Origin of the sequence: Actinomadura physcomitrii (assembly GCF_008923205.2) — a bacterium.
GTDB lineage: Bacteria > Actinomycetota > Actinomycetes > Streptosporangiales > Streptosporangiaceae > Spirillospora > Spirillospora physcomitrii.
The window spans coordinates 1-55,553 of sequence record NZ_WBMS02000014.1; the positions used below are offsets into that span (position 1 = coordinate 1).

Genomic DNA, 55,553 nt, shown 5'->3' on the forward strand with positions numbered 1-55,553 from the left:
CCTGGCTGTTCGTGATCTGGCACTGCTGGCAGGACCGCGTCCCCTACGACCCCGCCCAACACCGAGCCCTCCAGACCCTCCTCAAACAAGATCAACCCACTGCTGCTTGACACAGGGCTACTCATGCGACCGGAAGCCCGAGGATCCGCGTCGCCACCAGGTTGCGCTGGATCTGCGACGTCCCGCCCATGATGCTCTGCGCCCTGCTGTAGAGGTACATCCTGAGCCACGTGTCCTCCTCGATGCCGCCGGTGAGGTTGCTCATGCCGAGTGCGGCGTGCCCGACGGCCTGTTCGACACGCGTCATCAGCAGCTTGTCCACCGAGCCCTCGGGCCCGTGGGAGATGCCGTCCAGCCGGTCCGAGAGCCGCCGGCACACGTGCAGCCGCAGCATCTCGGCCTCGATCACCGCCCAGGTGACGTCGCGCACGTTCTCCTCGGTGCACCGGCCGGGCTCGGCGCGCAGCCGCGCCACGAGCTCGTTGACCGCCTTGCTGTAGCGGGCGACGTAGCCGAGCTCGCCCGGCTCGCGCTCGTGGCTGACCACGGTCATCGCCAGCTTCCAGCCCTCGCCCGGCGCCCCGATCATGTCGGACGCCTTCGCGACCGCGCCGTCGAAGATCACCTCGCCGAACTCCCGGGTGACTCCGTTGATCATCTTGAGCGGCCGCTGCTCGATGCCCGGCTGGTCCATCCGGACGGCGAACGCCGACAGCCCCCGGTGCTTGGGCGCGTCCGGGTCGGTCCGCGTCAGCACCAGGCACCAGTCGGCCTCGTCGGAGTAGCTGGTCCACACCTTGTGGCCGGTGATGCGGTACGCGTCGCCGTCGCGGACGGCGCGGGTGCGCAGCGACGCCAGGTCCGAGCCCGCGTCGGGCTCGCTGAACCCCTGGCACCAGCGCTCGCGCCCGCTGACGAGGCCGGGCAGGAAGCGCTTGCGCACGTCCTCGGCGGCGTGCCGCAGCATGCCCTGCACCAGGTAGCCGAGGCTTGGGCGCGGGGGTGCGCCGGCCAGCGCGAGCTCCTGGTCGAGGATCGCGTCGTACACGGTCGGCAGGCCCTGGCCGCCGACCTCCTCCGGCCACGACAGGCCGAAGAAGCCGGCGTCGTAGAGGGCGCGGTGCCAGGGCGCCTGCCCGTCCCAGTACGCGTCGGAGGTCGACGACTGGGGGAGCTTCGGGTTGTGCTCGGCCAGCCACGCCCGCAGCCGCGCGCGGAACGCCGCCTCCTCGGGAGAGTCAGCGAAGTCCATCGTGCCCGCCTCCGATCTCGTGGTGCGCGGCGACGCGCGCGAGGTTCACGCCGACGTCGCCGAGCAGCTGCGCCGACACCAGCGCGCGCCGCAGGTGGACGTGCGCGAGGCACTCCCAGGTCATGCCGATGCCGCCGTGCACCTGGATGGCGGTCTCGCACACCTCGCGGGCGGCGCGCGCGCAGTACGCCTTGGCGACCGCGGCGGCGGCGAGCGCCTCGCCGGCCGGCAGGGCGTCGGCGGCCCAGGCCGCGTGGCGGGTGACGCTGCTCGATCCCTCGACCGACACGAAGGCGTCCGCCAGCAGGTGCTGGACGCTCTGGAAGGTGCCGATGAGCGCCTCGTACTGGCGCCGGACGCCCGCGTAGGCGCGGGCGAGGCCGACCGCGCCGCGCATCGTCCCGACCAGGTCGGCGCAGGTCAGGGCGAGTGCGAACGCCGACCACGCCTCGATGTCGGTGGCGCTGAGCGGGCCCCCGGCGGTGAGCCGCTCGGCCGGCGCGTCCCCGACGGCCGACGCCGGGCGGGTGAGGTCGCGGCCCGGCGAGGTGCCGCCCACCGGGACTTGGACCAGGTCGTGGCCGCCGCCGCCGGTGCGGGCGAGCGCGAGGGCGGCCGTCGCGCCCCGGGCGTCGATCGCGACGCCGGAGCAGCGCGTCCCCCGCTCGTCCAGCACGACCAGACCGGACAGGTCGGGCCGCAGCAGGACGGTCTCGAGGGCGCCGGCTGGCTCGGCGCCCGCGCGGCGCCGCAGCTCGGCGGCCAGCGTCGGCCCGAGGAACGGCGTGTCGGCCGGGCCGCGGCCGAACTCCTCGGCCACGATCGCGGCCTCGACGGCGGAGGCGAGCGGCCGGCCGTCGCCGCCGGGGTCCGGGGCGCGCAGCTCGCGCCAGCCGGCACCGGCCAGCGCCGCCTCCAGGCCGGCGACGCGGGCGGCGTCGTCCAGGTCGGCGACCGAGCCGGGGGCGTGGTCGTCGACCAGGCGGGCGGCCGCCTCGCGCAGCGCCCGCTGCTCGGCGGACAGGCGTACGTCCATCAGCGCTCACTCCGCGATGAGGACGGCGCGGACGGTGCGGGCGGGGCGGCGGCGGTCGGATGGTGATCGGACTCGATGATCATGTGCGGCGACCTCGGGGGAGGCGCGCCGGGGCCGCGCGGGGTGCGCGTGCGGATCGCCGGCGCGGATGCTGTCGGGCTCTTCTCTGCTGACGATAGAAGTCTATACTGACGTCGATGTCAATCACGGAGGCCTGCCATGACCGACAGCTCGGGGCCGCCCCGGCCGAGCATCGCGGCGATGACCGCGTCCGCAGCCCAGCGCTTCCCCGGCCGGACCGCGGTCGTCGACGGCGCCGCCCGCGTCTCCTACGCCGAGCTCTACGAGGAGGCCAGGCGGTTCGGGGCCGCGCTGGTCGCGGACGGCGTCGAGCCCGGTGACCGCGTCGCCGTCTGGGCGTTCAACAGCCGCGAATGGATCGTCGCCGTGCTCGGGCTCTACCAGGCGGGCGCCGTCCTCGTCCCCGTGAACACCCGGTTCAAGGGACGCGAGGCCGCCGGGATCCTGCGCCGCGCCGGGGTCCGGGTCCTGGTGACGGTGACGGACTTCCTCGGCACCGACTACGTCGAGGTGCTCGCCGGCTCGGGCGTCCCCCTGCCCGACCTGCGGACCGTCGTCATCGCCCGGGGCCGCCCGTCCGGGGACGGCGTGCCGTGGGCGGACTTCCTGGCGCGCGCCACCGAGGCCGGGCTCGCCGAGGCCGGCCGGCGCGCCGCCGCCCTGAAGCCGGACGACGCCTCCGACATCCTCTTCACCTCCGGGACGACCGGGACGCCCAAGGGCGTGGTCATGACCCACGGCCGGACCATGACCGTGGCGACCGACTGGGTCGCCATGACGGGGCTCCGCGAGGGCGACCGCTACGTGATGGTCAACCCGTACTTCCACATGTTCGGGTTCAAGGCCGGCATCCTGGCCTGCCTGGCGGCCGGCGCCACGATGTACCCGCAGGCCGTGCTGGACGTCGACGCGATGCTCGCGCTGGCCGCCGAGGAGCGGGCCACCGTGCTGCCCGGCGCCCCGACCATGTACCACGCGATCCTGGAGCATCCGGGCCGGGACCGGTACGACCTGTCGAGCCTGCGCGTCGCCGTGACGGGCTCGGCGGACATCCCGGTCGAGCTCATCCGGCGGGTCCGCGACGAGCTGCCGTTCTCGCTGATCGTCTCCGGATACGGGCTGACCGAGGCGGGGACGGCCAGCTCGACCGCGCCCGACGACGCCCCGGAGACGATCGCCGAGACCGTCGGGCGGGCCCGTCCCGGCTTCGAGGTCCGCGTCGTCGGCGGAACCGGCGAGGACGCCGCCGAGGGGGAGGTCGGGGAGATCCTCCTGCGCGGGCCGTCCGTCATGGCCGGCTACCTGGACGACCCCGAGGCGACGGCGGAGGTGCTGTCGGCGGACGGCTGGCTGCGCACCGGCGACCTCGGGCGCTTCGACGAGCGCGGGTGCCTGCGCATCGCCGGGCGCTCCAAGGACATGTTCATCGTCGGCGGGTTCAACGCCTACCCCGCCGAGATCGAGGCGATGCTCCTCGAGCACCCGGGCGTCCGCGAGGCCGCGGTCGTCGGCGTGCCCGACGAGCGGCTCGGCCAGGTGGGCATGGCGTTCGTCGTGCCGCGCGCGCCCGCGCCGTCCGCCGGCGAGGTCATCGCCTGGTGCCGCGAGCGGATGGCCAACTACAAGGCGCCCCGCTTCGTCGAGCTGGTCGAGGAACTGCCGCTCACCGCGAGCGGGAAGGTGCACAAGGCCGTGCTGGAGGAGCGGGCGCTCGCCGCGCGGACGTCCTGATCCGCCGGTCGGCATCGTGCAGGCCGATCAATGACTTCGACGTCAAATAACTGACTCATGCCGGGAAGGTGGCTGACCCCGTGGCCGACATGACCGACCAGGACCTCGAGCCGATGCTGGAGGCCGTCCGCGACTTCATCCGCAAGGAGGTGATCCCGCGCGAGGCGGAGATCGACGAGAAGGACGAGGTGCCGGACGTCCTGCGCGAGGCCGCCAAGCGGATGGGCCTGTTCGGCTTCACCATCCCCGAGCAGTACGGCGGGCTCGGCCTCGGCATCGTCGACCAGTGCCGGCTGCTGATCGAGGTCGGGTACGGCACACCCGCCCTGCGCTCGATGTTCAGCACCAACGTCGGCATCGCCGGCGGCGTGATCATGGACGCCGGGACCCCGGAGCAGAAGGAGCACTGGCTGCCGCGGCTCGCCTCGGGCGAGGCCGTCGCCTCGTTCGCGCTCACCGAGCCGGACGCCGGGTCCGACCCCGGCGACATGCGGACCAGCGCCGTCCGCGACGGCGACCGGTGGGTGCTCAACGGCGCCAAGCGCTACATCACCAACGCGCCCATCGCCGACGTGTTCATGGTGTTCGCCCGGACGGACCCGGACGCGAGGTCGTCGCGCGGCATCTCCACCTTCATCGTCCCGGCCGGCACCCCGGGGCTGACCGTCGGCCCGCGCGACCACAAGATGGGGCAGTTCGGGGCCTGGACGGCCGACGTCAACCTCGACGACGTGCGCGTCCCGGCGGACGCGGTGGTCGGCGGCGACGGGGGCGTGCACACCGGCTTCCTGACCGCGATGCGCTGCCTGTCCACCGGGCGGCTGCTGCTCGCCGCCGCCTGCGTGGGGATGTGCCGGCGGCTGATCGACGAGTCGGTGCGGTTCGCCTCCGACCGCAGGCAGGGCGGGAAGCCGATCGCCTCCCACCAGCTGGTGCAGGCGATGATCGCCGACTCGGTGACCGAGACGATGGCGGCCCGCGCCCTCGTCCTGGACGCCGCGCGCGCCTACGCCGACGGCTCCGACCGCCGCACCGGCCCGGCCGCCGCGAAGTACTTCTGCAGCGAGACCGTCGGGCGCGTGGCCGACCGCGCCGTCCAGGTGCACGGCGGCGCCGGGTACATGCGGTCGGTGCCGGTCGAGCGGTTCTACCGGGACGCGCGGCTGTTCCGCATCTACGAGGGCACCAGCCAGATCCAGCAGGTCATCATCGCCCGCCAGACGCTCGGGGAGGCCGCCGGCTGACGCGGCGGGGACGGCGGGGAGCGGCCCGGGCGGTGAGCGCGCCCGGGCCGCTTCGCGTCGCGGCCCGGGTCAGGTCGACAGGATGGAGACCGCGGCGACGCCGGGCGCGCCGTACAGCTGGGCGAGGCCGACCCGCGGCTCGCCCGCGACCTGCCGCTCGCCCGCCCGGCCGCGCATCTGCAGCACCAGCTCCCGCACCTGCCGCAGGCCGGAGGCGCCGACCGGCTCGCCGTTGGCGATCAGGCCGCCGTCGGTGTTGACCGGGAGCCTGCCGCCCGGCGCGGTGGCCCCGGAGGCGATGAGCTCGTTCTGCTCGCCGTCCTCGCAGAGCCCGACCTCGGCCATGTGGATGACCTCGGCGCCGGCGTCGGTGTCCTGGAGCTGGGCGATCTGCACCTCGCCGGGGCCGATGCCGGCCGCCTCGAACGCGGCCCGCGCGGCGTCCACGGTCGGCGCCGGGACGTGGTCGGCGGCGACGGAGGCGGACGGGGTGTGCACCTCGAACGCGCCGAACCGCCGCGTGCGCGTGACGACGCTGCGCAGGTAGACCGGCTTGTCGGTGTAGCGGTGCGCCACGTCCGCGCTGCACACCACCAGCGCCGCCGCGCCCTCGTTGGGGCTGCAGAACATGTACTGGGTGAGCGGGTAGTTCAGCATCCGCGATTCGAGGATCTGCTCGGGGGACAGCGGCTTGCGGCGGTGCGCGTGGGGGTTCAGCTCGCCGTTGCGGTAGTTCTTCGCGGCGACCTCGGCCAGCGTCCGGTGCGTGATCCCGTGGTCGTGCATGTAGCGGTTGATCTTCATGCCGAAGAACTTGGTGGTGAGGAACAGCCCCATCTCGCCGTACCAGGACGGGCAGCCGTACTCGCGCGGGTCGGCGGTGAACGCGCCCGACTCGTGCTTGTCCATGCCGAGGACGAGGCCGATCTCGTGCTGCCCGAGCCGGATCGTCTGGGCGGCCAGGGCGAGCGCGCTGCCGGCGGTCGCGCAGCCGTTGTAGACGTTGGTGAACTGCACGCCGGTCAGCCCCAGCTCGGCGACCACGGCGTCGGGCTGGTCGACCTCGTAGCTGCCGCCCACCGCGAACTGCACGTCGGTCCACTTCAGGCCCGCGTCGGCGAGGGCGTCGCGGGCCGCCTCGGCGCCCATGGCCAGGGCGGGCTTGCCGGGGAAGCGGCCGAACCGGTGGATTCCCACTCCGATGATCGCGACGTCAGGCATGCTCGGCCCCTTCCGGACTGAACGCGAAGGTGATGATCTCCCGGCCGTCCTCATCGGTGCGGAACGGCATCGTGACCAGCCGCATCGGCATGCCGAACTCCAGGTCGTCCTGCGCGCAGCCGGTGAGGAGGGTCTCGACGCGCAGCTCGCCGGGCAGCTCGACCACACCGACCAGCCAGGGCTCGAACGGATCGGTGCCGGCGAACTCGCCCCGGAACGGCGCCTTGGGCGGGAAGCCCTGGGACGTCCACGTCCACAGCGTTCCCGAACGGCTCAGCAGCGCGCGCTCCACGGCGGCCGCGCCGCACCGCGCGCAGCCGGCGCGCAGCGGGAACACGTGCGTCCCGCACTCCGCGCACCTGCCGCCGATCAGCCGGGGTTCGTCGGCAGGCCAGGTGAACAGGTCGTCGGCGATGGGGACCGGTGCCATCTCATCTCCTTGCCTCCCCGCGCGCCGGGGCGTCCGGGGATCACGGTGCCGGCCATCCTATCCTGACTTCGACGTCAAATAAAGATCAGGCCGCCGTAGGCGGCGGGCCTCGCGACGTTCTCGGGAGGTCTTGACATTATCGACGTCGAAGTCATAACTAGCGTCGAACGGGTAGGGAGGCGCGGGCCGGACCGAGGGCCTTGCGGTGCCGGGCTCCGCATCGAGATGAGGCGGTCCCGGTAAGGCGCGTCCCGGCGGGACGGGCGTGCGGGTACGGCATGATGTTTCCGACGTCGAGTTCATGAATGTGGAGGACCGGGATGGATCCAGAGCCCCGTTCCGCGAAGGGCCGCCGGACGCGGGCGCGCCTGGTCGAGGCGGGCAAGACCGTGTTCGAGCGCGACGGCTTCCTCCAGGCGCGGATCACCGACATCGCCACCGAGGCCGGCGTCTCGCACGGGTCCTTCTACCACTACTTCGATTCCAAGGAATCGCTCTTCCGGGAGATCGCCGAGGAGGTCGAGGTCCGCCTGGTGTCGATGGACGACATCCCCCAGGCCGACGACGCCGGCCCGATCGAGCGCATCCGCGCCGCCAACAGGGCCTACCTGACCGCCTACCGCAAGGAGGCCCCGATCATGCGGGTGATCGAGGAGGTCAGCCGCTACGACGAGGACGTCCGCAAGGTGCGCGACAAGCGCGACGACTACCTCGCGGCCCGCCTGGAGTCGGCGATCAAGCGGCTGCAGGCGGACGGGCTGGCGGACCGGCGGATCGACGAGCGCTACGCCGCCACGGCGCTCGGCGGCATGGTCGCCAAGTTCGCCGAGATGATGTTCATCGGCGGTGCCCGCTTCGCCATGACCGAGGCGGTGGAGCAGCTCACGCTGCTGTGGGCAAACGCGCTGGGCCTCAGCCCGGACGCCGACAGCAGGCCGCGTCCGAGGAGCGGGAAGCCGGCCAGGGCCGCCAAGGCCGCGAAGGCCTGACCGCTCCCGCTCGCGCCGACGGGCCGCTCCGTCAGTTCCGGATCCGCTCGAACACCGCGGCGATGCCCTGGCCGCCGCCGATGCAGAGCGTCTCCAGCCCGTACCGCGCGTCGCGGCGCTCCATCTCGTGCAGGAGCGTCGCCACGATCCGGGCGCCGGTCGCGCCGACCGGATGGCCGAGCGAGATGCCCGAGCCGTTGACGTTGAGCCGCTCGAAGTCCGCCGGGGCGAAGTCCCACTCCCGCGTCACGGCGAGGGCCTGGGCCGCGAACGCCTCGTTCAGCTCGACGAGGTCCATGTCGGCGAGCGCGAGGCCCGCGGCGTCGAGCGCCTTGCGCGTCGCGGGCACCGGCCCGATGCCCATGAGGTGCGGCGGGACGCCGGCCGTCGCGGTGGACACCACGCGCGCGAGCGGCCGCAGCCCGTGCTCGGCCGCGAACTCCGGGGTCGTCACCAGGCAGGCGGCGGCGCCGTCGTTCTGGCCGCTGGCGTTGCCCGCCGTGACCGTCGCCTCGGGGTCGTCCCGCCCCATGACGGGGCGCAGGGAGGCCAGCTTCTCCAGGGAGACGTCGCGGCGCGGGTGCTCGTCGGCGTCGACGACCGTGTCCCCCTTCCGGCCGGGCACCGTCACCGGGACGATCTCGTCGGCGAACGCCCCGCGGTCCTGGGCGTCGATCGCCCGGCGGTGCGAGGCGTAGGCCAGCTCGTCCTGCTCCGCGCGGCCGATCTTGTACTCGCGGCGCAGGTTCTCGGCCGTCTCCAGCATCCCGCCCGGGACGGGGTACGTCCGGCCGCCCGCGGTCGTCCGGCCGCGCGTCAGGGTATCGGTCAGCGTGATGTCCCCGGCGCGCGACCCCCAGCGCGCGGTCAGCGAGTAGTGCGGGGCCTGCGACATGTTCTCCGCGCCGCCCGCGATGATCGCCCGGGCCGCGCCGGAGCGGACCATCGCCGCCGCGTACACCACGGCCTGCAGGCCCGACCCGCAGCGCCGGTCGATCTGCACGCCGGGCACGCTGGTCGGCAGGCCCGCGTCGAGCGCGACGACCCGGCCGAGCGCAGGCGCCTCGGCGGTGCCGTAGCAGTGGCCGAGCACGACGTCGTCGACGAGCGCGCCGTCCAGCCCGCTCCGCTCGATCAGCGCCCGGACCACCGTCACGCCGAGGTCCTGGACGGGGACCGTCCGCAGGGCGCCGCCGAACCGGCCGATCGGGGTCCGCACCGGCTGGCAGATCACGGCCTCGTTCATGAGTCTCCTGACTGGTCGTGGGCCGGCCGCAGCGCGCCGGCCCGGCGGAGTTCGTCCTGCGCCTCGGGGGTGAAGCCCAGGTCGGTGAGGATCGCGGCGGTGTGCTCGCCGAGGGCGGGGACGTCCTCCAGCGGCGTGGGCCACGCGGGGGTGATGACGGGCGGGAGCAGCGACGCCAGCGGGCCGACCGGCGATCCGACCTCGCGCCAGCGGCCCCGCGCGGTGAGCTGCGGGTGGTCGACGACCTCGGTGACCCGGTTGAACTCGGCGTTCCCGATGCCGGCGGCGTCGGCGCGCGCGCAGATCTCCGCGAGTTCGAGGGTGGCCGCCCACGCGCCGACGGCCTCGTCCAGCCGGGCGCGCTGCGCGCAGCGCTGCGGGGTGGTGGCGAGGGACGGGTCGTCCGCGAGGTCCGGGCGCCCGATGAGGTCGCGGGCCAGGCGCTGCCATTCGGCGTCGTTCGTGGTGCCGAGGACGACGGTGCGCCCGTCCTTGGTCGGGTAGGCGTTGTACGGGGCGACGATGGGGGAGGACATGCCGATCGGAGCCCGTTCCTCGCCGGTGTAGTGCGCGTACAGCAGGGCGAACCCGAGGAAGTCGGCCGCGGTGTCGAACATGCTCACCTGCAGCGCGGCGCCCGCGCCCGTGCGGGCGCGGGCGAGCAGCGCGGCCATGATCCCGGCCGCGGCCTGCATCGCGGTACCGATGTCGGCGATGGGGATGCCCGGCTTGGCGGGCGCGTCGGCCCGGCCGGTCGCGGCGCACGATCCGCTCTCGGCCTGGACGAGCAGGTCGTAGGCGCGGCGGTGGTCGAGCGGGCCGCCGGTGCCGTAGCCGGAGATGTCGACGGCCACCAGCGACGGGTACCGCTCGACCAGCGTCGCCGCGTCCAGGCCGAGGCGGCGCGCGGAGCCGGGCGCGAGGTTCTGCACGACGACGTCGGCGCGTTCGAGCAGCCGGTCGAGGACGGGCCGGGCCTCGGGGCGCTTGCAGTCCAGCGCCAGGGACCGCTTGTTGCGGTTCAGCCAGACGAAGTAGGTCGCCATGCCGTCGGCGGCGTCGTCGAACCAGCGGGTGAGGTCACCCGAGCGCGGGTGCTCGACCTTGACGACCTCGGCGCCGAGGTCGGCGAGCATCCGCGTGCAGTAGGGCGCCGACACCGCCTGCTCGAAGCTCACCACGACCGTGCCGGCGAGCGGCGGCGCCGGCGCCGGGGTCGGGGTGCCTGGCCTGTCGGGCATGGAGCTCCTCCGTCGGTGTGCGGCGCGCGGTCCGGGTCCGGCCGCGTTCCGATCAGTCTAACTTTGACGTCGATGTCGATCTACTCTCCCATGCGCACGGAGATCGGGCGGGTGGCGCATTGACCCCGGCGATCGCCGCATTATAATTTCGACGTCTATGTCAAGTAATTCGGACGGGACCCTGCCGACGGGCACCGCGCACCTGCTCGCGGCGCGGGACGGCGGCGTGCTGACCCTCACGCTGAACCGTCCGGAGGCCCGCAACGCGTTCTCGCGCGAGATGCTCGACGGACTGGCCGCGATGCTCGACGTCGCCGCCGCGTCCGGCGACGTCCGGGCCGTGGTCCTGCGCGGGGCCGGCGGCGCCTTCTGCGCGGGCGGCGACCTCGCCAAGCTCGCGGCGGGGGAGAGCATCTTCGGCCCGGCGGACGATCCCGCCGCCCGGCTGGCGGCCCAGAAGGCGCTGCAGCGCGCGACGGTCGTCCGGCTCCGGGAGCTGGCCAAGCCGTCCGTCGCGCTCGTCGAGGGCGCCGCCGTCGGCGCCGGGCTCGGCCTCGCGCTCGCCTGCGACCTGCGCTACGCCGGAGCCTCCGCCACGCTGCGCACGGGCTTCGGCAGGATCGGGCTGGCCGGCGACTTCGGCTGCAGCTGGCAGCTGACCCGCCTGCTCGGCGCGGCCCGGGCGCTGGAACTGCTCTACCTCTCGCCGCCGCTGACCGCCGCCCGCGCGCAGGAGCTCGGCCTGGTCAACGAGGCCGTCGCCGACGACGAGCTGGCGGCTCACGTCGCGAAGACGGCCGCACGATTGGCCGCCCTCTCACCGGAGGCGGTCCGGGCCATGAAGGAGCATGTGGCGCGCGCCCACGACAACGGCCTCGCGGACTGCGCGGACGCGGAGGCGGCGTGGCACGTCCGGCTCCTGGAGTCCGGCGCCCACCGCGACGCCGTCCGCGCTCTCGCGCAAGGCCGCCCCCGCGCCGCGCGCACCCCCACCGACCCCCAGCACCCGGGAGTGGAACGACCATGACGAACCTCGACGGCCGCGTCGCGCTGGTGACCGGCGCGGCCCGCGGCATCGGAGCGGAGATCGCCCGCACCTACGCCCGCGCCGGAGCCCGCGTCGGCGTCCTCGACCTCAAGGAGGACCTGACCGAGGACACCGTGTCCGCGATCAGGGACGCGGGCGGGCAGGCCATCGGCCTCGGCGCCGACGTCTCCGACGCGGAACAGGTCGACCGGGCCGTGCGGCGGCTCGCCGAGGAGTTCGGCGGCCTCGACATCGCGGTCAACAACGCCGGCGTCACCCGGGACAACCTGCTGTTCAAGATGACCGAGGACGACTGGGACACCGTGGTGGCCGTGCACATGCGCGGGGTTTTCCTGGTGACCCGGGCCGCCCAGCGGATCATGGTCGAGCGGCGCTACGGGCGCGTCATCAACATTTCCTCGACCTCCGCGCTGGGCAACCGGGGCCAGGCGAACTACTCTTCCGCCAAGGCGGGGATCCAAGGCTTCACGCGGACGACCGCCATCGAGCTCGGCCCGTTCGGCATCACCGTCAACTCGATCGGCCCCGGCTACGTCGACACGGAGATGACCCGGGCGACCGCCGAGCGCCTCGGCGTCGCGGTGGAGCAGCGGCTGGCCGAGGTCGCTGCGACACTGCCGATGCGCCGCGTCGGGAAGCCCGCCGACATCGCGAACGCCGCGCTGTTCCTCGCCTCCGAGGACTCCGGGTTCGTGACCGGCCAGGTTCTCTACGTCGACGGCGGGCGCTCGGTGCGCTGAGATGTAAGAACCGATCGAGGAGTTCACATGAGCCAGGACACCGCCCCCGACACCACGACGACCGACGCCACCACCGACGACGCGCTCACCGACGAGGAGCTGCGCGCGGCCGTCCGGGAGGTGGCCGAGCGGTTCGACGACGCGTACTGGGCCGAGGTCGACCAGGAGAGCAGGTTCCCCTGGGAGTTCTACAAGGCGTTCGCCGAGGCCGGATGGCTCGGCATCGCGATCCCCAGCGAGTACGGGGGCGCGGGCATGGGCATCTCGGCGGCCTCGTCGATGATGTACGAGATCGCCGCGTCCGGGGCCGGGATGAACGGCTGCAGCCCGTTCCACCTCACGATCTTCGGCCTCAACCTGGTGGCGCGGCACGGCGGCGACCGGCTGTGCCGGGAGCTGCTCCCCGGCGCCGTGACCGGCGACCTGCACGTCTGCTTCGCCATCACCGAGCCGGACGCCGGGTCCGACACCAGCCGCATCCGCACCTTCGCCCGCCGGGACGGCGCCGACTACGTGATCAACGGCCGGAAGGTCTGGATCACCAAGGCGGCGCAGTCGCAGAAGGCGGTGCTTCTCGCGCGGACGAGCGAGCCGCGCGAGGGCAGGCGGCGCACGGACGGGCTGTCGATGTTCGTCGTCGACCTGACCGGCGGCGAGGTCGAGATGCGGGCGATCCCGAAGATGGGCCGCAACGCGGTGTCGTCCTACGAGCTGTTCATGGACGACTTCCGGGTGCCCGGGTCGGCGCTGGTCGGCGAGGAGGGGCGCGGGTTCTCCTACCTGCTGGACGGCATCAACCCCGAGCGGATCCTGCTCGCGCACGAGTCGCTCGGCATCGGGCGGGCGGCGCTGCGCCGGGCGGTGCGGTACGCGGGGGAGCGGGTGGTGTTCGGCCGCCCGATCGGCAAGAACCAGGGGATCGCGTTCCCGCTCGCCGAGGCGTCGATGCGGCTGGACGCGGCGGAGCTGGCCGCGCGGCACGCCGCCGCCCGCTACGACGTCGGCGAGCCGTGCGGCAAGGAGGCGAACACGGCGAAGTACCTGTGCGCCGACGCCGCCTTCGCCGCCGCCGACGCGGCCGTCCAGACGCACGGCGGGTTCGGGTACGCGCGCGAGTACCACGTGGAGCGCTACTTCCGGGAGTCCCGCCTGATGCGCATCGCCCCGGTCAGCCAGGAGATGGTGCTGAACTACATCAGCGAGCACGTCCTCGGCCTGCCCAAGTCCTACTGAGCGGAGACCGGCGGCGCCGCACAGTATTGACGTTGACGTCGAAATATACTTCGATGGTGGTAAGGAAGGCGGCGGGCGGCGCCCTCCGCCGCGGTGCGGCCCCCGGGGAAGGCGGTGCGGTGACCACAGGCTCTGTCGTCGACGGCTGGGGCGTGCGGACGGTCCCCGCAGACCTGGCCCGGCGCTACCGCGCGGAAGGGTGGTGGACGGACGGCTCGCTCGGCTCGATGGTGGCCGAGGGGCTCGGCCGGGCTCCCGGGCTCCGGTTCCAGGTGCGGTCCAAGGTCCGGCCCTGGAACGGCACGTTCGCCGACGTGGACCGTGCCAGCCGCTCCTTCGCCCGCACCCTGCTGGACTGGGGCCTCGGCCCGGGCTCGGTCGTCGTGGTGCAGATGCCGAACTGGGTCGAGGCCGCCGTCACGTTCTGGGCGGCCGCCTACATCGGGGCGATCGTGGTCCCGGTGGTGCACTTCTACGGGCCCAGGGAGGTCGGCCACATCCTCGACGCCACCCGCCCCGCGGTGATCGTCACGCCCGACCGCTTCGGCCGCACCGACCACCTCGAGCAGTACGCGGAACTCCTCGCCGCACGGGACGGGGAGCCGCTGTGGCTGGTGGTGGGCGACCGGCCCGAGGCGGAGCTGCCGCCGGCCGCCACGCCGTTCCACCTGATGCTGCGGGCGCGCCCGCTGCAGGAGCCGGAGCGGGTCGAGCCGGAGTCGCCGGCGATCGTGGGCTTCACCTCCGGGACGACCCTCGCGCCCAAGGGGGTCGTGCACAGCCACCAGACGATCGCCTGGGAGGCGCGCCAGTGCGACGGCTTCTACGCCAGGGGCGGCCCGCCCACGCTCGTCGGAACCCCCGTCGGCCACTTCATGGGCATGATCAACGCGTTCCTGGTGCCGTTGCTGCGGTCCGAGCCGGTGCATCTGATCGACGTGTGGGACCCGGCCGAGGTGCTGGCGGCGATGGCGGAGGAGCGCATCGGCGTCGCCGGCGGCCCGCCCTACTTCCTGACGAGCCTGCTGGACCACGCCGACTTCACCCCCGGGCACCTGGCCCTCATCCCGCACATGGGCCTCGGCGGCGCGCCGGTGCCGGACGCCTTCACCGAGCGCGCGACGCGGGAGGGCATCGCGGTCTACCGCTCGTACGGGAGCACCGAGCACCCCTCCGTCACCGCGAGCCCGCTGACCGACCCGCCGGACAAGCGGCTGCGCACCGACGGCCGCGCGCTGCCGGGCGCGGAGTTCCGCCTGGACGACGACGGCGAGATCCTCACCCGCGGCGCCGACTGCTTCATCGGCTACACCGACCCCGCGCTCACCGCCCGCGCGTTCGACGCCGACGGCTGGTACCGCACCGGCGACATGGGCGAGGTCGACGGCGACGGGTACCTCACGGTCACCGACCGGGTCGCCGACGTCATCATCCGCGGGGGCGAGAACATCAGCGCCCAGGAGGTCGAGTCGCTGCTGCTCACGCTGGAGCGGGTCGCCGAGGTCAGCGTCGTCGCCGAACCGGACCCCCGGCTGGGCGAGCACGCCGCCGCGGTGATCCGGCCGCGCGACCCGGCGGACCCGGTCTCGCTGGACGACGTCCGACGGCATCTCGCCGCAGCCGGGCTCGCCAGGCAGAAGTGGCCGGAGTCGGTGCACCTCGTCGCGGACTTCCCGCGCACCGCCACCGGCAAGATCCAGAAGTTCCGCCTGCGCGAGCAGGTGCGCGCCGGGGCGTTGCGGGACGCCTTATGAGGCGGGCAGCGTAAGGCAGGTCGCGGCGTCCACCGGACGCTGGACGCCCCACGAGGAGGGAAAGGCACGATGGAGCCTTCGGGTTACGCCGACCGGCCGGACTACCGCGTGGACGTGCGCCGCAAGCGCAACCTCGTCCAGGTGACCCACGAGGGCGTGCTGCTGGCCGAGACGACCAGCGCCCTCGTCGTCGACGAGCAGGACCACGGCCTCGTCATCTACATCCCGAGGGCCGACGTGCGGACCGAGCACCTCGCGCCGTCGGACCGGACGTCGCGGTGCCCGTTCAAGGGGCAGGCGACGTACTGGCGGCTGCGCGACGCCGATGACCCGATCGCCTGGGAGTACCCGGAGCCGTACGCCGAGGTCGCGATGATCCGCGACCACATCGCCTTCTACCAGGACGCGGCCGTCGTCCGGATCGGCGCCGCCACCCCCGTCACGTCCGCTCCCCACCCCGGCGGCGGTCGCCAGGGCTGAACGAACCTTCGGCGGGACGGCCGGCGGCGGGCGCGCCGGGGACCGCCGGCGCGCCGCGCGCCGTCACTGGTTCTTGAGCTTGTCCTTCATCCCGTCCAGCCGCATGAGGACGGGGAACCCGCCGTCGCTCAGGGCGTTGCCGTGCCCGGTCTGGTGGACGTCGAAGACCGACTGGATCGCCGCGTAGAAGCCCTGCACGTCGAGGGTCTGGTTGACGGCGCGCTTGGCCTGCCGCAGCGCGAACGGGTGCATCTGCGCGATCCGCCCGGCCAGCTCCATCGCGGTCGCCTCCAGCTCCTCCAGCGGGACGACCCGGTTCACCATGCCGACCTTCTCCGCCTCGTCCGCGGTGACGGGGCGGCCGGTGAACAGGATCTCCTTGGCCTTGCGCGGGCCGAGCTCCCAGGTGTGGCCGTGGTACTCCACGCCGCCGATGCCCATGTGCACCACGGGGTCGGAGAACTGCGCGTTCTCGGCGGCCACGATCAGGTCGCACGGCCAGCACAGCATGAGGCCGCCCGCGATGCACTTGCCCTGGACCGCCGCGATCGACGGCTTCGGGACATTGCGCCACCGCAGCGTGTACTCCAGGTACCGGCGCGCCTCGACCTTGTAGATGTGCTCCAGCGTGATCTTGTCCGGGACCGGGCCGCCGCCCTTGAGGTCGTGCCCGGACGAGAAGTGCTTCCCGTTGGCCTTCAGCACGACGACCCGGACCTCGTCGTCGCCCGCGGCGCGGCTCCAGGCGGCGTCGAGGTCGTCGAGCAGCTCCATGGTCTGCGCGTTGGCGGCCTCGGGGCGGTTCAGCGTGATGACCGCGACGCGGTCCTTCACCTCGTACAGGATCTGGTCCATCGGTTCATCCCTCTCCGGGGCGGTCTCGTCACCTGGGGTGCTTCATCGCGGCGAGGGCCGCGTCGGCGGCCGCCAGCACGGCGCCGGGCTCGGCGCCCGCCGCGGCGGCGATGCCGGCGACCAGGCCGACGTCCTTGCGCAGCAGCCCGCCGGCGTGCGCCGCGATGCGGTCGAGCGTCCCCCCTCCCGAGGCGACCCGGTCGAGGGCGAAGCTCGCCCCGCTGCCGTGCGAGACCACCTCGGCCAGCCGGACCGGATCGACGTCCAGGTCGCGGCCGAGGGCGAGCGCGGTCGACGCGGTCGCGAGGTTGGCGGCGAACAGCAGGTTGTTCAGCAGCTTGGCGACCTGCCCGGACCCGAGCGGCCCCATGTGGACGATCGGGTCCCCGTAGGACGCGAACACCGGGCGGCACAGGTCGACGTCCTTCTGCTCGCCGCCCGCCATCACCAGCAGCCGTCCGGCGGCCGCCGCGGGCCCGCCGCCGCTCACCGGCGCGTCGACCGTCCGCACGCCCCGGCCCGCGGCCTCGGCCGCCAGCCGCCGGCACGTGTCGGGGTGGACGGTGCTGTGCACCGCTATCACGCCGCCTTCGCCGAGGCCGGCCAGCACGCCGTCCTCGGCGGTCAGCACCTCCTCGACCCCCGCGTCGTCGACGACGCAGACGCAGACGAGGTCGCTCGCCCGCGCCAGCTCCGCCGGGGACGCCGCGACGGACGCGTCCGTGCCGGCGAACGGCTCGAGCGTGGCCGCGCGCCGCGCCCACAGCGTGGTCGGATGGCCCGCGTCGACGATCCGGCGGGCCATCGGCCCGCCCTGGCTGCCGAGCCCGATGAAGCCGACGCGCAGGTCGGATGTGCTCATCGGTCCCTCCTCACTGAGTTCCCATGCGGTCTTCCGGTGCCACCGCCCGCGCCGGGGCCGGGTCCGGGCCGGCTCAGCCCCGGGGCAGCCCGAGGATGCGCTCGGCGATGATGTTGCGCTGGATCTCCGAGGTGCCGCCCGCGATCGTCCCGCCGAAGCTGCGCGCGTACCGCTCGAACCAGCTGGCGCGGTGGTCGGCGAGGCCCATGTGGTTGTACGGTGCGGTCACCGCCGGATGGACGAGCGAGTCGGGCCCGTGCTCCTCCAGCGCGTGCAGCGACGCCTCCTGCACGGCCTCCGAGCCGAACACCTTCAGCACCGACAGCTCGGCGGGGTCGCGCCCGCCGGCGAGCTGCCGGTAGCCGAGCAGCCGGATCGCCTGCAGGTCCATGAGCAGCGTCGCGTACCACTCCTCGGTGCTGGGGGAGTCCTCGACCAAATAGCTCATCCAGTCGGCGTAGCTCAGCCACAGCAGCGTCCGCTCGTGCCCGAGCGAGCCGTGCGCGACGCCCCACCCGCCGTGCAGCGGCCCGATGAGGTTCTCGCGCGGCACCCGGACGTCGGTGAAGAAGACCTCGTTGAAGTCGTAGTCGTCGGGGGCGGCGATGGACCCGAACGGCCGCCGGACCAGCCCTTCGCTGTCGGTCGGGATCACCAGCACGCTGATGCCCTTGTGCTTGGGGGCGTCCGGGTCGGTGCGCACGAACGTCAGCAGGATGTCGGCGTCGTGCGCGCCGGACGTCCACACCTTCTGCCCGTTCACCACGAACTCGTCGCCGTCGAGGGCGGCGCGGGTGCGCAGCCCGGCGAGGTCGGAGCCCGCGCCGGGCTCGCTCATCCCGAGCGCCGCGGTGATCTCGGCGCGCAGGATCGGCACGGCCCAGCGCCGCTTCTGCTCCTCGGTGCCGAAGGTCAGCAGCGACGCCGCGACGATGCCGAGGCCCTGCGGGTTGAAGCTGTGGTAGATCCGCCGCCGCGACAGCTCCTCCAGGTGGGCGAGCTGCTGCGGCAGCGTCGCGTTCCGGCCGCCGTACTCGGGCGGGTTGCCCGGCAGCAGCCAGCCCGCGTCGAACAGCTTGCGCTGCCACCGCCGCGCCCATTCGGGGATGTCCGCGCTGGACTTCGGGCGCTGGACGGCCTCCTCCGCAGAGGGCAGGTTGGCGTCGAGGAAGGCGGCGAACTCCGCGCGGAACTCCTCGATCTCGGGGTCGGGGGTGAGCTTCATCGGGCGGCGCCCTTCCGCGCGTGTTCCTCCAGCAGCGCCCTGCGGTGCACGGACGCGGTGCCGAGCAGCAGGTCGCACGCCTTGGCCCGCTTGAGGTAGATCTGCAGCTCGTTCTCCCAGGTGTAGCCCATGGCGCCGAACAGCTGGTAGCCGTGCTTGAACACGACCCGCTGGCACTCCCCGGCGGACGCCTTGGCCATCAGCGCGGCCTCGCGGCGGCGCGGATCGTCCTCGGCGATCGTCAGCGCGGAGTAGTACGCCAGCGCCCTGGCGCGCTCGATCGCCACGTGCATGTCGGCGGCCTTGTGCTTGACGGCCTGGAACGAGCCGATCGGCACGCCGAACTGCTCGCGCTGCTTCACGTGCGCGACCGCCAGGTCGAGGATGCGCCGGCACGCCCCGACCGCGGTGATCGCCAGCCCCATGAGGGTGAGGTCCGGGATCCCGGCGACGAGGTCGGCGGCCTGCACGTGCGCGACGTGCAGCGTCGGGTCGAAGACCGAGACGGGCTCGGCGGAGACCTCCGCGCCGCTCACCACGACCACCCCGGACCGGGTCAGCAGCGCGACCTCGTCGGCCCGGCCGGCGTCCAGGACGAACCGGCCGGCGCCGTCGCAGACCCCCGTCCCCGATCCCTCGGGCGGCCGCCCGGCGAGCGGCGCGAACCAGGTCGCCGTGGCGAGGAAGGGCGTCGGGTCGGCGACGTACCCGAGCTCGTCCAGCACGATCGCCAGCTCGACCGGCGGGGTCTCCAGCCAGCCGAGGTCCAGGTAGGTCTTCCAGAGCTGCTCCGGCGGCAGCGACCGCGAGCGCTCCACCGTCTCGCGGACCATGTCCCGCAGCAGCCGCTGGTCCTCGTCGAACTCGAAATCCATGCGCCCTCGCTCCTCAGAGGCTCGCGAGCCGCGCCCGGGCCCACTCGCGGCGGGCGGGCAGATGCTGGGTGGGCCACAGCCCGGGGGCGGGCTCGCGGCCGCGCAGCACCTCCCGCGCCACCGTGATCTTGTGCACCTCGGTCGGGCCGTCGACGACCGCCATCACCGCGGCGCCGTTCCACATGTCCGCGAAGGGCATCTCGTTGGAGACGCCGAGGGCGCCGTGCAGGTGCATCGACCGGTAGACGATGTCGTGCATGACCTTGGGCGTCAGGAACTTGATCGCCGCGATGTCCTTGCGGACCCGCTTGTAGTCCTGGTACTCGTCGATCTGCCAGGCCGTGTAGAGCACGAACAGCCGGAACTGGGTGAGCTGGGCGTAGGACTCGGCCAGGTCCGCCTGGACGAGCTGCTTGTCGGCCAGCCGGCTCCCCTGCGTCTCCCGCGACAGGGCGCGCTCGGCCATCATGTCGAGCGCCTTCTGGCACTGGCCGACGACCCGCATCGCGTGGTGGACGCGGCCGCCGCCGAGCCGGGTCTGCGCGATCACGAACGCCTGCCCCTCGCCGCCGAGCAGCGCGTCGCCGGGCACGCGGACGCCGTCGTAGTGGATGAGGGCGTGCATGCCCTCATCGGTGCTCTCGCCCAGCAGCCCGACGTGCCGCTCCACCCGGATGCCCGGGGTGTCGCTCGGGACCAGGAACATCGACATGCCCTTGTACGGATCGACGTCCGGGTCCGTCACCGCCATCACGATCACGAAGCTGGACGTGCGGGCGTTGGAGGAGAAGAACTTGCGGCCGGTGATGACCCAGTCGTCGCCGTCGCGCACGGCGCGGGTGGTGAACATCCTGGGGTCCGCACCGGCCTGCGGCTCGGTCATGGAGAAGCAGGAGAAGCATTCGCCCTCGAGCAGCGGCTGCAGGTAGCGCTCCTTCTGCTCCTCGGTGCCGTAGCGGGCGATGATCTCGGCGTTGCCGGTGTCGGGCGCCGCGGTGCCGAACACGACCGGCGCCCAGCCGGACGAGCCGAGGATCTCGTTGATGAGCGCCAGCTTCAGCTGGCCGAACCCGCGTCCGCCGAGCTCGGGACCGAGGTGCGGCGCCCACAGGCCCTGGTCGCGCACCTGCTGCTTCAGCTTGCGGACGACGGGGCCGAGCTCGCCGTCCAGCGGGTGGAAGGCCCGCCCCGGATGCAGGATGTCCAGCGGCTCGATGCACTCCTCACGGAACCGCCTGATCCAGTCCAGCTTCTTCTCGAACTCGGGCTCGGTGCGAAACTCCCATGCCATTCAGACGATCCTCGTTTCGTGGTCCTGCCAGTAGGTCTCCCGCAGGAGCCCCTTGCGGAGCTTCCCGTTGGGGTCGCGGGGCAGCGCTGGTGCGAAGTCGATGTCGCGGGGGCACTTGTAGTGGGCGAGCCGGTCCCTGCAGTAGGCGAGCAGCTCGTCCTTCAGGTCGTCGCGGGGCCGCTCGTCCGCCGGCTGGACGACCGCCAGCACCCGCTCGCCCATCTCCGCGTCCGGCACGCCGATCACCGCGACGTCCGCGACGGCGGGGTGCATGACGAGGACGTTCTCGGCCTCCTGCGGGTAGATGTTGACCCCGCCGGAGACGATCATGTGGGCGACGCGGTCGGTCAGGTACAGGTAGCCGTCCTCGTCGATGCGGCCGACGTCGCCGAGGGTGCGCTCGCCGAAGTAGACGACGCCGTCGCGGATGCTGACGTCCTCGCCCGCCTTGCCGACCGAGCCGGGGTGCGCGAGCCACTCCTGCGGCCCGATGGCGACGTGCCCGTACCCCTCGGTGCCGGAGTAGTACTCGTGGATGATCGGGCCGAACCAGTCGAGCATCCGCCGCTTCACCTCGACCGGGCAGGGGGCGGCGCTGTGGAAGACGAGCTCGAGGCTGCTCAGGTCGCGGTCGCGCTGCTCGGCGGGCAGCTTCAGCATGCGGACGAACATCGTCGGGACGAACTGGGCGTGCGTGACCCGGTGCCGCTCGATCAGCTCGAGGGCCTCGGCGGCGTCGAACCGGTCCATCACGACGAGGGTGGCGCCGAGCCGCAGCAGCGACATGCAGTAGACCAGCGGCGCGGCGTGGTAGAGGGGCGCGGGGGAGAGGTAGACGCTGCCGGGGCCGATCCCGTACCGCTGCAGCCCGAGCGCGACCCTGACGCACTCGGCGGACGGGTCGCCCATCGGGCCCGCGGTGAGCTGCTTGCGGATCGCCTTGGGCCGCCCGGTCGTGCCGCCGGAGAACAGGAGCTCGCGGCCCTCGCACTCGCGCAGCCCGCGCACGTCGGCGGGCTCGGCGAGCAGCCGCTCGTAGACGTCCTCGGTCACGAGCAGCTTGCCGTCGGTCATCTCCTCGATCTCCGACGGCCGCAGATGGGTGTTGACCGGCGTGTAGTACAGCCCGGAGCGCTGCGCCGCCCAGGCGACCTCCAGGAGGGCGGCCCCGTTGGGCATCTGGACGGCGATGCGCTCGCCGGGGCTGAGCCCGAGCGCCGCGGCCAGGTGCCGCGAGCGGGCGTCGAGCTCGCCGTAGGTCACGGTCCTGCCGCCGCTCTCGATGACCGCGATCGCGTCGGGGCGCCGTTCGGCCTGCAGACCCAGGTGGTGCATGGTCGAGAGAATAACATTCTCGTGATTCGAAAGTAAGAGTCTCGACAGTGAGAGGATGTGAGAGGAGAACAGGTATAGCTTTATCCGTTTGAAAGAGTATCGTTCTTCAGGTGATGACCGAAGTCCCCGAAGAGCCGGCCTGGCGCCGGCGGGCCGTCGAGCGGTCCACCCGCGCCGCCAAGCTCCGTGCCGAGCAGCGCGTGCAGCGCTTCCTGGACTCGGCCAAGGAACTCATCGCCGAGAAGGGGACGACGGACTTCACCGTCCAGGAGATCGTCGAGCGCTCCCACCAGTCGCTGCGCAGCTTCTACCAGCACTTCGACGGCAAGCACGAGCTGCTGCTGGCGCTGTTCGAGGACGCGCTCGCCAAGGGCGCGCTGAGGATACGGGACGCCGTCGACGCCGAGTCCGACCCGCTGCGCCGCCTGCGGGGCGCCGTCGAGCTGCTGTACGAGCAGTCGCGTCCGAGGCAGCAGGTGGAGCGCCCGCTGTTCAGCGACTTCGCGCAGCAGCTGCTCGTCCGGCAGCCCACCAAGGTGGCGGCGGCCCACCTCCCCCTGCTCGCGGTGTTCACCGACCTCATCGAGCAGGCCGCCGAGACCGGCGCGATCCCGCCCGGGCGGCCGCGGCGGCGGGCCTCGCTGGTGATGCAGACGATCATGTTCGCCGCCCAGGGCAACGGCGTACCGGCCGGGGGCCACGCCGTGCCCTTCACCGCCGCGGAGATCTGGGAGTTCTGCTACGGCGGGATCGCCGGCTCGGCGTTCGCGTCCTCCTCCGCCGGCCCCGCCGACTGACGCTCGCGGGCCAGCGCGCACTCCTCCGCGAACGCCAGGACCCTGAGGTGGTACGCCCTGGCCGACAGCCCCAGGCTCAGGTTGTGCCCGCCCGCCTGCTCGCCGGTCTCGACGCGCGGCGACGAGGTGAACATCGCGGCGACCTCCGCCAGGCCCGCGCGGCCCGCGCGCCACACCCCCTCGTGCTCGGCGACGGTGTAGCGCACCGGGATCCGCACCCGGGCGGCCAGGGCAGGGAAATCGCGCGGCCAGCTCCGGACGGCGGTGCCCTCGTGCGCGGCCCCGGGAACGAGGATCCCCGCTTCCCCGGCGATGCCCTCCGGGTAGAGGTGGGCGCCGCCCCACACGAGGTCGCGCACCGTGCCCGCCGGCCCCGGCGGCGAAGCGTCCCGGAGCCGGCTCCCCAGCAGTTGCGCGGCGCGCGGCTGGTAGTGCCGCCCGGTCCCGGAGATCTCCAGGCCCAGCAGCTCGCCGCCGCGCCCGGACGCCGCCATCCGCAGGGCGAGCTCGCAGCCCAGCGAATGGGCCATCAGGAACACCCCGGCGCCGCGGGGGCGCGACGCCAGCAGCCCGTCGACCGCGCCGAAGGCCAGCCGGGTCCGCGCCTCGGCGGTCGCCGTCCGGTCCGGATGCGCGGCCGACGCGCCGTAGCCGGGCCGGTCCAGGGCGAGGACGGTGAAGCCGAGCGCCGCGCCGGTCCGCAGCAGCGAGAGCCGGGGCCGGTTCGGCGCGTCGAAGTACGCGGCGCTCGTCGCGCCGCCGTGCAGCGCGACCACGACGGCCCTGGGGCGCGGCGCCTCCGCCACCAGGGCCGACATCGGGACGCCGCCGACGTCCACCACACGCCGGGACGGTTCCGCGTCCGCGGTGCTCACGTGTCGGATCGCAGCAGGATGACCCCGCTCGGGGTGAGGCCGCCGCTGCTCACCACGGCCACCTCGGCGCCCGCCACCTGCCGCTCGCCGCCCTCGCCGCGCAGCTGGACGACGGCCTCGTGCATCAGCCCCATGCCGTGGGTGCGCCCGTGCGAGAGCTGCCCGCCGTGGGTGTTGAGGGGCAGGACGCCGTCGCGGGCGATGTTCTTGCCGCCGTCGAGGAAGTCCTTCGCCTCGCCGATGCCGCAGAAGCCGAGCGCCTCGATCCACGACAGGCAGTTGATGGTGAAGCCGTCGTAGAGCAGCGCCACGTCCACGTCGCCCGGACGCAGCGACGTCCGGGTCCACAGGTGCGCGGCCTGCCCGAGCACCTGCGGCTCGTGGGTCAGGGTGCTCTGGTCCCACTCCAGGCGCTCGACGATCTGCGTGCCGACCGCCTCCACGAGGACGGGCGGCTTGGCCAGGTCGCGCGCCTCGTCCACCGCGGACACGATCACGGCGATCGCGCCGTCGCACGGCACGTCGCAGTCGTACAGCCCGAACGGCGTGGTGATCGGCCGCGCCCCGAGGTAGTCGTCCATGGTCATCGGGTCGCGGTACACGGCGGACGGGTTGAGGGCGGCGTTCGCGCGCTGGTTCAGCGCGATCCAGCCGAGCGTCTCGCGCGTCGTCCCGTACCGGTGGAAGTGGCGCTGCGCGTTCTGCGCCAGCGTGTGCGCCGCCGAGACCGCGCCGAACGGCCGGATCCAGGCGCTGCTCCCGCCGGCCCGCCCGCCGCCGCCCGCGCCGAGCCGGCCCTGCCGCATCAGCTCGGTGTGGGTGGCCTCCCACAGGGTGCGGAAGCACAGCACGTGCCGTGCCAGCCCGCCCGCGACCGCCAGCATCGCCGCGATCAGCGAACCGCCCGGGCCGAACGTCTCGGCGCCGCCGTTGTACCAGGTCGGGCGGATGCCGAGCGCCGACTCCAGCGCGGTGACGCCGCCCTCGGAGAAGCCGCCGAAGGCGCCCGCGCCCGGGTAGGTCGCCAGCCCGTCGATGTCGGCCAGGTCCAGGCCGGCGTCCGCGACCGCCTCCTCGCACGCCGCCACCGTGAGCGACAGCGGCGGGACCATCAGGCGGCGCCCGATCCGCGAGGCCCCGACTCCGCTGATCGCGACCTTGTCCTCGAACTTCTCGGTGACCGGCATGGGCCGGACGTACCGGCGCATCTGCTCCGGCTCGACCTCGTCGCGGGGGAGCGGCGCCGGCTCCCCCTGCTCCGCCGCGGGGCGGAACAGGGGCAGCCACACGTCCTCGACGTTCTCGAAGACCACCTCCATGCGCATGCCGAGGCGCAGGTCGCCGGGATCGCAGCCGATGGCGTTGGTGGTGAGCCGGACCCGCGGGTCCTCCTCGATCGCGACCTGCGCCACGACGTAGGGGGCGGGCAGCCCGGGCACGCGGAACCGGTGGCTGACGGTGAACCCGATGAGCGTCGCGAACCCGGACACGGCCCGCTCGGTCATGGTGGTGCCCCGGCAGTGCCGGCAGACCGGCTGCGGCGGATGGATCAGGGTGGCGCAGGACGCGCACTCCTGGAACCGCAGCCGCCCGTCCGCCCCGGACCTCCAGAAGAACGCGTCCTGATCGGTGACCTCCGGCAGGGTGCGGCCCGAGGGGTCGTTCACATCGCCTCCCGGCCGCTCACGAGACCGAGATCGCGCGTTCCGGGCAGGACCGGACGGCCTCCTGGACCGCCCCCTCCTGGCCGGGCGGGACGTCCTCGCTGACCGGCGAGGAGTGCCCGTCGACGTCGTCGAGCTCGAAGACCTCGGGCGCCCGCATCGCGCACAGCGTGTGGCCCTGGCAGCGCTCCTGGTCGACCTTCACTTTCACGATGTCCCCTCCTGGGAGTCTCAGGCCTTGTAGTCGTGCCACTTGAGGTAGCCGCCGGCGTCCACCCGCATCTGCATGCCGGTGACGTAGCGCGACTCGTCCGAGGCGAGGAACAGCACCATGTCGCTGATGTCCTTCGGCTCGACGTAGGGGATCGGCATCGCCTGCTGCACGCCGAACGCCGGCTCGGCGTCCGCGCGGGTCGGGTGCTCGAGGTCCGGCCGGAACGACTGGTACATCGGCTCGCTGTGCAGCATGTCGGTGTTGCAGTTGGTCGGGTGCACGACGTTGGCGCGGATCCTCAGCGGGGCGACGTTGCGCGCCAGCTCGTGGATGTACTGCGAGAGCGCCTTCTTGGCGTACATGTAGGCGTGGCCGCCCGGGTCCTTGCCCGGATCGTCGATGGTTCCGACGACCATCAGCGCCGCGGTCGACCCGGTCGCGATGATCGAGCCGCCCTCGGGCAGGTGCGGCAGCGCGGCCTGGACCGCGTTGATCGTGCCGACCAGGTTGGTGTCGACGACGTCGCTCCACGCCTTGAGCGGCGGCTGCCCCTTCATCCCGGCGACGCCGGCCTGCGCCACGACGATGTCGAGCCGGCCGAGCTCGGCGACGCCGCGCTCGACCGCGTCCCGCAGCTGCGCGGCCTCGCGCACGTCCGCCTGCACCGCCACGATGCGCCGGCCGAGCTCCTCGACCAGCCGGACGGTCTCCTTGAGGTCGTCGGGGCGGGCGAGGGGATAGCCGACCGTCTCGTAGTCCCGGCACAGGTCGACCGCGATGATGTCGGCGCCCTCCTCGGCCAGCCGCACCGCGTGGCTGCGGCCCTGCCCCCGGGCCGCGCCGGTGATGAACGCGACCTTCCCGTCAACACGTCCCATGGGTGCCGTCCTCCGTGAGAATCATCGTTCCAGATGTGAGAACATTACTCTCCACAGGGAGGCTCCTGGAAGTCCCGGGTCGGGTCCGGCTGGGACGGAAGCGAGAGTCTCCGATCTTGCAGGGTTGATTTGCTTTTTTCGAGAATGTAACTTCCGTCCACATGAGCGGCACGGGCTTGGAGGAGCGCATGGGGACCGAGATCACCGCGGCGGTGACGGCATGAGGCCGCTGGAGGGCGTGCGCGTCCTGGAGGTCGCCATGTACGGGTTCGTCCCATCGGCCGGCGGGGTGCTGGCCGACTGGGGCGCCGACGTGGTCAAGGTCGAGCACGCCGTCACCGGCGACCCGCAGCGCGGGCTCCGCCAGGTCGGCACGATGCGCGTCGACGGCGACCCGAACCCCAACATCGAGCACGCCAACCGCGGGAAGCGCTCCCTCGGGCTCGACCTGTCGGTGCCCGAGGGCAAGGAGGTGCTCGAAGCGCTGGTCCGGCGCTCGGACGTGTTCCTGACCAGCTTCCTCCCGGGCGCCAGGCGCAAGTTCGGCATCGACGTCGACGACGTCCGCGCCGTCAACCCGAAGATCGTCTACGCCCGGGGCAGCGCCCTCGGCCCGCGCGGCCTGGAGGCCGACAAGGGCGGCTACGACATGACGGCGTTCTGGGCCCGCGGCGGGACCGCCGCCAGCCTCACCCCGCCCGGGGCCGACGGGATGGTCAGCCCGCCCGGTCCCGCGTACGGCGACACGATCTCCGGCACGAACCTCGCCGGCGGCATCGCCGCCGCGCTCTTCCGCCGCGAGCGCACCGGCGAGCCGTCGGTCGTCGACGTGTCGCTGTTCGGCAGCGGGCTGTGGGCGATGGGCCATGGCATCGCGCTGTCGATGCACGTCGGCGAGCCGCTGGTCGCGGCCCCGCCCGGGGCCCATGGGTCGCCCAGGAACCCGCTGTCCGGCCTGTACGCCACGTCCGACGGCCGCTACCTGGCCTTCGTCATGCTGCAGCCCGGGAAGTTCTGGGCGGACGTGTGCCGCCACATCGACCGGCCGGAGCTCGCCGACGACCCCCGCTTCGCCGACGCCGAGCGGATCGCCGCCAACACCGCCGAGGCCGTCGGGATCCTCCGGGAGGCCATCGCCGCGCGGACCCTGGCGGAGTGGACCGAGCGCTTCGCCACCCTCGCCGGGCCGTGGGCGCCGGTGCAGGACTCGCTGCAGGCCGGCAACGACCCCCAGGCCCGCGCGAACGACTACATCGTCAAGGCCGGCGAGCTCGAGCTGGTCGCGAGCCCGGTGCAGTTCGACGTCACCGCCACGGCGGCCGGCCCGGCGCCCGAGTTCGCCGCCCAGACCGAGGAGATCCTCACCGAGCTCGGCCTCGACTGGGACCGCATCATCGCCCTCAAGGCCGCGGGCGCCGTCACCTGACCACCGCCGCCGGACGGCGGCGGTGTGGGCACCGCGCGGCGTCCCGCCCGGCCGTGCCACGCGCGCCGCACGGCCGGGCGGGACGCCTCGGCATGAGGACGCCGACGCCCCGTTAGTGCGCGCCCACGTCATCGCGCACGGTTCATCACCTTCTCCGCCGCCTCCCAGTGCTCGTCCGCGACCCACAGCCGGGCGAAGGCGCCCGCCGCCTCCTCCGCCGTCAGGCCGCCCCCGGCGACGCGCTTGATCTCGCGCGCCGCGCCGGTGGCGAGGGAGGCGGCCAGCGACCGCCAGCCCTCCTCGAAGGAGTCGCGGGGGAGCACCCGGTCCACCAGCCCGAGGCGTTCGGCCTCCGCCGCGCCGAGCACCGTGCCCGCGCCCGCGAGCAGGAGGGCGCGGCCCCGCCCGACCAGCGCGGCGAGGCGCTCGGCCCCGCCCCAGGCCGGCATGATCGCCAGCGTCGACTGGTTGAAGCCGATCTTGATGTCGGCGGCGGCCACCCGGATGTCGGCGGCCACCGCGACCTCGGCGCCGCCGCCGAGCGCGTGCCCGTTCAGCGCGGCGATCACCGGGGCGGGGAAGGACGCGATCCGGTCGCAGACACCGCGCATGCGCAGGGCCATCGCGACCGCCTCGGGCTCGGTGCGGATCGCGGCGAGCTCCTTGAGGTCGCCGCCCGAGACGAAGGCGCGGTCGCCCGCGCCCCGGATCACCAGCGCGCCGGCGCCCGCCGCCGCGTCGAGCGCCTCGTCCAGCCGGTCCATGGTGGCCGGCGCGATGGCATTGCGGGCCTGCGGGCGGTCGATGGTGATGACCGCCACCCCGCCCTCCAGTTCGAGATCGACCATGCGCTCTTCTCCAGTGATGGAAGGGGCATTCTCGTATTTGGGAAACAGCGTATTCGCCCGTCAGGGTGCGATCAAGCCCGCGCCGACGGCAGCGCGGCACCGCCGAGGGGCGGGCGGGCCGTCCTCCGCCGAGGCGAGATGGCTGTTCTCTGTGTCGAGAACGTGATATTCACAAGGCGTCGGCGGCCCGCACCGGGAATTGGAGCCATCACCATGCGAACGATCCCTGAGGCCCTGGTCAAGCGGTACGAGGCGGAGGGCTGGTGGACCCGCGAGTCCCTCGGGGAGATGCTGGCGCGAGGCCTCGCCGCCGCCCCGGACGCGGTGTTCCGGGTGCACTCCTCGGCGCGGCCGTGGTCCGGCACGCTGCGCGACGTCGAGCGGATCGCCCGCAGGCTCGCCGCCGGGCTCCGTGCCCGGGGCGTGCGGCCCGGCGACGCCGTGGCGTTCCAGCTGCCGAACTGGATGGAGGCGGCGGCGGTCTTCTGGGCGTCGGCGTTCCTCGGGGCGACCGTCGTGCCGATCGTCCACTTCTACGGCCGCAAGGAGGTCGGGTACATCCTCAAGGCCGTCCGCCCGCGGGCCTTCGTGACCGCCGAGCGGTTCGGCCGCATGGAGTTCGAGCCCGGCGTCTGCGCGGACGTCCCGGTCGTGGGCGTGGTGGGGCGCGACTTCGAGGACCTGCTCGCCGCCGATCCGTGGCCGGACGTGGCGGCCGCGGACCCGGCCGGCCCGGCGGTGATCGCGTTCACCTCGGGCACGACGCGCGACCCCAAGGGCGTCGTGCACAGCCACCGGACGCTCGGCTACGAGACCCGCCAGCTCTCCGAGCGCTACCCGCCGGATATCGCGCGGCAGATCATCTCCGCCCCGGTGGGCCACTTCATCGGCATGATCTCCGCCTTCCTGATCCCCGTGCTGCGCGGCTGGAGCATCAACCTCGCCGACGTCTGGGACCCCGCCAGGGTCCTGGCGCTGATGGAGAGCGACGGCCTCACCGTGTGCGGCGGCGTCCCGTACTACATGACGAGCCTGCTCGACCATCCCGACTTCACGCCGGAGCACCACCTGCCGCACATGCGGTTCGCCGGACTCGGGGGAGCGGCCGTCCCCGTCGCGGTCACCACCCGGCTCGCGGAGCTCGGCATCACGGTCTACCGGTCCTACGGCAGCACCGAGCACCCGTCCATCACGGGTTCGGCGGTCACCGCGCCGGAGGCCAAGCGCCTGCACACCGACGGCGAGGCGCTGCCCGGCGTGGAGATCCGGCTGGGCGAGGACGGTGAGATCTTCAGCCGGGGCCCCGACCTGTGCATCGGCTACACCGATCCGGAGCTGACCGAGCGGGCGTTCGACGAGGACGGCTGGTACCGGACGGGCGACATCGGCGTGCTCGACGAGGACGGCTACCTGACCATCACGGACCGCAAGTCGGACATCATCATCCGGGGCGGCGAGAACATCAGCGCGCTGGAGGTGGAGGAGGCGCTGCTCGCCATGCCGGGCGTCGCCGAGGCCGCCGTCGTCGCGGCGCCCGACGAGCGGCTCGGCGAGCGCGCCGCGGCCGTGGTCAGGACGAGGCCGGACGTCCCGGCGCCCACGATCGAGGAGATGCGGGCGCACCTGGAGCGGGTGGGGCTCGGCCGGCAGAAGTGGCCGGAGGAGCTGCACGCCGTCGAGGACTTCCCGCGCACCGCCAGCGGCAAGGTCCAGAAGTTCCTGCTGCGTAGGGACATTGCGATGCGCGCTCGGCGAGAATAGTATTCTCGCTATCGGTAAAGGAGGATCTCTATGACGACGCGGGCGCTGCCGTATCCGCTGTTCGACGCCGACAACCACCTGTACGAGACCGAGGACGCGCTGACCCGGTACCTGCCGAAGCAGTACGCGGGCGCCGTCCGCTACGTCCAGGTGGACGGCCGCACCAAGATCGCGATCCGCGGCCAGATCAGCGAGTACATCCCCAACCCCACCTTCGAGGTCGTCGCCCGCCCGGGCGCGATGGAGGACTACTTCCGGCACGGCAACCCCGAGGGCAAGAGCAGGCGGGAGATCTTCGGCGAGCCGATGCGCTCCGTCCCGGCCTTCCGCGAGCCGGGCCCGCGCCTGGAGCTGATGGACGAGCTCGGCATCCAGCGCACGCTGATGTTCCCCACGCTCGCCAGCCTCATCGAGGAGCGGATGCGCGACGACCCCGACCTCATCCACGTGGTCGTCCACGCCCTCAACCAGTGGCTGCACGAGACCTGGTCCTTCAACTACAGGGACCGCATCTTCACCACCCCCGTCATCAGCCTGCCCATCGTCGACAAGGCGATCGCCGAGCTGGACTGGTGCCTGGAGCGCGGCGCGAAGGTCGTGCTGATCCGCCCCGCGCCCGTCCCCGGGTACCGGGGCCCGCGCTCGTTCGCGCTCCCGGAGTTCGACCCGTTCTGGAAGCGGGTCGTCGAGGAGAACGTGCTGGTCGGCATGCACTCCTCCGACAGCGGCTACAGCCGCTACTCCAACGACTGGGAGGGCCACGGCGCCGAGATGCTGCCGTTCAAGACCAACGCCTTCCGGATGCTGGCCGAGTGGCGGCCGGTCACCGACGCGGTCGGGTCGATGGCCTGCCACGGCCTGCTGTCCCGCTTCCCCGACCTGAAGATCTCGGTCATCGAGAACGGCTCGTCCTGGGTGGCCCCGCTCCTGCAGCAGCTCGCCGACGTGCACAAGAAGGCCCCGGAGGCGTTCACCGAGGACCCGGTCGAGGCCGTCAAGCGCAACGTCCACGTCAGCCCGTTCTGGGAGGAGGACATGTCCGAGCTCGCCGACCTCATCGGGATCGACCGGGTGCTGTTCGGCTCGGACTACCCGCACCCGGAGGGGCTCGCCGACCCGGTCAGCTACGTCGACGCGCTCGGCACCATGTCCGAGGCCGACCAGGCGAAGATCATGGGCGGCAACCTCGCCCGCCTGATGTCCGTTTGACGCGCGCCCGATGATGAACGATCCCGCGAAGGGCGACCTCACGCGGACGGCGTCCGGCCTCCCGCTCCAGCCGGTCTACGGGCCGGCGGACGCGGGGGCCGCGCCGCCCGCACCGGGGCGCTTCCCGTTCACCCGCGGCAACTACGCCTCCGGCTACCGCGGCCGGCTGTGGACGTTCCGGCAGTACTCCGGCTTCGGCACCGCGGAGGAGTCCAACCGCCGCTACCGCTACCTGCTCGACCAGGGCGGCACCGGCCTGTCCGTGGCGCTCGACCTGCCCACCCAGTGCGGGTACGACTCCGACGACCCGGAGGTGGCCGACGAGGTCGGCCGCGTCGGCGTCGCCGTCGACACCCTCGCCGACGCCGAGATCCTGTTCGACGGCATCCCGCTGGACGCGATCAGCACCAGCTTCACCATCAACGGGACCGCCGCGATCCTGCTGGCGTTCTACGTCGCCGCGGCCGAGCGCAAGGGGGTGCCGCGCGCGAAGCTCACCGGCACCATCCAGAACGACATCCTCAAGGAGTACGCCTCGCGCGGCACCTGGATCTGGCCGCCCGAGCCGTCGCTGCGGCTGATCGCCGACACCATCGAGTTCTGCGCGGCGGAGGTGCCGCGGTTCAACGCGATCTCGGTGGCCGGCGCGCACTTCCGCGACGCCGGCGCCAACGCCGTCCAGGAGATGGCGTTCACGCTCGCCGACGGGGTCACGTACTGCGACACCGTCGTCGAGCGGGGCCGCATGACGATCGAGGAGTTCGCGCCGCAGGTCTCGTTCTTCTTCTACACCCACGGCGACTTCTTCGAGGAGATCGCCAAGTACCGGGCGGGGCGGCGGCGCTGGGCGACCATCGTCCGGGAACGCTACGGCGCCGCCACCGACAAGGCGTCGATGTTCCGGTTCGGGTGCGTGGCGGGCGGCGCGTCCCTGTACGCGCCACAGGCGCGCAACAACGTCGTGCGGGTCGCCTACGAGGCGATGGCGTCCGTGCTCGGCGGCGTCCAGTCGATGTTCACCGCCGCGTGGGACGAGCCGTTCGCGCTGCCCAGCGAGGAGTCGGCGACGCTGGCGCTGCGCACCCAGCAGATCCTCGCGCACGAGACGGGCGTCGCCCGGGTCGCCGACCCGCTCGGCGGCTCCTACTTCGTGGAGGCGCTCACCGACGCCACCGAGGAGCGGATCATCGAGATCATGGACGACCTCGACCGGCACGGCGGGATGGTCAGCGCGATCGAGGACGGCTACCTGCAGGGCCTCATCGCCGACGAGGCGTACCGGATCCAGCGGGACGTCGAGTCGGGCGCGCGCCCGGTCGTCGGCCTCAACCGGTTCGCCACCGACGAGCCGGCGCCCGAGATCACCACCTACGAGCTGGACGCGGCCGGCCGGGACCGGCAGCTGAAGCGGCTGGCGCGGGTGAAGGCCGAGCGCGATCCCGCGGCCGTCCGCGCCCGGCTCGCCGAGCTGTCCCGCGCGGCCGAAGGCGAGGACAACCTGATGGGTCCGCTGATCGACTGCGCCGGCGCGTACTGCACCGTCGGCGAGATGGTGGCCGCGCTGAAGGCGGTCTGGGGCGAGTTCCAGCAGCCGGTGGTGTTCTGATGCCGGCCCGCGTCCTGATCGCCAAGCCCGGCCTGGACGGCCACGACCGCGGCGCGAAGGTCGTCGCCCGCGCGCTGCGCGACGCCGGCTTCGAGGTGGTGTTCACCGGCATCCGCCAGCGCGTCGAGGACATCGTGGCCATCGCGCTGCAGGAGGACGTCGCGGTCGTCGGCCTCAGCATCCTGTCCGGCGCGCACCTGGCGCTCACCGCCCGCACCGTCGAGGGCCTGCGCGCCGCCGGCGCCGGCGACATCACCGTCATCGTGGGCGGGACCGTGCCCGCCGCCGACGTCCCGCGCCTGCTGGAGGCGGGCGCCGCCGCGGTGTTCCCGACCGGCACCCCGCTCGACGAGCTCGTGGACCGGGTGCGCGCGCTGACCGCCGCCCCCGCCCCGGCCGAGCGGGGCTGACCCCCGAAGACCCTCCGCGCACGGCGCGCGCGGAGGCGCACGCGGCCGGTCCGGCAGCCGCCGCGTGCGCATCGACCTGAATCCGACGAAGCCGGCCCGGGGGTGCGGGGGACCGCCCTCCCCTCGGGCGGTACTGACCCAGCGAACTTGGAGGATCCGTGCGGATCGGTGTGATGAGCGGGCCGGAGCGCGGGGACTCCGCCCGCAAGGCGAAGCGGATGATGGACGACGCCCGGTGGGCCGAGGCCGCCGGGCTCGACACCGTGTGGGTGCCGCAGGTCCCGACGGACTTCGACGCGCTGCTCGCCGTGGCGCTGATGGGGACGGCGACGGACCGGATCGAGATCGGCACCGCGGTCGTCCCGCTGCAGGCGCAGCATCCGATCGCGCTGGCGCGGCAGGCGCTGTCCGCCCAGGCGGCCACCGGCGGCCGGCTCGCGCTCGGCGTCGGGCCGTCCCACCACTGGATCGTCCGGGACATGCTCGGGCTGCCCTACGAGCGGCCCGCCGGGTACACCCGCGACTACCTCGACGTCCTCGACGCCGCGTTCGCCGGGCCCGGCCCGGTCGAGGTGGAGAACACGACGTTCACCGTGCGCAACCCGCTCGGGCTCGGGCCGGTGGCGCCGCTGCCGGTGCTGGTCGCCGCGCTCGGCCCGGTGATGCTGAAGCTCGCCGGGGAGCGCGCCGACGGGACGGTGCTGTGGATGGCCGACGAGAAGGCCGTCGGCGAGCACGTCGTCCCGCGCATCACGGCGGCGGCCGAGGCCGCCGGGCGCCCGGCGCCGCGGATCGTCGCCGGCGTCCCGGTGTGCCTGTGCAGGCCGTCGGAGGTCGACGCGGCGCGCGAGCGCGCCAACCGGATCCTCGGCGAGGCCGAGGTCTCCCCGAACTACCAGCGGCTGCTGGAGTACGGCGCCGCCCGCGACATCGGCGACATCTGCGCGGCGGGCGACGAGGCGGCGATCGAGGCGCGGCTGCGCCGGTTCGCCGACGCGGGCGTCACCGACCTGTCGGTGCGGCTGCTGCCGATCGGCGAGGGCCGGGACGAGCTGGTCGCCTCCAAGGAGCGGACCAAGGAGATGCTCGCCGGCCTGGCGGCGGAGCTGCGATGAGCGCCGGGCCGCTCGCGGGCATCCGCGTGCTGGAGGTCGGGCACATCCTGGCCGGCCCCTACGCGACGATGATGCTCGCCGACCTCGGCGCCGAGGTCACCAAGATCGAGCCGCCGGGCGGCGACCTGTCGCGGCAGGTGAGCGACGCCTACTTCGCCAGCCTCAACCGCGGCAAGCGCAGCGTCCGGCTCGACCTGACGGCGCCGGACGGGCAGGCCCGGCTGGGCGAGATGGCCGCGGACGCGCACGCCCTGCTGGTCAACCTCAAGCCGTCCGCGATCCACCGGTTCGGGCTCACCTACGAGGCGCTGCGGCGCCACAACGAGCGGCTCGTCTGCGTCGCGCTCACCGGCTTCGGCCTGCACGCCGGCGACCACCCCGCCTTCGACTACGTCGTCCAGGCCGCCACCGGCGTCGCCGCGCTGACCGGCGACCCGTCCGGCCCCCCGACGCTGCCGGGCTACTCCTCGGCCGACAACTCCGCCGGGCTGACCGCCGCGCTGGGGCTGCTCGCCCAGATCGTGTCGGGACGCGGCGGGCAGGTGGAGGTCTCGCTGCGCGACGTGATGCTGTCCCAGCTCAACTACCGCGCGTCGGCCTTCCTCAACGAGGGCGCCGAGCCCCGCCGCCTGCCGTTCGGCGCGCACTCCTACTACGTCCCGGCCCAGCTGTTCCCGACCGCCGACGGGCATCTCGCGCTGTTCATCACGCACGACGGCTTCTGGAAGGCGTTCTGCGCGGAGACCGGGGTGCAGGGCTTCGCGACGATGGCGGAGCGGGTCGCGCGGCGCGAGGAGGTCCTCGCCGTCGTGACGGACGTCCTCGCCACCGACACCGCCGCGCGCTGGGAGGCGCGGCTGCGTCCCCTCGGCATCCCGGCCGCCGCCGTGCGGACGCTGCCGGAGGCGCTGCTCGCCGCCCCCGACGTCATCGTGAAGGCGGGGGAGTACCGGCTCGTCGGCAGCCCGATCCGGGTCGCCGGATACGAGCCCCGCTACGGGCCGCCGCCCCGCCTCGGCGAGCACGGCGACCCGGCGAGCACGCCGCCGGTCGCATGAGCGGGCGGTCGGCGCGCGGCGGCCGGACCGCGCTCGCCTTCGAGGAGCGCGAGTACAGCGCCGCGCGGCTGGACGCGCTCGCCGCCGGGCTGGCCGGGACGCTGGCGCGGCGGGGCGTGCGGCCCGGCGACCGCGTCGCGCTCATGTGCTCCAACCGGCCCGAGTGGGTCGTCGCCGTCCGCGCGATCTGGCGGCTCGGGGCGGCGGTCGTGCTGTTCAGCCCCGCCTGGAGGCGCGGCGAGGCCGAGCACGCCCTGAAGATCACCGAGCCGGCGCACGCGGTGGGCGACCACCCGCTACTCGCCGGGCTGATGCCGATGCTGCACCTGGACGAGGAGCCCGCCGAGCCGTCGGACGCCGCCTTCCCCGAGCCCGCCCCGGACGCCGACGCCGTCCTGGTGTTCAGCTCCGGGACGACCGGGCTGCCGAAGGCCGTCCGGCACACCCACGCCTCGTTCCGCGCCGCCGTCCGGGACTGGCGCACGACCCTGGAGCTGACCGCGCGGGACCGGATCCAGATCGCCACGCCGCCCTCGCACATCCTCGGCCTGCTCAACATCGAGACGGCGCTGGAGACCGGCGCCTGGATGCGGCTGCACCGCCGCTACGACCTGGACCTGCTGCTGCGCACCATCGAAGCCGACCGGATCACCGTGGAGATGGCCGTCGCGCCGATCGCGCTGGCGATCGCCTCGCACCCGAAGCTGGAGTCGTTCGACCTGTCGTCGCTGCGCTACATCATGTGGGGCGCGACGCCGGTCACCCCGGAGGTCGCCGAGACCGTCACCCGCCGGACCGGCGTCGGGTGGGTGCCCGCCTACGGTGCGAGCGAGCTGCCCGTCATCGCCTGCAACCCGGTCCGCGGCGCCCGCCTGGACAGCGTGGGACGCGCCGCGCCGGGAGTGACCCTGCGGGTGGTGTCGCTGGAGACCGGCGCGCCGGCCGCGCCGGGGGAGACCGGCGAGATCCAGGCCCGGTCGGCGTCGCTGATGGCGGGCTACCTGCCTGCCGACGCGACCGCCGCCGCCTTCGACGACGGCTGGTACCGCACCGGCGATGTCGGCCATATCGACGCCGGCGGCTGGGTGCGCCTCACCGACCGCGCCAAGGAGATGATCAAAGTGCGCGGGTTCCAGGTCGCGCCGGCCGAAGTCGAGGCCGTGCTGCACGGCCATCCCGGCGTCGCCGACTGCGCGGTGTACGGGATCCCGGACGCGGCGGACGGCGAGGCGGTCGTCGCGGCGGTCGCGCCGTCCGGCCCCGTCGATCCCGCCGCGCTGATCGCGCTGGTCGGCGAGCGGCTGGCCTCCTACAAGCGGCCGCGCGAGGTCGTGTTCGTCGAGGAGATCCCGCGCCTGCCGTCCGGCAAGGTGCTGCGCCGCGTCCTGAAGGACCGCCACGGCCGCGCGCCCGGCACCTGACGACCGGTCAGTCTCACTCTGGGGGGACGACCCCCCAGACCCCCCGGCGAAAGCAGACTGACCGTCGTCCTGCGCTCCGCTGGCGCTCCGCTCCGGACGCCGGTCAGTCTCACTCTGGGGGGACGACCCCCCAGACCCCCGGCGAAAGCAGACTGACCGTCGTCCTGCGCTCCGCTGGCGCTCCGCTCCGGACGCCGGTCAGTCCTCCCGCGCCAGCTTCTCCAGCACCGGCATCGGCACATGGCTCGCCCACCCCGTGCCGGGCCAGTTGAACCAGCCGGACGAGGCGTGGGTGCCGCCGTCCGGGTGCAGGGTGCTTCCGGTGACGTAGGACGACAGGTCGGACGCGAGGAACACCACGCACCCCGAGACGTCGGCGCCCCGGCCCGTCCGCCCCAGCGGGAACGTGGCGCGGATCCCGGCCGGGTCGGACAGGGCGTGGTCGCCCGTCGACAGCTGCGCGAGATCCCTCGCCGGGGCGTAGTCGGGCGCGACGTTGTTGACCCGGATGCCGTCCGGGCCCAGCTCGACGGCGAGCGTCCGGCCGAACTGCTCGACCGCGGCCTTCGCGGCGGCGTAGACGGCGAAACCGGGCGCGGCCCGGTGCGCCTCGATGCTCGTGATGTTGACGATGCTGCCGCCGCGCCCGCCCGCCCGCATCCGGGGGGCGGCGAGCGAGCAGGCGTGCAGCACGTGCGTCAGGTTCGCGCGCAGCAGCGCGTCCCACCCCTTCGGCGTGGTGTCGGCGAACGGCGCCCGGAACGTCCCGCCGACGACGTTGACGAGCGTGTCGAGGCGGCCCCAGCGCTCGTCCACCGCCGCGAACAGCGCGGCCAGCGCGTCCGGATCGCGGACGTCGCCCTGCCGGACGATCGCCTCGCGGCCCCGCTCCTCCAGCGAGGCCCGCAACGCGGCGGCCGCGTCGCCGTCGACGTCGATGACCGCCGGGCGGACGCCGTTGGCGGCCAGGTCGGCGGTGATCGCCTCGCCGAGCCCGCCCGCCCCGCCCGTGACCACCGCGACGGTGCCGGCCAGGCCGCCGCGCTCTTCGAACCAGCCCATGCGGCTACCGCCCGTCCCGCAGATAGGTCGCGCCGAAGGACTCCAGGAACTCCAGCGTGGCCGGGAGCGAGGACGTCCGGCTCGACACCAGCGCCCAGGTGACGCCCGCCTTCTCGATCTCGCCGAACGCGTCCCGGTGCCGGTCGGCGTCGGCGGCCGGCGTCTCGATCCCCGCGCCCTGGTAGGAGTGCAGCACGTCGATGCGGTCGCCGCGGCCGGCCGCCTCCGCCGCCTCCCGCATCTCGGAGATCGCCGCGGACAGCTCGTCCAGCGTGCCGAGCGCGGGGGTGCGGGCCGTGGTGCTCAGCTGCGCGCCGCCGGTCATCGGCATCCAGCCCTGCGCCCGCTGTGCGACGCGGCGGCGGGTGAGCCGGGAGTTGCCGCCGATCCAGATCGGGATCGGGTCCTGGACGGGCCGCGGCCGGGCGATCACGTCGCGGGCGCTGAAATGCCGGCCCTGGTAGCCGAACGGCTCGCCGCTCCAGTGCAGCGGGAGCACGTCGAGGGCCTCGTCGAACAGCGCGTTGCGCTCCTCGATGTCGACGCCGAGGGCGTGGAACTCGCTCTTCTGGTAGCCGGTGCCGAGCCCGAGGATCACCCGGCCGCCCGACAGCTTGTCGAGCGTCGCGGCGGCCTTGGCGAGCAGGAACGGGTTGCGGTAGGGCGCGACGGCCAGATGGGTGAGCAGCCGCAGCCGCTCGGTCGCCGCGGCGACGTACCCGAGCGCGACGAACGGGTCGAGCGTCTGGTGCCCGCCGGAGGCGAGCCATCTCGCGCCGGGCACCGGATGCTCGCTGAACGACAGCCCGTCGAAGCCGGCGCGCTCCGCCGCGACCGCCACGTCGCGCAGCGGCCCGGCGTCGAGGGCGTCGCCGTCGAGGCCGCCGGTCTCGGGGTAGTGGAAGATGAACCGCATCGGCACCTCACGGATGTCGGACGAAGGGGTAGATGCGCGTGAAGTCCGCGCCGGGCTCGGCGTCGGCGAACCGCTCCCAGATCGACGCCGTCACCGCGCCGACCGCGGACGGGCCGCCCTGCTCGCGCACCGAGCGCAGGTAGAGCCGCACGTCCTTGCTCATGAGCGAGTTGGTGAAGCCGGACGCGTAGCGGCCGGTGAGCACGTGCTCGGGGAACTTGTCGGCGGTCGCGGCGCTGCGGCCGCTCGCCGCGTTCAGCACGGTGAGCATCGTGCCCATGTCCAGCCCGGCCGCCACCCCGAACGCCACCGCCTCACTGGCCGCGGCCAGCGCGGTCGCCGACAGGAAGTTGTTCGCCAGCTTCAGGGCCTGCGCGAGCCCCGGCCGGTCGCCGACCCGGTGGCGGCGGTCGCTCAGCCCGGCGAGCACCGGCTCGACGTACTCGCAGGCGTCGTCGGGCCCGGCGTACATCACCGCGAGCGTGCGGGCGCGGGCTCCCGCGACGCCGCCCGACACGGGCGCGTCGACGTACCCGATGCCGCTCTCGGCGAGCAGCTCGGCGACGGTCCGCGCGGCGGCCACCCCGATCGTGGAGGTGTCGACGACATGGGCGGCGCGGCGGCCGGGCGCCCCGGCGATCTCCCGGGCGACCTGCTCGGAGGCCGCCCCGTCCGGCAGGCTGAACACCACGACGTCGGTCCGCTCGGCGACCTGCGCGGCGTCGCGGGCGTGCGCGGCGCCCTTCGGGCAGCGTTCAGGCCCGGCGGCGTCGTGCGCAACGACGGTCAGTCCGGACCCGACGAGGTTGGCGGCGAGCGCGGCGCCCATGTTGCCGAGGCCGACGAACCCGACGGCCGTCATCGCCCGTTCCCGTCCCGAACGCCCACGTCAGTCCTCATAGACGACGGTGACGTGCTCGGTCGTCGGCTCGCCCTGGCAGGTGAGGACCCAGCCCTCGGCGATCTCGTCCTCCTCCAGCGCGTTGTTGGCGCGCATCTTGACCTCTCCTTCGGTCACCTGGGCCATGCATGTGGCGCAGTTGCCCGCCTCGCACGAGAACGGCGGCGTCAGCCCCGCCCTGCGCGCGCTCTGCAGCAGCGTCTCGCCGGCGCGCTGCGGGACGGTCTTCTTCTTGCCGCCCTGGGAGATGGTGACGGTGCCCTCCTTCTCCGGGCCCGCCGGCGCCTCGTCGGCCGTGGCGAACCGCTCGATGAAGATGCGGCCCTCCTCCACGCCCAGCGACTGCAGGGTGCTCTCCACGAGGTCCATGAAGGGCGCCGGACCGCAGATGTAGAAGTCGGCGTCCTGGTCGGGGCCGGTGAAGCCGCGCACCCGGTCGGCGGTGACGAGGCCGCGCTCGGCGTCGAGGTGGCGCTCGATCTCGAAGCGCCCGGGGTGCCGGGCGGCCAGCTCGGCGAGCTCGTCCCCGAAGATGACCGAGGCGCCGTCCCGGTCGGCCGCCAGCACCCGGACGCGCCGCTGCGTGGTGGCGAGCGCGCTCTTGGCCAGCGACGCGATCGGCGTGATGCCGCTGCCCCCGCAGAACGCCACCAGCGGGGCCGTGGTCTCGCGCAGGCAGAACGCGCCCGCCGGCCGGGTGACCTCGACCAGGTCGCCGGGCCGCAGGTTGTCGAGCATCCAGTTGGAGACCAGGCCGCCCGGCACCCGCTTCACCGTCGTGCGCAGCTCGGTGTCGGTGTCCGGCGAGCTGGACATCGAGTAGCTGCGCAGGGTGCCGCAGGCCTTGAACGTGAGGAACTGGCCCGCGCGGTAGGGGAACGGCGCGTCGAGCGCGTAGGTCCGCGCGTCGGGCGTCTCGTCGATGATCCGCGTGATCCGGACCGGATGGAAGCCATGGTCGTGCGCCATATATGAAATCTAGCTTCTCTAGTACAGAGAATGCAATTCTCTGCACGTGATCGGGAGCACGGGGCCCCGCCGGCCGAGACCCCGGCCCGCGTTCAAGGGCGTTCGGGGAGGGACTCCGAACGCTGGACGGTCCCGGTGATCCCGCTCGCGTCCTGGGCGGCCAGCAGCACCGCCGCCCTCCCCATGGCCTCCGGCGGCTCGACCATCTCCTCGGGGATCTCCCTGCCGCCCCCTCCCGCGAGCCAGCCCTCGGTGACGACGACACGGGACGGCGCCAGGCAGTTCACCGCGATGTTGTCGGGCGCGAGGTCGGCGGCCAGGCCGAGGTACAGGCGCTCGACGGCGGCCTTGGAGACCCAGTACGCGTTCGCGCCCCGGTCGGTCATGCCGACCCCGGACGTCGTCACCGCGACCAGGGAGCCGCCGCCGCGCGCCCTGACGTGCGGGATGACGGCCCTCGTCACCAGGAAGACGCCGGTCAGGTTGACGTCGAGGCACCGCTGCCAGCGCTTCAGCGGCGTCGACTCGACCGGGCCGAGCCAGAGGACGCCGGCGTTGGCGATCAGGATGTCGATGCCGCCGAACGCCTCGGCGGTCGCCGCCACCGCCGACCCGACCGACTCCTCGCTGGTGACGTCGCAGGGCACGGCGAGGGCGCGGCCGCCCGCCGCGGTGATCCGCTCGGCGACCGAATGGATCGTGCCGGGCAGCCGGCCCTCGCGTTCGGACCGCGCGGCGACGGCGACCCCGGCGCCCGCCTCCGCGAGCGCCAGCGCCACCGTCCGCCCGATGCCCCGGCTGGCGCCGGCGACGAACGCGACCTTGCCGGTGAGGGGTCCGGTCACTTCGGCGGGAAGCGCAGCGCGCCGTCGAGCCGGATGACCTCGCCGTTGAGGTAGTCGTTCTCGCAGATGTGCTGGACGAGGGCGGCGTACTCGGGGGTGCGGCCCATGCGCTTCGGGTGCGGCACCTGCGGCCCCCAGTACGCCTCGAGCTGGTCGCCCGCCTTGCCGTAGGCCGGGGTCAGGAACGTCCCCGGCGCGATGGTGACGACGCGGATGCCGAGCGGCGACAGGTCGCGCGCGGCGACGACGGTCATGCCGACGACCCCGCCCTTGGCGGCGGCATAGGGGAGCTGGCCGATCTGCCCCTCGTAGGCGGCGATGGACGCGGTGTTGACGATGACGCCGCGGGCGCCGTCCTCGGAGGCGGGCTCCTGCTTGCCGATCGCGGCGGCGGCCAGGCGCATCACGTTGAAGACACCGGTCAGGTACACCTCGATGGTCGTGCGGAAGCCGGCGAGGTCCAGCGGGGAGCCGTCCTTGCCGACGAGCCGGCCGCCGCTGGCCGGCCCGCCATGGGCGTCCACGGAGATGCGCAGCGGCCCCGCCGCCTCCGCCTCGGCCAGCGCCGCGAGGACGGAGTCCTCATCGGTGGCGTCGGTGCGCACGTACCGGACGCCGAGCTCGTCCTCCAGCGCCTTGCCCTTCTCGTCGGCGAGGTCGGCGACGACCACCTTCGCGCCGGCCGCGTGGAGGCGGCGGACGGTGGCCTCGCCGAGCCCGCCGGCGCCGCCGACGACGATCGCGGAGCTGCCCTCGATCTGCATCGCGTTACCCTCTCTTGCAAGTAGAAATCTTGATGAGAGAGAATAGCATTCTCATGAACATCACCGTGATCGCGGAGATGGCGGCCGCGGGCGACCCGGAGGAGATCAAGAGCTGGGCTCGGGAGCGGCTGCGGTCGTCCAAGACGCCCGACGACATCGTCTTGCGCGCCGAACTCCCGAAGACCGACACCGGAAAGCCGCTGCGCCGCGTCCTGCCGGCCGGATTGGACACAACGTTGGAGAGCACCAGTGCCTGAAGCCGTCATCACCGCCGCCCTGCGCACCCCCGTCGGCACCGCCTTCAAGGGGACCCTGCGCGACACCACCGCCTACGACCTGGCGCACCACGTGGTCTCCGCCGCCGCCTCGGGGCTGGACCCCGACCTGGTCGACGACGTGATCCTCGGCGAGGGCCTGTACGGCGGCGGCGTCGTCGCCCGGCACGCCGCGATCACCGCCGGGCTCACCTCCGTCGCCGGGCAGGCCTGCAACCGGCACTGCGCCGCCGGGCAGGCCGCCGTCCAGGACGCCGCCGCGAGCATCCGCGCGGGCATGGACGAGCTCGTCATCGCCGGCGGCGTGAACTCGGCGTCCACGTCGCCGAAGTCCCGCTTCCGGGACGGCGGCGAGTGGGTCGACCCGTGGAACCCGCCCACCCACCCCGACCGCCCGGACGCCCCGAACCTGGACATGTCCATCACCGTCGGCTGGAACGCGGCCGTCAAGGCGGGCGTGTCCCGCGAGGAGATGGACGCCTGGGCGCTGCGCTCGCACCGCAACGCGGTCCGCGCCATCGACGAGGGCCGGTTCAAGCACGAGATCGTCCCCATCGAGACGCCGCACGGCACGTTCTCCGTCGACGAGCACCCGCGGCGCGACACGTCCATGCAGAAGCTCGCCGCCCTCAAGCCGCTGCACCCGGAGATCGAGGGCTTCAGCATCACCGCCGGGAACGCCTGCGGCAGCAACGACGGCGCGGCGGCGCTCGTCCTCGCGAGCGACGGGCTCGCCGCCCGGCAGGGCCTGCCGGTGCTCGGCACCGTCCGGTCGTGGGCGTCGGTCGGCGTCGACCCCGCCATCACCGGCCTCGCCCCGACGAAGGCGATCCCGAAGGCGCTGGCGCGCGCCGGGCTCAAGCCCGACGACGTCGAGGTCTTCGAGATCAACGAAGCGTTCGCGTCCATGTGCGTCGCCACGGTCGGCATGCTCGGGCTCGACCCGGAGCGGGTGAACGTCAACGGCAGCGGCTGCTCGCTCGGCCACCCGGTCGCCGCCACCGGCGCCCGCATGCTGGTCACGCTGGTGCACGAGCTGCGGCGGCGCGGCGGCGGCATCGGCGTCGCCGCGATGTGCGCGGGCGGCGGGATGGGCTCGGCCACGGTCATCGAGGTCCCGGCGCCGTGACCGCGGACGCCGTGCACGCCGTGGCCCCGCAGGCCTCGGCTCGGTGAACGTCCCCGAGCTGGTCGCCGAGGCGCGCGGCGGCTCCGTCCGGGCCGCCGGACGGCTGCTCAGCCTGGTCGAGGGCGAGCGCCGCGAGGAGGTCCTCGACGTCCTCGGGCCGGCCGCCGCGCGCGTCGTCGGCGTCACGGGACCGCCCGGCGCCGGCAAGTCGACGACGGTCGCCGCCCTCGTCGGGGCCTACCGGGGCCGCGGGCGGCGGGTGGCGGTGCTCGCCGTGGACCCGTCGTCGCCGTTCAGCGGCGGGGCGCTGCTCGGCGACCGGATCCGTATGGCCGCGCACGCCGCCGACCCCGGCGTGCTCATCCGCTCGCTGGCCGCCCGCGGGCACCTCGGCGGGCTGGCGGCCGCCGTGCCCGCGGCGGTCCGGGTGCTGGCCGCGCTCGGCTACGACCCGGTCGTCGTGGAGACGGTCGGCGTCGGGCAGTCGGAGATCGAGGTCGCCTCCGTCGCCGACCCCGTCGTGGTCGTGCTCGCACCGGGGGCGGGGGACGCCGTGCAGGCCGCGAAGGCCGGCCTGCTGGAGGTCGCGGACGTCCTGGTCGTCAACAAGGCCGACCGCGACGGCGCCGAACGCACGGTCCGGGACCTGCGCGCCGAGACCGCCGCCCCGATCCTGACCCTCGTCGCGACGAAGGGGGAGGGCCTGCCCCGGCTCGTCGAGGCGGTCGAGGCCCACGCCCGGGCGGACGACCCCGGCCGCCGGACCGAGCGCGCACGCGCCCAGATCCTCTCCCTGGCCCAGAGCCGCCTGCGCGCCCACTCGGCCCTCACCGAACTCGCGGACGACGTGGCCGCCGGCCGCCGCGATCCGTACACCGCCGCCCGGGAGCTCCTCCGCCGCCCTTCCGAGCCGGCGGACTGACGGCGGTCGGGGGCGTCGACCGCCGTCAGCGGCTCCGCGGCTCAGCGGCTCAGCGGTGGAAGCGCAGCAGGGCCTCCTGCGCGTAGGAGGCGACCAGCGCGCCGTCCTCGGTGAGGACGTCGCCCCTGCCGAAGCAGCGTCCGTGCGCGACGATCGGGCTGTGCTGGCGCAGCAGGAGCCAGCCGCCGGTGCGGAACGGGCGGTGGAACCAGAGCGTGTGCGAGGTGACGGCCGAGGTGAACGCGGTGCCGGCGTCCCGCTGCCCGACGCCCTCGACGGGCCGGAGCGCCGTGCCGATGAGGCTGAGGTCGGTCGCGTAGGCGGTCAGCGCCGGCGCACAGGCCGCGTCGGTGTCGGGGATGCGCATCCAGAGGTCGAGTTCGGGCGGGCCCGAGGCGGCCGAGTCCAGATCGGCGGACGCGCGGGTCTCCCAGGGCAGCAGGCCGATCTCCACGCGGTGCTCCGGGCCGAGGACCGACGGCGGCTTCGGGACCGTCTGGTGGTCGGGCCCGTCCTCGGCGGCGTGCAGGGACACCGAGGCGGTGGCGATGGCGCCGGCGTCCTGGAGCGCCCGGATCGTCAGGACCGCGAAGGTGCCACCCTCGCGGTGGCGCTCCACCTCGTAGCGGACGGGCTCGTCGGTGCGTCCCTCACGCGGGAACAGCGCGTGCAGGGACTTGACGCCCTTGCCCGGGCAGGCGAGCGCCGCCGCCCGGACGAACTGGGCGAGGATCTGCCCGCCGAACAGGCGGTGGTAGCCAAGCCGCTGGTTGCCCCCCTCGAACACGGCGACCACGCCCTCGGCGCCGGCGGACCGGGCCGGGGCCGGCTCGGTGAGGTCGAGGCACGCCAGGAGATCGCTCCAGAGATCGGACATGCCTTCGACTATAGTAAAGCTCTCCAGATATGAGAATGAGATTCTCGGGGTCAGCCGCGGGAGATCCCCAGGGCGCAGAAGTCCCAGACCTCGTCGGCCTCGAGCGGGTGGGCGCTCTCGTCCTCGGCGACGCCGTTCGACTGCGCGACGAACAGGACCGTCTGCATCACCAGGGCGGCCGCCCTGCGCGGGCTGGTCCCCTCCCGCAGCTGCCCGGCGGCCTCGGCCTCCGTCATCAGCTCGGTGAACAGGACCAGCAGCGGCGCGTGCGCGATCTTGACCTCGGCCGGGTGGGAGGTCAGCAGCTGCGGTGCGAAGTCGGTGAACAGCGGGCGCTGGGCGGACGGGTCCGGCCGCGAGAGCTCGAACAGCAGCGTGACCGCGACCTTGAGCCGGGCCAGCGGATCGGACTGCCCGGCCGCGGCGGCCCGGATCTGCTCGGCCGACCGGCGCAGCGCGTCCTCGAACAGGGCGAGGAGCAGCTCGTGCTTGCCGTCGAAGTGCTGGTAGAAGCTGCGCAGCGACTGCCGTGAGCGGTCCACGACCTCCTGCACGGTGAAGTCGGTGGTGTTCTTCTCCGTGATGATCGCCTGCGCCGCGTCGAGGAAGCGCTCCACCCGCTGCTCGGCGCGGAGCTTGGCGGCCTTGGTCGAGCGCTCGACCGCGCGCTGCTTCCAGGCCGGTTCCTCGGCCGGGGCGCTCGCGGGCGGATCCGTCTTCTGTGCCATGTCAAGAACCTTACTGCACGCAGCCGGGATGACGTTCGCAGTCTTACCCCTCCAGCGCCGGAAGGCGACGAGATCACTACTTTCTTATTCAGAGAATGTTATTCTCTCCAACTGTGAGAGCGCTGCGTTGCACCGTGCACGGTTCCCTGGACGACCTGACGGTGGGCGAGATCCCCGAGCCGGTCGCCGGCGCCGGCCAGGTCGTCGTCGACGTCCGGGCCGCCGCCGTCAACTTCGCCGACATCCTCATCATCCAGGGGGCCTACCAGGTCGCCGCCCCGGTCCCCTTCACGCCGGGGAGCGAGTTCGCGGGACGCGTCGTCGAGGTCGGGCCGGACGTGGAGGGGTTCGCCGCCGGCGACGCGGTGTCCGGCTCGGTGTTCGTCGGCGCCTTCGCCCAGCGCGTGGTGGTGCCCGCGGCCAGCCTGACCGTGCTGCCGCCGGACGTCGACCTCCGCGCCGCCGCCGCGTCCGGGGTCTCCTACGCCACCGCCTACCACGCCCTCACGCTCGTCGCGGAGCTGCGCGCGGGCGAGACGCTGGCCGTGCTCGGCGCGGCGGGCGGTGTCGGCCTCGCCGCCGTCCAGCTCGGACGCCTGCTCGGCGCGCGCGTGATCGCCGTCGCGTCGTCGGAGCGCAAGCGCGGCCTGTGCCGCGCCGAGGGAGCGGACGACGCCCTGCCGTACGAGGATCTGAAGCGGAACCTGGCCGGCGCGGGCGGCGCCGACGTGGTGCTCGACCCGGTCGGCGGGGCGCACGCCGAACCGGCCCTGCGCGCGCTGCGCTGGGGCGGGCGCTACGTGACCGTCGGCTTCGCCGCCGGCGAGATCCCCCGCATCCCGCTCAACCTCGTCATGCTGAAGGGGATCAGCGTGCGCGGCTTCGAGTTCGGCGGCTGGGCCCGGCACGACCGCGACGCCCTCGCGCGGGGCCGCGCCGAGCTGACCCGGCTGTTCGCGACGGGCGAGCTGAAGCCGCACATCCACGCCGTCTACTCGCTGGAGGACGCGGCCGGCGCGCTCGCCGCCGTCGCCGGGCGCAGCTCGGCCGGCAAGGTCCTGATCGTGCCCGCGGACCCGGACGTCCCGCACGGGGCCTAGAGCCGCCTGTCGGTCGGCTCGTCGGGCTCGACGCCGAAGGTGTTGAAGGCCATCGCGAGCATGGCGTAGGTGCCGACCGTGAAGACCAGGTCGATGAGCTGGCGCTCGTCGAGGTGCTCGCCGAGCACGGCCCAGGTCGCGTCGGAGACGGTCGAGTCGCCGTGGAGCTCGGCGACGGCCCGCAGCACCGCGCTCTCCAGCTCGCCGGCGGCCTCGCCGCGGCCGGCCGCCTCGATCTCGTCCTCGGACAGGCCGGCCTTCGCCGCGAGCTTCACGTGCTCCGTCCACTCGTAGGCGCAGTCGCGCAGCCGGGCGACCCGCAGGACGGCCAGTTCACGCAGCCGGGGCGGAAGGGTCGAGCGCATCATCATGTAGCCGCTGAACGGCAGGAACCGCTTCGTCAGACGCGGGTTGCGGACCAGCGTGGAAAGCGCGTTGCCCGCCCCGCGCGGGTTGATGAGGTGCTCGGGCAGCAGCACGCCCAGCGCGGCGCGCTCCTCCTCGGTCCACTGCTCACCCGGCAGCGGTGGCAGGCGCATGGTCGGCTCCTCTCGTGAGAACTATATTCTCGAATTCGGTTCGAAGATTCTCACGCTGCCGGTTCGGCCGTCAACGCCGGACCTGCGGCCGAGGCCCGCCGGGCTGCCGGCGCTCTCGCCGGACCCGGTCGCCGTACGGGGTCAGGCGGGCGCGGCCTAGGCGATCAAGAAGTTCTGCGCATGCGGATGCTTGATTCTCAACATACGAGAAGCTAGTTTCCTTGCAGCAAGAGGACGACGCCAGAGGGTCGGCGACCACCTGCTCCGCCAGCCACTCGGGGGGAAGCACCGAGGAGGAAATCCGTGAGAACGCCGACGACCATAGCCGCCCTCGCGGCGGTCGCCCTGCTGGCCGCGGGGTGCGGCCGCAGCGGCGGCGGCGACGAGGAGCCGACGCAGGGCACGGCACCGAAACAGGCCGTCTCGGCCGACTTCGGCGATCTGAAGGACGTGTGCGGGCCCGGCAGCCCGACCAAGTCGCCCGCCCAGGGCGTCACCAAGAGCGAGATCGACGTCGGCGTCTTCAGCGACGTCGGCTTCACCAAGAACCCGGAACTGGTGAACTCCGCGAAGGTGTTCACGTCCTGGTGCAACGAGCTCGGCGGCATCAAGGGCCGCAAGCTCGTCCCGCACATCCGGGACGCCAAGTTCATGGAGGTCCGGCAGCGGATGCTCGAGTCCTGCAAGCAGGACTTCGCGCTCGTCGGCGGCGCCGCCGGGCTCGACGGCATGGGCACCAAGGACCGGCTCTCCTGCCTGCTGCCCGACTTCCCGGCCCAGGTGAGCATGATCAACAACAACGGCTCGGACCTGCAGATCGCCCAGACCGGCGGTGCCTCCTACAACCGGTACGAGGGCTACTGGGAGTGGCTGCTGAACGACGCCTACCCCGGCTCGAAGGGCTCGGTCGGCCTCATCGCGGGCGACTCTCCCGTCACCAAGGGCCTTGGCGGCCAGGCGCAGGAGTCCATCAAGGCGATGGGCGGAAACCTCGCCTACAACGACCTGTACCCCGCCACCGGCGTCTCGGACTGGACCCCCTACGCCCAGGCCATCAAGAGCAAGGGCGTCAAGGGGCTCATCTTCTTCGGGGACTTCACGAGCCTCGCCAAGCTCGAGCAGATCCTCACCGGCATCAACTACAAGCTCGACTGGATCGACGCGAACAACAACTCCTACCTCCCCCAGTTCATCAAGCTGGCGGGTCCGTCCCTGAAGGCCCAGAACAACTTCGTCGACCTCAGCGGCCTGCATCCCTTGGAAACGGCCTCGGACAACGCCGCGACGCAGAAGCTGCAGGCGCTCTACAAGAGGTACGCCCCCGGGGCGGACGTCACGAGCGTCGCGCTGCGCAGCTTCTCGGCGTGGCTGCTGTTCGCCAAGTCGGCGGCCACCTGCGGAGACGACCTGACCCGCAAGTGCGCCTACGAGGCGGCCCGCAAGGAGACCGCATGGACCGGCGGCGGTCTGCAGGCCCCCGTCGACCTCACCAAGAAGGACGCCCCGCTGGACTGCTTCAACGTGGAGAAGGCCACACCGGACGGCTGGAAGCCGGCCGACTTCAAGCCCAACAAGGGGGCGTACCGCTGCGGCGCCCCCACGCACAAGTACGTCGGCAACTTCGGCAAGCCGCTCACCCTCGCCGATGTCGGTAAGAGCATGAACGACTTCAAGTAATGGACCAGTTCCTCGCCTTCACGATCGTCGGGCTGAGCACCGCCGCGATCTACGCGGTCATCGGCAGCGGCCTGGTGCTCACCTACGTCACCACCGGCGTGTTCAACTTCGCGCACGGCGCGGCGGGCATGCTGGCGGCGTTCGCCTACTGGCAGCTGTCCGACGGCTGGGGATGGCCGGTCCCGGTCGCCCTCGCCGTGGTGCTGCTGGTGCTCGCGCCCGCCCTGGGGCTGTTCATAGAACGCGTGCTGCTGCGTCCCGTCCAGCACCTGGGCGAGGCGGAGCGGATGGTGATGATGGTCGCGCTGCTGAGCGGCCTCATCGCCGCCGCGCGGTGGATCTGGGACCCCAACGTGGCCCGGCCGCTGCCGACGTTCTTCGCCGACCGGACGCCGATCCACTGGGGATCGGTCACGATCACCTGGCACCAGGCGCTCACCATGGCGGTCGCCGTGGCGGTCGCCGCCGGCCTCTGGGCCCTGCTGAACCGGACCCGGACCGGCGCGGAGATGCGGGCCACCGTGGACGACCGGGCGCTGGCCGGGCTCACCGGAGCCGACCCGGTGCGCGCGAACCGGGTCGCCTGGGTGCTCGGCACGCAGCTCGCGGCGGTCGGCGGCATCCTCATCGCGCCGGCCGTCGCGCTGGACGCGCAGCAGCTCTCCCTGCTGATCGTCAGCGCCTACACCGCGGCCATCTTCGGGCGGCTGCGCAGCCTCCCGCTGACGTTCCTCGGCGCGGTCGTCGTCGGCTGCATGGAGAGCTACCTGACCGGCTACCTGCCGCAGAACGACTACCTTCCCGGGCTGCGGCTGGCCGCGCCGGCGCTACTGCTGTTCCTGGCCCTGCTGCTGTTCCCGCACCGGCGGCTGCGCGGCCGGGACCGGAGGCTGGCGCCCGTCCCGCTGCCGTCCATGCGCGGCGCGCTGGTGTTCGCCGGGACCGTCGTGGTGTTCGGCGTGGTGCTGGCCACCGTCCTGCAGGGCACGGACCTCATCACCCTCGGGCCGCTGCTGCCGCTCGGCGTGGTCGCGCTGTCGTACGTCCCGCTGACCGGATACGCGGGCCAGATCTCGCTGTGCCAGCTGAGCATGGCGGGGATCGGCGCGGTCGTCTGGGCGCACCTCGGCGCGCACGGGCAGCCGTGGGCGCTGGTGGTCGCGGTGCTGGTCGCGGCGGTGGCGGGCGCGCTGATCGCGTTGCCGGCGCTGCGCCTTTCGGGGGTGTACCTGGCGCTCGGCACGGCGGCCTTCACGGTGGTCCTCGACCGGTGGATCTTCACGCTGCCGTCCTTCCACGTGCTGGGCGTGCGCATCGCGCTGTTCGAGCAGGGCTCCCTGGAGGTGCACGGGCCGTCGATGCTCGGCCTGCGGCTGGACGGCGAGCGCGGGCTGATGGTGTTCTCGGCCGTCTGCCTCGCGCTGGTCTCGCTCGGCGTCGCGGCGCTGCGCCGCGGCCGGTTCGGGCGGCGGCTGATCGCCCTGCGCGACAGCGAGGCCGCCTACGCGACGCTCGGCGGCAACCTCCTGGTCGCACGGGTGGCGGTCTTCGCGCTGGCCGCGGGGATCGCCGGGCTCGGCGGCGCGCTCTACGGCATGCAGATGCGCACGATCACCGCGGACCAGTTCAACCTGGTGGCCGGGCTGCCGATCTTCCTGATCGCGGTGATCGGCGGTCTCGGATACGTGGGCAACGGGCTGTTCGCCGGGACGGCGTTCGTCGGGCCGAACATCCTGCTCGACCTGGCGTCCTGGACGCCGAACCTCGTGGCGATCGCCCCGGCGCTGGCCGGGATGGGGCTGGCCGGCAGCCCCGACGGCATCGTGACCCGGTTCCGGCGCGAGTGGGACCCGGTCGCCCGCGACCGGGTCGTCCTGCCGGCCCTGCTGGGCGCTCTCGCGCTGGCGTGGCTGCTGCGAATCCTGGACGCGGTCAACGGCTGGGTGCTGCTGGCGGGCGTCCTGGTCGTGGCGTTCGCGCTGCGCGAGTACGCGGCGGCGCGGCTGCGGTCCCCGGCCGAACCGGAGGTCCCGGTCGAGTGGTGGGGCGTGCGGCGTCCCTGGCGCGCCGAGGACGGGGAGGTGCTGGCCCGTGGCATCGCTCGAGGTTGAGGGGGTGACCGTCGCCTACGGCGGGAACCTCGCGCTCGACGGCGTCGGCATCACCGCCGAACGGGGCCGCGTCACCGGGCTGATCGGCCCGAACGGAGCGGGCAAGAGCACCCTGTTCGACGTCGTGTCCGGACTGCGGCGGCCGTCGGCCGGACGCGTCCTGATGGACGGCCGCGACGTCACCCGCAAGGGGCCCGCGCGGCGGGCCCGGCACGGGCTCGCCCGCACCTTCCAGCGGCTGGAGCTGTTCGGCCGGCTCAGCGTCCGCGACAACCTGCTCGTCGCCGCGGAGCTCGGCCCGGGCCGGCGGCACGCCGCCCGCCTCGTCGAGGAGATCATCGACAGGATCGGGCTGGCCGAGGTCGCGGACGTCCTGGCGGACGCGCTCCCGACCGGCGTCGCGCGGCTGGTCGAGGTGGGCCGCGCCCTCGCCGTCCGGCCGACGCTGCTGCTCCTCGACGAGCCCGCCGCGGGGCAGGACGCCGGGGAGACCGAGCGGTTCGCCGCGCTGCTGCGGTCGCTGGCCGGCGACGGGACCGCCGTCGTCCTGGTGGAGCACGACATGGGCCTCGTCATGAGCGTGTGCGACGAGGTGCACGTGCTCGACCTCGGCAAGGTCATCGCCGCCGGGCCGCCCGAGGCGGTCCGGCGCGACGAGGCCGTCCTCGCCGCGTACCTGGGGGAGTCGTGACCAGCGCCGTGTTCGAACTGCGCGACGTGCGCGCCGCGCATGAGCGGATCACCGTCCTGCACGGGGTGAGCCTGAGCGTCGCCGCGGGGCAGGTGGTGGCGCTGCTCGGCCCGAACGGGGCCGGCAAGACGACCACGCTGCGGGTGGCCGCCGGGGTCCATCCGGTCGAGTCGGGCCGGCTGCTGCTCGGCGGGCGCGACCTGACCGGGGCCCGCCCGCGCGACCTGGCCCGCGCCGGGGTCTGCCTGATCCCCGAGGGCCGCGGGGTGTTCCCCAACCTGTCGGTGCGCGACAACCTGCTGATGATGACCTTCACCGGCCGCAGCCGGGCGGAGATCGAGGAGATCGCCTTCACGCGGTTCCCCGTCCTCGCCAAGCGCGCCTCGCAGATCGCCGGGACCCTGTCCGGCGGCGAGCAGCAGATGCTCGCCCTCGCCCGCGGCCTCGCCACCGACCCCGCCGTGCTGCTGCTGGACGAGCTGTCCATGGGGCTGGCGCCGCTGGTCGTCGGGCGGCTGTACGAGCAGGTCGCCGAGGTCGCCCGCCAGGGGGTGGCGGTGCTGGTCGTGGAGCAGTTCGCCGCCGCCGTCCTCGGGATCGCCGACCACGCGGCCGTGCTGGTGCGCGGCCGGATCGAACGGCGGGGGCGTCCCGACGACGGGCTCCGCGCCGACCTGTCCGCCCTCTACCTGGGGAGTTCCACATGAGCCCGACCGAGACCAGACCCACCGAGCCGGGCCGCGAGGAGCGCGGGTCCGGCGCGGACGCCCCGCAGGAGGCGCGCGGCGCCCAGGCCGCGGAGGAGCCGCGCGGCGCGCAGGCACGGGCGGACCGCTTCGTCCAGGAGCTGGCCGAGCTGAAGATCCCGGACCCGGCGGCGGGCCGCGCCGCGCTCTGGCTGCGCCTCGGCGGGGTGCTGATGGTCGCCGGCGTGGCGCTCGCCGTCACCGCCTACCTCGTGTCCCACGGCACCCGCGACCCGCTCCTGCAGCGGGACGCCATCACGCTCGGCCTCGGCGGCGTCACCGCAGCGGTCGCCGGGTCCGCGCTGTTCCTGCGCTACTCGCTGACCGGGTTCCTGCGCTTCTGGATGGCCCGGCAGTCCTACGACATCGCCCAGCTCGCCGACCGCCTGCTCGAGAAGGAGGTCCGCAAGTGACCGCACCGGCACCGCGCACCGGTGACCAGCTCGCCAGCACCGTCTGCGACACACGGGTGATCGTGGTGCGCGCCCCCGCGGGCGGCGCGCCGGAGATCGCCTGCGGCGGGAGCCCGATGGTGCCCGCCTCCGCGCGGGGGGACGCCGCGCCCGCGAAGCCCGGGGGAGGGGAGGCGGCGACCCTCCTCGGCAAGCGCTACGTGGACGCCGACGGGACGCTCGAACTCCTCTGCACCCGCTCCGGAGCGGGCGAACTCACCTGCGGGGGCGTCCCGATGACCCTCAAGACGGCCAAGCCCCTGCCCGCCTCCGACTGAAGGGAACGCCATGAAGCGCGACGACATGATCCTCATCAGCGTCGACGACCACATCATCGAACCGCCCGACATGTTCGTGAACCACCTGCCGAAGAAGTACCAGAACGACGCGCCGCAACTGGTCCACCGCGAGGACGGCACCGACGTCTGGAAGTTCCGCGACACCGTCATCCCGAACGCGGCGCTCAACGCGGTCGCCGGGCGTCCCAAGGAGGAGTACGGGCTGGAGCCGCAGGGCCTGGACGAGATCCGGCCCGGCTGCTACGACGTGAACGAGCGCGTGAAGGACATGAACGCGGGCGGGATCCTGGCGTCGATGAACTTCCCGTCCTTCCCCGGGTTCGCGGCGCGGCTGTTCGCCACCGAGGACTCCGACTTCTCCCTGGCGCTGGTGCGGGCCTACAACGACTGGCACATCGACGAGTGGTGCGGGGCGCATCCGGGCCGGTTCATCCCGATGGCGCTGCCGGTGATCTGGGACCCGCAGCTGTGCGCGGACGAGGTCCGCCGGGTGGCCGCCAAGGGCTGCCACTCGCTGACCTTCAGCGAGAACCCGGCCGCGATGGGCTACCCCAGCTTCCACAGCGACCACTGGGATCCGCTGTGGCGGGCGCTGGTCGAGACCGGCACGATCCTCAACGTGCACATCGGCTCGTCGGGGCGGCTGTCGATCCCGGCGGTCGACTCCCCGCCCGACGTGATGATCACGCTGCAGCCGATGAACATCGTGCAGGCCGCCGCCGACCTGCTGTGGTCGCGGGTCATCAAGGAGTACCCGGACATCAAGATCGCGCTGTCGGAGGGCGGCACCGGCTGGATCCCGTACTTCATGGAGCGGGTCGACCGGACCTTCGAGATGCACGCCACCTGGACGCTGCAGGACTTCGGCGGCAAGCTGCCCAGCGAGGTGTTCCGCGAGCACTTCCTGACCTGCTTCATCAGCGACCCGCTCGGCGTGCGGCTGCGGCACGACATCGGCATCGACAACATCTGCTGGGAGGCCGACTACCCGCACAGCGACTCGATGTGGCCGGGTGCGCCCGAGGAGCTCCACGAGGTGCTGGAGCGCTGCGAGGTGCCGGACGACGACATCAACAAGATGACGCATCAGAACGCCATG

General features: G+C 73.4%; 54 protein-coding genes and 1 pseudogene (1 of these 55 running past the window's edge). 28 read left to right on the top strand and 27 right to left on the bottom strand.

What is annotated here, in order from left to right; genetic code table 11:
• Positions 1-121: 121 nt before the first annotated feature.
• Together F8568_RS18870 and F8568_RS18875 are read right to left on the bottom strand one after the other, a co-directional pair.
• Positions 122-1,252: an acyl-CoA dehydrogenase family protein gene (locus tag F8568_RS18870; protein ID WP_151594880.1), complete on the bottom strand. Its 1,131-nt coding sequence runs from the start codon at positions 1,250-1,252 to the stop codon at positions 122-124.
• Complete coding sequence (locus F8568_RS18875; protein ID WP_151594881.1) at positions 1,239-2,288, bottom strand: acyl-CoA dehydrogenase family protein; 1,050 nt, start codon at positions 2,286-2,288, stop codon at positions 1,239-1,241. The genes F8568_RS18870 and F8568_RS18875 overlap by 14 nt, the downstream gene beginning before the upstream one ends.
• A 219-nt stretch (positions 2,289-2,507) precedes the next feature.
• Between F8568_RS18875 and F8568_RS18880 the strand changes: the two genes are divergently transcribed.
• Positions 2,508-4,100, top strand: coding sequence for a FadD3 family acyl-CoA ligase (locus F8568_RS18880; RefSeq protein ID WP_202125140.1), 1,593 nt, complete (start codon positions 2,508-2,510; stop codon positions 4,098-4,100).
• A gap of 68 nt (positions 4,101-4,168) precedes the next feature.
• Positions 4,169-5,344: an acyl-CoA dehydrogenase family protein gene (locus F8568_RS18885; protein WP_328600951.1), complete on the top strand. Its 1,176-nt coding sequence runs from the start codon at positions 4,169-4,171 to the stop codon at positions 5,342-5,344.
• Positions 5,345-5,413: 69 nt separating this feature from the next.
• Here F8568_RS18885 and F8568_RS18890 read toward each other — a convergent pair whose 3' ends face one another.
• Both F8568_RS18890 and F8568_RS18895 read right to left on the bottom strand, forming a co-directional pair.
• Complete coding sequence (locus F8568_RS18890) at positions 5,414-6,565, bottom strand: thiolase family protein (RefSeq protein WP_151594882.1); 1,152 nt, start codon at positions 6,563-6,565, stop codon at positions 5,414-5,416.
• Positions 6,558-6,995: a Zn-ribbon domain-containing OB-fold protein gene (locus tag F8568_RS18895; RefSeq protein WP_151594883.1), complete on the bottom strand. Its 438-nt coding sequence runs from the start codon at positions 6,993-6,995 to the stop codon at positions 6,558-6,560. Before F8568_RS18895 ends, F8568_RS18890 begins: the two co-directional genes overlap by 8 nt.
• A gap of 320 nt (positions 6,996-7,315) precedes the next feature.
• On the opposite strand from F8568_RS18895, the gene F8568_RS18900 reads away from it, so the two are divergent.
• Positions 7,316-7,984, top strand: coding sequence for a TetR/AcrR family transcriptional regulator (locus F8568_RS18900; protein WP_151594884.1), 669 nt, complete (start codon positions 7,316-7,318; stop codon positions 7,982-7,984).
• A gap of 31 nt (positions 7,985-8,015) precedes the next feature.
• Here the strand turns inward: F8568_RS18900 and F8568_RS18905 are convergent, their stop codons facing one another.
• Together F8568_RS18905 and F8568_RS18910 are read right to left on the bottom strand one after the other, a co-directional pair.
• Entirely contained in the window at positions 8,016-9,230 is a 1,215-nt protein-coding gene (locus F8568_RS18905) for an acetyl-CoA C-acetyltransferase (RefSeq protein ID WP_151594885.1), read from the bottom strand.
• Positions 9,227-10,471 (bottom strand): CaiB/BaiF CoA transferase family protein, encoded by a 1,245-nt coding sequence (locus F8568_RS18910; RefSeq protein WP_151594886.1) that lies wholly within the window; start codon positions 10,469-10,471, stop codon positions 9,227-9,229. Before F8568_RS18910 ends, F8568_RS18905 begins: the two co-directional genes overlap by 4 nt.
• Before the next feature lie 157 nt (positions 10,472-10,628).
• Here F8568_RS18910 and F8568_RS18915 point away from each other — a divergent pair, with 157 nt between their 5' ends.
• From F8568_RS18915 to F8568_RS18935, 5 genes are all read left to right on the top strand, one after another.
• Complete coding sequence (locus tag F8568_RS18915) at positions 10,629-11,498, top strand: enoyl-CoA hydratase/isomerase family protein (protein ID WP_151594887.1); 870 nt, start codon at positions 10,629-10,631, stop codon at positions 11,496-11,498.
• Positions 11,495-12,259 carry an SDR family NAD(P)-dependent oxidoreductase gene (locus tag F8568_RS18920; protein ID WP_151594888.1) on the top strand — a complete coding sequence of 255 codons (765 nt, stop codon included), beginning with the start codon at positions 11,495-11,497 and terminating at the stop codon, positions 12,257-12,259. The genes F8568_RS18915 and F8568_RS18920 overlap by 4 nt, the downstream gene beginning before the upstream one ends.
• A gap of 27 nt (positions 12,260-12,286) precedes the next feature.
• Positions 12,287-13,492, top strand: coding sequence for an acyl-CoA dehydrogenase family protein (locus F8568_RS18925; protein WP_151594889.1), 1,206 nt, complete (start codon positions 12,287-12,289; stop codon positions 13,490-13,492).
• Positions 13,493-13,611: 119 nt separating this feature from the next.
• Complete coding sequence (locus F8568_RS18930) at positions 13,612-15,246, top strand: AMP-binding protein (RefSeq protein WP_202125141.1); 1,635 nt, start codon at positions 13,612-13,614, stop codon at positions 15,244-15,246.
• Between the two features lie 69 nt (positions 15,247-15,315).
• A complete protein-coding gene (locus F8568_RS18935) occupies positions 15,316-15,726 on the top strand; it encodes a DUF427 domain-containing protein (protein WP_151594890.1) in 411 nt (136 codons plus the stop codon).
• Between the two features lie 63 nt (positions 15,727-15,789).
• Here F8568_RS18935 and F8568_RS18940 read toward each other — a convergent pair whose 3' ends face one another.
• The 6 genes from F8568_RS18940 to F8568_RS18965 form a co-directional block, all read right to left on the bottom strand.
• Positions 15,790-16,581, bottom strand: coding sequence for an enoyl-CoA hydratase (locus F8568_RS18940; RefSeq protein WP_151594891.1), 792 nt, complete (start codon positions 16,579-16,581; stop codon positions 15,790-15,792).
• A gap of 28 nt (positions 16,582-16,609) precedes the next feature.
• Positions 16,610-17,443: an NAD(P)-dependent oxidoreductase gene (locus tag F8568_RS18945; RefSeq protein WP_202125142.1), complete on the bottom strand. Its 834-nt coding sequence runs from the start codon at positions 17,441-17,443 to the stop codon at positions 16,610-16,612.
• Positions 17,444-17,516: 73 nt separating this feature from the next.
• Positions 17,517-18,668: an acyl-CoA dehydrogenase family protein gene (locus F8568_RS18950; protein WP_151594892.1), complete on the bottom strand. Its 1,152-nt coding sequence runs from the start codon at positions 18,666-18,668 to the stop codon at positions 17,517-17,519.
• On the bottom strand, positions 18,665-19,543 hold the full coding sequence (locus F8568_RS18955; protein ID WP_151594893.1) for an acyl-CoA dehydrogenase family protein: 879 nt from the start codon (positions 19,541-19,543) through the stop codon (positions 18,665-18,667). The genes F8568_RS18950 and F8568_RS18955 overlap by 4 nt, the downstream gene beginning before the upstream one ends.
• A gap of 13 nt (positions 19,544-19,556) precedes the next feature.
• On the bottom strand, positions 19,557-20,834 hold the full coding sequence (locus F8568_RS18960; RefSeq protein ID WP_151594894.1) for an acyl-CoA dehydrogenase family protein: 1,278 nt from the start codon (positions 20,832-20,834) through the stop codon (positions 19,557-19,559).
• The gene (locus tag F8568_RS18965) at positions 20,835-22,169 is read right to left on the bottom strand and encodes an AMP-binding protein (RefSeq protein WP_151594895.1); all 1,335 of its coding nucleotides are present in this window, start codon (positions 22,167-22,169) and stop codon (positions 20,835-20,837) included.
• A gap of 113 nt (positions 22,170-22,282) precedes the next feature.
• Between F8568_RS18965 and F8568_RS18970 the strand changes: the two genes are divergently transcribed.
• Complete coding sequence (locus tag F8568_RS18970) at positions 22,283-22,966, top strand: TetR/AcrR family transcriptional regulator (protein ID WP_151595074.1); 684 nt, start codon at positions 22,283-22,285, stop codon at positions 22,964-22,966.
• On the opposite strand, the gene F8568_RS18975 is transcribed toward F8568_RS18970, so the two are convergent.
• The 4 genes from F8568_RS18975 to F8568_RS18990 are packed head-to-tail and all read right to left on the bottom strand — an operon-like array spanning position 22,909 to position 26,597.
• Positions 22,909-23,841: an alpha/beta hydrolase gene (locus tag F8568_RS18975; RefSeq protein WP_202125143.1), complete on the bottom strand. Its 933-nt coding sequence runs from the start codon at positions 23,839-23,841 to the stop codon at positions 22,909-22,911. The two genes, F8568_RS18970 and F8568_RS18975, sit on opposite strands and share 58 nt — an antisense overlap.
• Entirely contained in the window at positions 23,838-25,508 is a 1,671-nt protein-coding gene (locus F8568_RS18980) for a thiolase C-terminal domain-containing protein (RefSeq protein ID WP_151594896.1), read from the bottom strand. The genes F8568_RS18975 and F8568_RS18980 overlap by 4 nt, the downstream gene beginning before the upstream one ends.
• A gap of 16 nt (positions 25,509-25,524) precedes the next feature.
• Positions 25,525-25,716, bottom strand: coding sequence for a ferredoxin (locus F8568_RS18985; RefSeq protein WP_151594897.1), 192 nt, complete (start codon positions 25,714-25,716; stop codon positions 25,525-25,527).
• A gap of 20 nt (positions 25,717-25,736) precedes the next feature.
• Positions 25,737-26,597 carry a mycofactocin-coupled SDR family oxidoreductase gene (locus F8568_RS18990; protein ID WP_151594898.1) on the bottom strand — a complete coding sequence of 287 codons (861 nt, stop codon included), beginning with the start codon at positions 26,595-26,597 and terminating at the stop codon, positions 25,737-25,739.
• Between the two features lie 220 nt (positions 26,598-26,817).
• Here F8568_RS18990 and F8568_RS18995 point away from each other — a divergent pair, with 220 nt between their 5' ends.
• Positions 26,818-28,023, top strand: a complete 1,206-nt coding sequence (locus F8568_RS18995; RefSeq protein ID WP_151594899.1) for a CaiB/BaiF CoA transferase family protein — start codon at positions 26,818-26,820, stop codon at positions 28,021-28,023.
• 128 nt (positions 28,024-28,151) lie between these two features.
• Here F8568_RS18995 and F8568_RS19000 read toward each other — a convergent pair whose 3' ends face one another.
• Positions 28,152-28,871, bottom strand: coding sequence for an enoyl-CoA hydratase/isomerase family protein (locus tag F8568_RS19000; protein WP_151594900.1), 720 nt, complete (start codon positions 28,869-28,871; stop codon positions 28,152-28,154).
• Positions 28,872-29,084: 213 nt separating this feature from the next.
• Between F8568_RS19000 and F8568_RS19005 the strand changes: the two genes are divergently transcribed.
• The 7 genes from F8568_RS19005 (at position 29,085) to F8568_RS19035 (ending at position 37,451) form a co-directional block, all read left to right on the top strand.
• Complete coding sequence (locus F8568_RS19005) at positions 29,085-30,632, top strand: AMP-binding protein (RefSeq protein WP_151594901.1); 1,548 nt, start codon at positions 29,085-29,087, stop codon at positions 30,630-30,632.
• Positions 30,633-30,662: 30 nt separating this feature from the next.
• Complete coding sequence (locus F8568_RS19010) at positions 30,663-31,841, top strand: amidohydrolase family protein (protein ID WP_151594902.1); 1,179 nt, start codon at positions 30,663-30,665, stop codon at positions 31,839-31,841.
• 10 nt (positions 31,842-31,851) lie between these two features.
• Entirely contained in the window at positions 31,852-33,447 is a 1,596-nt protein-coding gene (locus F8568_RS19015) for a methylmalonyl-CoA mutase family protein (RefSeq protein ID WP_236008912.1), read from the top strand.
• Positions 33,447-33,857 carry a cobalamin B12-binding domain-containing protein gene (locus F8568_RS19020; protein WP_151594903.1) on the top strand — a complete coding sequence of 137 codons (411 nt, stop codon included), beginning with the start codon at positions 33,447-33,449 and terminating at the stop codon, positions 33,855-33,857. Before F8568_RS19015 ends, F8568_RS19020 begins: the two co-directional genes overlap by 1 nt.
• 158 nt (positions 33,858-34,015) lie before the next feature.
• Positions 34,016-34,972 (top strand): TIGR03564 family F420-dependent LLM class oxidoreductase, encoded by a 957-nt coding sequence (locus tag F8568_RS19025; protein WP_151594904.1) that lies wholly within the window; start codon positions 34,016-34,018, stop codon positions 34,970-34,972.
• A complete protein-coding gene (locus F8568_RS19030) occupies positions 34,969-36,030 on the top strand; it encodes a CaiB/BaiF CoA transferase family protein (RefSeq protein ID WP_151594905.1) in 1,062 nt (353 codons plus the stop codon). The genes F8568_RS19025 and F8568_RS19030 overlap by 4 nt, the downstream gene beginning before the upstream one ends.
• Positions 36,027-37,451: a class I adenylate-forming enzyme family protein gene (locus F8568_RS19035; protein ID WP_151594906.1), complete on the top strand. Its 1,425-nt coding sequence runs from the start codon at positions 36,027-36,029 to the stop codon at positions 37,449-37,451. The genes F8568_RS19030 and F8568_RS19035 overlap by 4 nt, the downstream gene beginning before the upstream one ends.
• Before the next feature lie 198 nt (positions 37,452-37,649).
• Here F8568_RS19035 and F8568_RS19040 read toward each other — a convergent pair whose 3' ends face one another.
• From F8568_RS19040 to F8568_RS19065, 7 genes and pseudogenes are all read right to left on the bottom strand, one after another.
• The gene (locus tag F8568_RS19040; RefSeq protein ID WP_151594907.1) at positions 37,650-38,513 is read right to left on the bottom strand and encodes an SDR family NAD(P)-dependent oxidoreductase; all 864 of its coding nucleotides are present in this window, start codon (positions 38,511-38,513) and stop codon (positions 37,650-37,652) included.
• 4 nt (positions 38,514-38,517) lie between these two features.
• A complete protein-coding gene (locus F8568_RS19045) occupies positions 38,518-39,429 on the bottom strand; it encodes an LLM class F420-dependent oxidoreductase (RefSeq protein WP_151594908.1) in 912 nt (303 codons plus the stop codon).
• Positions 39,430-39,436: 7 nt separating this feature from the next.
• Positions 39,437-39,859 carry an NAD-binding protein gene (locus F8568_RS49655; RefSeq protein WP_328600963.1) on the bottom strand — a complete coding sequence of 141 codons (423 nt, stop codon included), beginning with the start codon at positions 39,857-39,859 and terminating at the stop codon, positions 39,437-39,439.
• Positions 39,851-40,297, bottom strand: a pseudogene (locus F8568_RS49660) (NAD(P)-dependent oxidoreductase); the annotation flags it as partial. The gene F8568_RS49655 and the pseudogene F8568_RS49660, both read right to left, overlap by 9 nt.
• A 21-nt stretch (positions 40,298-40,318) precedes the next feature.
• Positions 40,319-41,299: a ferredoxin--NADP reductase gene (locus tag F8568_RS19055; RefSeq protein WP_151594910.1), complete on the bottom strand. Its 981-nt coding sequence runs from the start codon at positions 41,297-41,299 to the stop codon at positions 40,319-40,321.
• 92 nt (positions 41,300-41,391) lie between these two features.
• A complete protein-coding gene (locus F8568_RS19060) occupies positions 41,392-42,144 on the bottom strand; it encodes an SDR family NAD(P)-dependent oxidoreductase (protein ID WP_151594911.1) in 753 nt (250 codons plus the stop codon).
• Positions 42,141-42,908: an SDR family NAD(P)-dependent oxidoreductase gene (locus F8568_RS19065; RefSeq protein ID WP_151594912.1), complete on the bottom strand. Its 768-nt coding sequence runs from the start codon at positions 42,906-42,908 to the stop codon at positions 42,141-42,143. The genes F8568_RS19060 and F8568_RS19065 overlap by 4 nt, the downstream gene beginning before the upstream one ends.
• Positions 42,909-42,961: 53 nt before the next feature.
• Between F8568_RS19065 and F8568_RS19070 the strand changes: the two genes are divergently transcribed.
• From F8568_RS19070 to meaB, 3 genes are read left to right on the top strand one after another with little or no spacing between them, the layout of a single operon-like run.
• Positions 42,962-43,165 (top strand): AMP-binding enzyme, encoded by a 204-nt coding sequence (locus tag F8568_RS19070; protein WP_202125144.1) that lies wholly within the window; start codon positions 42,962-42,964, stop codon positions 43,163-43,165.
• The gene (locus F8568_RS19075; RefSeq protein WP_151594914.1) at positions 43,158-44,312 is read left to right on the top strand and encodes a thiolase family protein; all 1,155 of its coding nucleotides are present in this window, start codon (positions 43,158-43,160) and stop codon (positions 44,310-44,312) included. The genes F8568_RS19070 and F8568_RS19075 overlap by 8 nt, the downstream gene beginning before the upstream one ends.
• Before the next feature lie 43 nt (positions 44,313-44,355).
• Positions 44,356-45,234, top strand: coding sequence for a methylmalonyl Co-A mutase-associated GTPase MeaB (gene meaB / locus F8568_RS19080; protein WP_151594915.1), 879 nt, complete (start codon positions 44,356-44,358; stop codon positions 45,232-45,234).
• Positions 45,235-45,283: 49 nt separating this feature from the next.
• On the opposite strand, the gene F8568_RS19085 is transcribed toward meaB, so the two are convergent.
• Both F8568_RS19085 and F8568_RS19090 read right to left on the bottom strand, forming a co-directional pair.
• On the bottom strand, positions 45,284-46,111 hold the full coding sequence (locus tag F8568_RS19085; RefSeq protein WP_151594916.1) for an acyl-CoA thioesterase: 828 nt from the start codon (positions 46,109-46,111) through the stop codon (positions 45,284-45,286).
• A 50-nt stretch (positions 46,112-46,161) separates the two neighbouring features.
• Positions 46,162-46,839, bottom strand: coding sequence for a TetR/AcrR family transcriptional regulator (locus F8568_RS19090; protein ID WP_151594917.1), 678 nt, complete (start codon positions 46,837-46,839; stop codon positions 46,162-46,164).
• A 113-nt stretch (positions 46,840-46,952) separates the two neighbouring features.
• Here F8568_RS19090 and F8568_RS19095 point away from each other — a divergent pair, with 113 nt between their 5' ends.
• Positions 46,953-47,939, top strand: a complete 987-nt coding sequence (locus F8568_RS19095; RefSeq protein ID WP_151594918.1) for an NADPH:quinone oxidoreductase family protein — start codon at positions 46,953-46,955, stop codon at positions 47,937-47,939.
• Here F8568_RS19095 and F8568_RS19100 read toward each other — a convergent pair.
• Positions 47,936-48,478: a carboxymuconolactone decarboxylase family protein gene (locus tag F8568_RS19100; protein WP_151594919.1), complete on the bottom strand. Its 543-nt coding sequence runs from the start codon at positions 48,476-48,478 to the stop codon at positions 47,936-47,938. The genes F8568_RS19095 and F8568_RS19100 overlap by 4 nt on opposite strands.
• 303 nt (positions 48,479-48,781) lie before the next feature.
• On the opposite strand from F8568_RS19100, the gene F8568_RS19105 reads away from it, so the two are divergent.
• The 7 genes in view from F8568_RS19105 to F8568_RS19135 are tightly spaced (at most 10 nt apart) and all read left to right on the top strand, a layout consistent with a single transcriptional unit that may run on beyond the window.
• Positions 48,782-50,155 carry an ABC transporter substrate-binding protein gene (locus F8568_RS19105; protein ID WP_151594920.1) on the top strand — a complete coding sequence of 458 codons (1,374 nt, stop codon included), beginning with the start codon at positions 48,782-48,784 and terminating at the stop codon, positions 50,153-50,155.
• A complete protein-coding gene (locus F8568_RS19110) occupies positions 50,155-52,266 on the top strand; it encodes an ABC transporter permease subunit (protein ID WP_151594921.1) in 2,112 nt (703 codons plus the stop codon). Before F8568_RS19105 ends, F8568_RS19110 begins: the two co-directional genes overlap by 1 nt.
• Positions 52,247-52,957, top strand: a complete 711-nt coding sequence (locus F8568_RS50465; RefSeq protein WP_151594922.1) for an ABC transporter ATP-binding protein — start codon at positions 52,247-52,249, stop codon at positions 52,955-52,957. Before F8568_RS19110 ends, F8568_RS50465 begins: the two co-directional genes overlap by 20 nt.
• Entirely contained in the window at positions 52,954-53,664 is a 711-nt protein-coding gene (locus F8568_RS19120; RefSeq protein WP_328600952.1) for an ABC transporter ATP-binding protein, read from the top strand. The genes F8568_RS50465 and F8568_RS19120 overlap by 4 nt, the downstream gene beginning before the upstream one ends.
• Positions 53,661-54,116 (top strand): hypothetical protein, encoded by a 456-nt coding sequence (locus F8568_RS19125; RefSeq protein WP_202125146.1) that lies wholly within the window; start codon positions 53,661-53,663, stop codon positions 54,114-54,116. The genes F8568_RS19120 and F8568_RS19125 overlap by 4 nt, the downstream gene beginning before the upstream one ends.
• Complete coding sequence (locus F8568_RS19130; protein WP_151594923.1) at positions 54,113-54,433, top strand: hypothetical protein; 321 nt, start codon at positions 54,113-54,115, stop codon at positions 54,431-54,433. Before F8568_RS19125 ends, F8568_RS19130 begins: the two co-directional genes overlap by 4 nt.
• 10 nt (positions 54,434-54,443) lie before the next feature.
• A protein-coding gene (locus F8568_RS19135) for an amidohydrolase family protein (RefSeq protein WP_151594924.1) crosses the window boundary here: on the top strand, positions 54,444-55,553 show its 5' portion. Its footprint extends 189 nt past the window's final position; 1,110 of the gene's 1,299 nt are visible here — the first part of the coding sequence; it begins with the start codon at positions 54,444-54,446; its stop codon lies off the right edge, out of view.

Excerpts from the sequence above, each read along its gene's own strand:
- F8568_RS19065 (WP_151594912.1), bottom strand. The coding sequence starts at position 42,908 with ATGCAGATCGAGGGCAGCTCCGCGATCGTCGTCGGCGGCGCCGGCGGG.
- F8568_RS19010 (WP_151594902.1), top strand. The coding sequence starts at position 30,663 with ATGACGACGCGGGCGCTGCCGTATCCGCTGTTCGACGCCGACAACCAC.
- F8568_RS18905 (WP_151594885.1), bottom strand. The coding sequence starts at position 9,230 with ATGAACGAGGCCGTGATCTGCCAGCCGGTGCGGACCCCGATCGGCCGG.
- F8568_RS18900 (WP_151594884.1), top strand. The coding sequence starts at position 7,316 with ATGGATCCAGAGCCCCGTTCCGCGAAGGGCCGCCGGACGCGGGCGCGC.
- F8568_RS18890 (WP_151594882.1), bottom strand. The coding sequence starts at position 6,565 with ATGCCTGACGTCGCGATCATCGGAGTGGGAATCCACCGGTTCGGCCGC.
- F8568_RS18920 (WP_151594888.1), top strand. The coding sequence starts at position 11,495 with ATGACGAACCTCGACGGCCGCGTCGCGCTGGTGACCGGCGCGGCCCGC.
- F8568_RS18870 (WP_151594880.1), bottom strand. The coding sequence starts at position 1,252 with ATGGACTTCGCTGACTCTCCCGAGGAGGCGGCGTTCCGCGCGCGGCTG.
- F8568_RS18895 (WP_151594883.1), bottom strand. The coding sequence starts at position 6,995 with ATGGCACCGGTCCCCATCGCCGACGACCTGTTCACCTGGCCTGCCGAC.
- F8568_RS19035 (WP_151594906.1), top strand. The coding sequence starts at position 36,027 with ATGAGCGGGCGGTCGGCGCGCGGCGGCCGGACCGCGCTCGCCTTCGAG.
- F8568_RS18970 (WP_151595074.1), top strand. The coding sequence starts at position 22,283 with ATGACCGAAGTCCCCGAAGAGCCGGCCTGGCGCCGGCGGGCCGTCGAG.
- F8568_RS18875 (WP_151594881.1), bottom strand. The coding sequence starts at position 2,288 with ATGGACGTACGCCTGTCCGCCGAGCAGCGGGCGCTGCGCGAGGCGGCC.
- F8568_RS18940 (WP_151594891.1), bottom strand. The coding sequence starts at position 16,581 with ATGGACCAGATCCTGTACGAGGTGAAGGACCGCGTCGCGGTCATCACG.
- F8568_RS18990 (WP_151594898.1), bottom strand. The coding sequence starts at position 26,597 with ATGGGACGTGTTGACGGGAAGGTCGCGTTCATCACCGGCGCGGCCCGG.
- F8568_RS19020 (WP_151594903.1), top strand. The coding sequence starts at position 33,447 with ATGCCGGCCCGCGTCCTGATCGCCAAGCCCGGCCTGGACGGCCACGAC.
- F8568_RS18995 (WP_151594899.1), top strand. The coding sequence starts at position 26,818 with ATGAGGCCGCTGGAGGGCGTGCGCGTCCTGGAGGTCGCCATGTACGGG.
- F8568_RS19110 (WP_151594921.1), top strand. The coding sequence starts at position 50,155 with ATGGACCAGTTCCTCGCCTTCACGATCGTCGGGCTGAGCACCGCCGCG.
- F8568_RS19055 (WP_151594910.1), bottom strand. The coding sequence starts at position 41,299 with ATGGCGCACGACCATGGCTTCCATCCGGTCCGGATCACGCGGATCATC.
- F8568_RS18950 (WP_151594892.1), bottom strand. The coding sequence starts at position 18,668 with ATGAAGCTCACCCCCGACCCCGAGATCGAGGAGTTCCGCGCGGAGTTC.
- F8568_RS18880 (WP_202125140.1), top strand. The coding sequence starts at position 2,508 with ATGACCGACAGCTCGGGGCCGCCCCGGCCGAGCATCGCGGCGATGACC.
- F8568_RS18955 (WP_151594893.1), bottom strand. The coding sequence starts at position 19,543 with ATGGATTTCGAGTTCGACGAGGACCAGCGGCTGCTGCGGGACATGGTC.
- F8568_RS18925 (WP_151594889.1), top strand. The coding sequence starts at position 12,287 with ATGAGCCAGGACACCGCCCCCGACACCACGACGACCGACGCCACCACC.
- F8568_RS19000 (WP_151594900.1), bottom strand. The coding sequence starts at position 28,871 with ATGGTCGATCTCGAACTGGAGGGCGGGGTGGCGGTCATCACCATCGAC.
- F8568_RS19015 (WP_236008912.1), top strand. The coding sequence starts at position 31,852 with ATGATGAACGATCCCGCGAAGGGCGACCTCACGCGGACGGCGTCCGGC.
- F8568_RS18965 (WP_151594895.1), bottom strand. The coding sequence starts at position 22,169 with ATGCACCACCTGGGTCTGCAGGCCGAACGGCGCCCCGACGCGATCGCG.
- F8568_RS19070 (WP_202125144.1), top strand. The coding sequence starts at position 42,962 with ATGAACATCACCGTGATCGCGGAGATGGCGGCCGCGGGCGACCCGGAG.
- F8568_RS19030 (WP_151594905.1), top strand. The coding sequence starts at position 34,969 with ATGAGCGCCGGGCCGCTCGCGGGCATCCGCGTGCTGGAGGTCGGGCAC.
- F8568_RS19090 (WP_151594917.1), bottom strand. The coding sequence starts at position 46,839 with ATGGCACAGAAGACGGATCCGCCCGCGAGCGCCCCGGCCGAGGAACCG.
- F8568_RS19040 (WP_151594907.1), bottom strand. The coding sequence starts at position 38,513 with ATGGGCTGGTTCGAAGAGCGCGGCGGCCTGGCCGGCACCGTCGCGGTG.
- F8568_RS19045 (WP_151594908.1), bottom strand. The coding sequence starts at position 39,429 with ATGCGGTTCATCTTCCACTACCCCGAGACCGGCGGCCTCGACGGCGAC.
- F8568_RS18910 (WP_151594886.1), bottom strand. The coding sequence starts at position 10,471 with ATGCCCGACAGGCCAGGCACCCCGACCCCGGCGCCGGCGCCGCCGCTC.
- F8568_RS19085 (WP_151594916.1), bottom strand. The coding sequence starts at position 46,111 with ATGTCCGATCTCTGGAGCGATCTCCTGGCGTGCCTCGACCTCACCGAG.
- F8568_RS18935 (WP_151594890.1), top strand. The coding sequence starts at position 15,316 with ATGGAGCCTTCGGGTTACGCCGACCGGCCGGACTACCGCGTGGACGTG.
- F8568_RS18960 (WP_151594894.1), bottom strand. The coding sequence starts at position 20,834 with ATGGCATGGGAGTTTCGCACCGAGCCCGAGTTCGAGAAGAAGCTGGAC.
- F8568_RS19005 (WP_151594901.1), top strand. The coding sequence starts at position 29,085 with ATGCGAACGATCCCTGAGGCCCTGGTCAAGCGGTACGAGGCGGAGGGC.
- F8568_RS19125 (WP_202125146.1), top strand. The coding sequence starts at position 53,661 with ATGAGCCCGACCGAGACCAGACCCACCGAGCCGGGCCGCGAGGAGCGC.
- F8568_RS18915 (WP_151594887.1), top strand. The coding sequence starts at position 10,629 with ATGTCAAGTAATTCGGACGGGACCCTGCCGACGGGCACCGCGCACCTG.
- F8568_RS19100 (WP_151594919.1), bottom strand. The coding sequence starts at position 48,478 with ATGCGCCTGCCACCGCTGCCGGGTGAGCAGTGGACCGAGGAGGAGCGC.
- F8568_RS18945 (WP_202125142.1), bottom strand. The coding sequence starts at position 17,443 with ATGAGCACATCCGACCTGCGCGTCGGCTTCATCGGGCTCGGCAGCCAG.